The 57,671-nt window shown below is 38.9% G+C and carries 57 protein-coding genes and 1 other RNA gene (2 of these 58 only partly in view); 31 read left to right on the forward strand and 27 right to left on the reverse strand.

Going from position 1 to position 57,671, the window contains the following annotated elements:
* A protein-coding gene (locus BFP77_RS16115; protein WP_099575069.1) for a hypothetical protein crosses the window boundary here: on the reverse strand, positions 1–59 show its 5' end (the start). 466 nt of this gene lie to the left of the window's left edge; the window shows 59 of its 525 coding nt (coding positions 1–59); it begins with the start codon at positions 57–59; its stop codon lies beyond the left edge, outside the window.
* A gap of 161 nt (positions 60–220) precedes the next feature.
* Here BFP77_RS16115 and BFP77_RS16120 point away from each other — a divergent pair, with 161 nt between their 5' ends.
* Entirely contained in the window at positions 221–1,264 is a 1,044-nt protein-coding gene (locus tag BFP77_RS16120) for a ThuA domain-containing protein (protein ID WP_099575070.1), read from the forward strand.
* A 29-nt stretch (positions 1,265–1,293) separates the two neighbouring features.
* Here BFP77_RS16120 and BFP77_RS16125 read toward each other — a convergent pair whose 3' ends face one another.
* The gene (locus BFP77_RS16125) at positions 1,294–1,758 is read right to left on the reverse strand and encodes a 3-methyl-2-oxobutanoate hydroxymethyltransferase (RefSeq protein ID WP_099575071.1); all 465 of its coding nucleotides are present in this window, start codon (positions 1,756–1,758) and stop codon (positions 1,294–1,296) included.
* A gap of 132 nt (positions 1,759–1,890) precedes the next feature.
* On the opposite strand from BFP77_RS16125, the gene panB reads away from it, so the two are divergent.
* Genes panB through BFP77_RS16145 form a run of 4 tightly spaced genes read left to right on the forward strand, consistent with a single transcriptional unit; the run spans position 1,891 to position 4,489 of the window.
* Positions 1,891–2,709 (forward strand): 3-methyl-2-oxobutanoate hydroxymethyltransferase, encoded by an 819-nt coding sequence (gene panB / locus BFP77_RS16130; protein ID WP_099575072.1) that lies wholly within the window; start codon positions 1,891–1,893, stop codon positions 2,707–2,709.
* A 6-nt stretch (positions 2,710–2,715) separates the two neighbouring features.
* Positions 2,716–3,219, forward strand: a complete 504-nt coding sequence (gene lspA, locus BFP77_RS16135; RefSeq protein ID WP_257213003.1) for a signal peptidase II — start codon at positions 2,716–2,718, stop codon at positions 3,217–3,219.
* Between the two features lie 6 nt (positions 3,220–3,225).
* Positions 3,226–3,924: an RluA family pseudouridine synthase gene (locus BFP77_RS16140; protein WP_099575073.1), complete on the forward strand. Its 699-nt coding sequence runs from the start codon at positions 3,226–3,228 to the stop codon at positions 3,922–3,924.
* 34 nt (positions 3,925–3,958) lie between these two features.
* The gene (locus BFP77_RS16145) at positions 3,959–4,489 is read left to right on the forward strand and encodes a DUF4252 domain-containing protein (protein WP_099575074.1); all 531 of its coding nucleotides are present in this window, start codon (positions 3,959–3,961) and stop codon (positions 4,487–4,489) included.
* Here BFP77_RS16145 and BFP77_RS16150 read toward each other — a convergent pair.
* Together BFP77_RS16150 and BFP77_RS16155 are read right to left on the reverse strand one after the other, a co-directional pair.
* Positions 4,473–5,351: a DMT family transporter gene (locus tag BFP77_RS16150; protein ID WP_180272378.1), complete on the reverse strand. Its 879-nt coding sequence runs from the start codon at positions 5,349–5,351 to the stop codon at positions 4,473–4,475. The genes BFP77_RS16145 and BFP77_RS16150 overlap by 17 nt on opposite strands.
* A 16-nt stretch (positions 5,352–5,367) precedes the next feature.
* The gene (locus BFP77_RS16155; protein ID WP_099575075.1) at positions 5,368–6,912 is read right to left on the reverse strand and encodes a hypothetical protein; all 1,545 of its coding nucleotides are present in this window, start codon (positions 6,910–6,912) and stop codon (positions 5,368–5,370) included.
* Positions 6,913–7,058: 146 nt separating this feature from the next.
* Here BFP77_RS16155 and BFP77_RS16160 point away from each other — a divergent pair, with 146 nt between their 5' ends.
* Together BFP77_RS16160 and leuB are read left to right on the forward strand one after the other, a co-directional pair.
* The gene (locus BFP77_RS16160; protein WP_099575076.1) at positions 7,059–8,231 is read left to right on the forward strand and encodes a 2-isopropylmalate synthase; all 1,173 of its coding nucleotides are present in this window, start codon (positions 7,059–7,061) and stop codon (positions 8,229–8,231) included.
* Positions 8,231–9,349 carry a 3-isopropylmalate dehydrogenase gene (gene leuB, locus BFP77_RS16165; RefSeq protein ID WP_099575077.1) on the forward strand — a complete coding sequence of 373 codons (1,119 nt, stop codon included), beginning with the start codon at positions 8,231–8,233 and terminating at the stop codon, positions 9,347–9,349. Before BFP77_RS16160 ends, leuB begins: the two co-directional genes overlap by 1 nt.
* 5 nt (positions 9,350–9,354) lie before the next feature.
* On the opposite strand, the gene BFP77_RS16170 is transcribed toward leuB, so the two are convergent.
* Positions 9,355–10,581 (reverse strand): peroxiredoxin family protein, encoded by a 1,227-nt coding sequence (locus BFP77_RS16170; protein ID WP_099575078.1) that lies wholly within the window; start codon positions 10,579–10,581, stop codon positions 9,355–9,357.
* A gap of 127 nt (positions 10,582–10,708) precedes the next feature.
* Between BFP77_RS16170 and pheT the strand changes: the two genes are divergently transcribed.
* The gene (gene pheT / locus BFP77_RS16175; protein WP_099575079.1) at positions 10,709–13,138 is read left to right on the forward strand and encodes a phenylalanine--tRNA ligase subunit beta; all 2,430 of its coding nucleotides are present in this window, start codon (positions 10,709–10,711) and stop codon (positions 13,136–13,138) included.
* A gap of 85 nt (positions 13,139–13,223) precedes the next feature.
* Here pheT and BFP77_RS16180 read toward each other — a convergent pair whose 3' ends face one another.
* Entirely contained in the window at positions 13,224–13,796 is a 573-nt protein-coding gene (locus BFP77_RS16180; RefSeq protein ID WP_257213004.1) for a fasciclin domain-containing protein, read from the reverse strand.
* Positions 13,797–14,007: 211 nt separating this feature from the next.
* On the opposite strand from BFP77_RS16180, the gene BFP77_RS16185 reads away from it, so the two are divergent.
* The gene (locus BFP77_RS16185; RefSeq protein WP_099575080.1) at positions 14,008–14,730 is read left to right on the forward strand and encodes a hypothetical protein; all 723 of its coding nucleotides are present in this window, start codon (positions 14,008–14,010) and stop codon (positions 14,728–14,730) included.
* 20 nt (positions 14,731–14,750) lie between these two features.
* On the opposite strand, the gene BFP77_RS16190 is transcribed toward BFP77_RS16185, so the two are convergent.
* Together BFP77_RS16190 and BFP77_RS16195 are read right to left on the reverse strand one after the other, a co-directional pair.
* Positions 14,751–15,872: a hypothetical protein gene (locus tag BFP77_RS16190; protein ID WP_099575081.1), complete on the reverse strand. Its 1,122-nt coding sequence runs from the start codon at positions 15,870–15,872 to the stop codon at positions 14,751–14,753.
* Positions 15,873–15,900: 28 nt separating this feature from the next.
* Complete coding sequence (locus BFP77_RS16195; protein WP_099575082.1) at positions 15,901–17,529, reverse strand: ABC-F family ATP-binding cassette domain-containing protein; 1,629 nt, start codon at positions 17,527–17,529, stop codon at positions 15,901–15,903.
* A 177-nt stretch (positions 17,530–17,706) separates the two neighbouring features.
* Between BFP77_RS16195 and BFP77_RS16200 the strand changes: the two genes are divergently transcribed.
* On the forward strand, positions 17,707–19,092 hold the full coding sequence (locus BFP77_RS16200; RefSeq protein ID WP_099575083.1) for a TlpA family protein disulfide reductase: 1,386 nt from the start codon (positions 17,707–17,709) through the stop codon (positions 19,090–19,092).
* Between the two features lie 21 nt (positions 19,093–19,113).
* On the opposite strand, the gene BFP77_RS16205 is transcribed toward BFP77_RS16200, so the two are convergent.
* Together BFP77_RS16205 and ffs are read right to left on the reverse strand one after the other, a co-directional pair.
* Positions 19,114–19,923, reverse strand: a complete 810-nt coding sequence (locus BFP77_RS16205; RefSeq protein ID WP_099575084.1) for an SDR family oxidoreductase — start codon at positions 19,921–19,923, stop codon at positions 19,114–19,116.
* Between the two features lie 135 nt (positions 19,924–20,058).
* Positions 20,059–20,157: signal recognition particle sRNA small type (ffs, locus tag BFP77_RS16210), an RNA gene on the reverse strand.
* Between the two features lie 134 nt (positions 20,158–20,291).
* Here ffs and BFP77_RS16215 point away from each other — a divergent pair.
* The 8 genes from BFP77_RS16215 (at position 20,292) to BFP77_RS16245 (ending at position 28,162) form a co-directional block, all read left to right on the forward strand.
* Complete coding sequence (locus BFP77_RS16215) at positions 20,292–21,347, forward strand: glutaminyl-peptide cyclotransferase (protein ID WP_099575085.1); 1,056 nt, start codon at positions 20,292–20,294, stop codon at positions 21,345–21,347.
* A gap of 1 nt (position 21,348) precedes the next feature.
* Positions 21,349–21,738, forward strand: coding sequence for an acyl-CoA thioesterase (locus BFP77_RS16220; protein ID WP_099575086.1), 390 nt, complete (start codon positions 21,349–21,351; stop codon positions 21,736–21,738).
* A 12-nt stretch (positions 21,739–21,750) separates the two neighbouring features.
* Entirely contained in the window at positions 21,751–23,304 is a 1,554-nt protein-coding gene (locus BFP77_RS16225; RefSeq protein ID WP_099575087.1) for a hypothetical protein, read from the forward strand.
* A 133-nt stretch (positions 23,305–23,437) separates the two neighbouring features.
* Positions 23,438–24,169, forward strand: coding sequence for a LytR/AlgR family response regulator transcription factor (locus BFP77_RS16230; RefSeq protein WP_099575088.1), 732 nt, complete (start codon positions 23,438–23,440; stop codon positions 24,167–24,169).
* 138 nt (positions 24,170–24,307) lie between these two features.
* The gene (locus BFP77_RS17065; protein WP_180272379.1) at positions 24,308–24,481 is read left to right on the forward strand and encodes a hypothetical protein; all 174 of its coding nucleotides are present in this window, start codon (positions 24,308–24,310) and stop codon (positions 24,479–24,481) included.
* A gap of 67 nt (positions 24,482–24,548) precedes the next feature.
* Entirely contained in the window at positions 24,549–26,663 is a 2,115-nt protein-coding gene (locus BFP77_RS16235) for an ATP-binding protein (protein ID WP_099575089.1), read from the forward strand.
* A 23-nt stretch (positions 26,664–26,686) separates the two neighbouring features.
* The gene (locus BFP77_RS16240; protein WP_099575090.1) at positions 26,687–27,355 is read left to right on the forward strand and encodes a response regulator transcription factor; all 669 of its coding nucleotides are present in this window, start codon (positions 26,687–26,689) and stop codon (positions 27,353–27,355) included.
* 162 nt (positions 27,356–27,517) lie between these two features.
* Positions 27,518–28,162, forward strand: a complete 645-nt coding sequence (locus BFP77_RS16245; protein ID WP_099575091.1) for a hypothetical protein — start codon at positions 27,518–27,520, stop codon at positions 28,160–28,162.
* Positions 28,163–28,174: 12 nt separating this feature from the next.
* On the opposite strand, the gene glyA is transcribed toward BFP77_RS16245, so the two are convergent.
* On the reverse strand, positions 28,175–29,461 hold the full coding sequence (gene glyA, locus BFP77_RS16250) for a serine hydroxymethyltransferase (protein WP_099575092.1): 1,287 nt from the start codon (positions 29,459–29,461) through the stop codon (positions 28,175–28,177).
* A 248-nt stretch (positions 29,462–29,709) separates the two neighbouring features.
* Here glyA and BFP77_RS16255 point away from each other — a divergent pair, with 248 nt between their 5' ends.
* The gene (locus tag BFP77_RS16255; protein WP_099575093.1) at positions 29,710–30,894 is read left to right on the forward strand and encodes a hypothetical protein; all 1,185 of its coding nucleotides are present in this window, start codon (positions 29,710–29,712) and stop codon (positions 30,892–30,894) included.
* 26 nt (positions 30,895–30,920) lie between these two features.
* On the opposite strand, the gene ytxJ is transcribed toward BFP77_RS16255, so the two are convergent.
* Positions 30,921–31,316 (reverse strand): bacillithiol system redox-active protein YtxJ, encoded by a 396-nt coding sequence (ytxJ, locus tag BFP77_RS16260; protein ID WP_099575094.1) that lies wholly within the window; start codon positions 31,314–31,316, stop codon positions 30,921–30,923.
* A gap of 161 nt (positions 31,317–31,477) precedes the next feature.
* Here ytxJ and clpB point away from each other — a divergent pair, with 161 nt between their 5' ends.
* The gene (gene clpB, locus BFP77_RS16265) at positions 31,478–34,078 is read left to right on the forward strand and encodes an ATP-dependent chaperone ClpB (protein WP_099575095.1); all 2,601 of its coding nucleotides are present in this window, start codon (positions 31,478–31,480) and stop codon (positions 34,076–34,078) included.
* Between the two features lie 111 nt (positions 34,079–34,189).
* A complete protein-coding gene (locus tag BFP77_RS16270) occupies positions 34,190–34,786 on the forward strand; it encodes a TetR/AcrR family transcriptional regulator (RefSeq protein WP_099575096.1) in 597 nt (198 codons plus the stop codon).
* A 69-nt stretch (positions 34,787–34,855) separates the two neighbouring features.
* Here BFP77_RS16270 and BFP77_RS16275 read toward each other — a convergent pair whose 3' ends face one another.
* Positions 34,856–36,454 (reverse strand): PorP/SprF family type IX secretion system membrane protein, encoded by a 1,599-nt coding sequence (locus BFP77_RS16275; protein WP_099575097.1) that lies wholly within the window; start codon positions 36,452–36,454, stop codon positions 34,856–34,858.
* An 84-nt stretch (positions 36,455–36,538) separates the two neighbouring features.
* Between BFP77_RS16275 and BFP77_RS16280 the strand changes: the two genes are divergently transcribed.
* Positions 36,539–37,081, forward strand: coding sequence for a SixA phosphatase family protein (locus BFP77_RS16280; RefSeq protein ID WP_099575098.1), 543 nt, complete (start codon positions 36,539–36,541; stop codon positions 37,079–37,081).
* Here the strand turns inward: BFP77_RS16280 and BFP77_RS16285 are convergent.
* Positions 37,059–37,808: a DUF6503 family protein gene (locus tag BFP77_RS16285; protein ID WP_099575099.1), complete on the reverse strand. Its 750-nt coding sequence runs from the start codon at positions 37,806–37,808 to the stop codon at positions 37,059–37,061. The genes BFP77_RS16280 and BFP77_RS16285 overlap by 23 nt on opposite strands.
* A 112-nt stretch (positions 37,809–37,920) precedes the next feature.
* Between BFP77_RS16285 and smpB the strand changes: the two genes are divergently transcribed.
* A complete protein-coding gene (gene smpB / locus BFP77_RS16290) occupies positions 37,921–38,382 on the forward strand; it encodes an SsrA-binding protein SmpB (protein WP_099575100.1) in 462 nt (153 codons plus the stop codon).
* Between the two features lie 2 nt (positions 38,383–38,384).
* Here the strand turns inward: smpB and BFP77_RS16295 are convergent, their stop codons facing one another.
* The gene (locus BFP77_RS16295) at positions 38,385–39,026 is read right to left on the reverse strand and encodes a protein-L-isoaspartate(D-aspartate) O-methyltransferase (RefSeq protein WP_099575101.1); all 642 of its coding nucleotides are present in this window, start codon (positions 39,024–39,026) and stop codon (positions 38,385–38,387) included.
* A 147-nt stretch (positions 39,027–39,173) separates the two neighbouring features.
* Here BFP77_RS16295 and BFP77_RS16300 point away from each other — a divergent pair, with 147 nt between their 5' ends.
* Genes BFP77_RS16300 through BFP77_RS16335 form a run of 8 tightly spaced genes read left to right on the forward strand, consistent with a single transcriptional unit; the run spans position 39,174 to position 46,612 of the window.
* Positions 39,174–40,148, forward strand: coding sequence for a Gfo/Idh/MocA family protein (locus tag BFP77_RS16300; protein ID WP_099575102.1), 975 nt, complete (start codon positions 39,174–39,176; stop codon positions 40,146–40,148).
* Complete coding sequence (locus BFP77_RS16305) at positions 40,145–41,038, forward strand: 3-hydroxyacyl-CoA dehydrogenase family protein (RefSeq protein WP_099575103.1); 894 nt, start codon at positions 40,145–40,147, stop codon at positions 41,036–41,038. The genes BFP77_RS16300 and BFP77_RS16305 overlap by 4 nt, the downstream gene beginning before the upstream one ends.
* Positions 41,039–42,268 (forward strand): DUF1015 domain-containing protein, encoded by a 1,230-nt coding sequence (locus BFP77_RS16310; RefSeq protein WP_099575104.1) that lies wholly within the window; start codon positions 41,039–41,041, stop codon positions 42,266–42,268.
* A 9-nt stretch (positions 42,269–42,277) separates the two neighbouring features.
* The gene (locus BFP77_RS16315; protein WP_099575105.1) at positions 42,278–42,937 is read left to right on the forward strand and encodes a YggS family pyridoxal phosphate-dependent enzyme; all 660 of its coding nucleotides are present in this window, start codon (positions 42,278–42,280) and stop codon (positions 42,935–42,937) included.
* 38 nt (positions 42,938–42,975) lie between these two features.
* On the forward strand, positions 42,976–44,349 hold the full coding sequence (locus BFP77_RS16320) for an exonuclease domain-containing protein (RefSeq protein WP_099575106.1): 1,374 nt from the start codon (positions 42,976–42,978) through the stop codon (positions 44,347–44,349).
* Positions 44,346–45,212: an ion transporter gene (locus tag BFP77_RS16325; protein ID WP_257213005.1), complete on the forward strand. Its 867-nt coding sequence runs from the start codon at positions 44,346–44,348 to the stop codon at positions 45,210–45,212. Before BFP77_RS16320 ends, BFP77_RS16325 begins: the two co-directional genes overlap by 4 nt.
* A complete protein-coding gene (gene miaA / locus BFP77_RS16330; protein ID WP_099575107.1) occupies positions 45,205–46,125 on the forward strand; it encodes a tRNA (adenosine(37)-N6)-dimethylallyltransferase MiaA in 921 nt (306 codons plus the stop codon). Before BFP77_RS16325 ends, miaA begins: the two co-directional genes overlap by 8 nt.
* Entirely contained in the window at positions 46,118–46,612 is a 495-nt protein-coding gene (locus tag BFP77_RS16335) for a gluconokinase (protein WP_099575108.1), read from the forward strand. The genes miaA and BFP77_RS16335 overlap by 8 nt, the downstream gene beginning before the upstream one ends.
* A 51-nt stretch (positions 46,613–46,663) precedes the next feature.
* Here the strand turns inward: BFP77_RS16335 and BFP77_RS16340 are convergent, their stop codons facing one another.
* The 12 genes from BFP77_RS16340 to dapA form a co-directional block, all read right to left on the reverse strand.
* Positions 46,664–47,374 carry a response regulator transcription factor gene (locus tag BFP77_RS16340; protein ID WP_099575109.1) on the reverse strand — a complete coding sequence of 237 codons (711 nt, stop codon included), beginning with the start codon at positions 47,372–47,374 and terminating at the stop codon, positions 46,664–46,666.
* Positions 47,375–47,380: 6 nt separating this feature from the next.
* Positions 47,381–48,961: a sensor histidine kinase gene (locus BFP77_RS16345; protein WP_099575110.1), complete on the reverse strand. Its 1,581-nt coding sequence runs from the start codon at positions 48,959–48,961 to the stop codon at positions 47,381–47,383.
* Positions 48,962–49,044: 83 nt separating this feature from the next.
* Positions 49,045–49,626: a dephospho-CoA kinase gene (gene coaE / locus BFP77_RS16350; protein WP_099575111.1), complete on the reverse strand. Its 582-nt coding sequence runs from the start codon at positions 49,624–49,626 to the stop codon at positions 49,045–49,047.
* Positions 49,623–50,585 (reverse strand): CdaR family protein, encoded by a 963-nt coding sequence (locus BFP77_RS16355; protein WP_099575112.1) that lies wholly within the window; start codon positions 50,583–50,585, stop codon positions 49,623–49,625. Before BFP77_RS16355 ends, coaE begins: the two co-directional genes overlap by 4 nt.
* A complete protein-coding gene (locus BFP77_RS16360; protein WP_099575113.1) occupies positions 50,582–51,592 on the reverse strand; it encodes a glycosyltransferase in 1,011 nt (336 codons plus the stop codon). Before BFP77_RS16360 ends, BFP77_RS16355 begins: the two co-directional genes overlap by 4 nt.
* A 63-nt stretch (positions 51,593–51,655) precedes the next feature.
* Complete coding sequence (locus BFP77_RS16365) at positions 51,656–52,462, reverse strand: enoyl-ACP reductase FabI (RefSeq protein ID WP_099575114.1); 807 nt, start codon at positions 52,460–52,462, stop codon at positions 51,656–51,658.
* Between the two features lie 78 nt (positions 52,463–52,540).
* Positions 52,541–54,193: a DNA repair protein RecN gene (recN, locus tag BFP77_RS16370; protein WP_099575115.1), complete on the reverse strand. Its 1,653-nt coding sequence runs from the start codon at positions 54,191–54,193 to the stop codon at positions 52,541–52,543.
* Between the two features lie 54 nt (positions 54,194–54,247).
* Positions 54,248–55,135, reverse strand: a complete 888-nt coding sequence (locus BFP77_RS16375; protein WP_099575116.1) for a DUF4835 family protein — start codon at positions 55,133–55,135, stop codon at positions 54,248–54,250.
* On the reverse strand, positions 55,128–56,333 hold the full coding sequence (gene coaBC, locus BFP77_RS16380) for a bifunctional phosphopantothenoylcysteine decarboxylase/phosphopantothenate--cysteine ligase CoaBC (protein WP_099575117.1): 1,206 nt from the start codon (positions 56,331–56,333) through the stop codon (positions 55,128–55,130). The genes BFP77_RS16375 and coaBC overlap by 8 nt, the downstream gene beginning before the upstream one ends.
* A gap of 4 nt (positions 56,334–56,337) precedes the next feature.
* A complete protein-coding gene (locus BFP77_RS16385; RefSeq protein ID WP_180272380.1) occupies positions 56,338–56,670 on the reverse strand; it encodes a DNA-directed RNA polymerase subunit omega in 333 nt (110 codons plus the stop codon).
* A gap of 12 nt (positions 56,671–56,682) precedes the next feature.
* On the reverse strand, positions 56,683–57,519 hold the full coding sequence (locus tag BFP77_RS16390) for an outer membrane protein assembly factor BamD (protein ID WP_099575119.1): 837 nt from the start codon (positions 57,517–57,519) through the stop codon (positions 56,683–56,685).
* 111 nt (positions 57,520–57,630) lie between these two features.
* Positions 57,631–57,671, reverse strand: partial view of a 4-hydroxy-tetrahydrodipicolinate synthase gene (gene dapA / locus BFP77_RS16395; RefSeq protein ID WP_099575120.1) — the 3' end only. It continues 850 nt past the right edge of the window; the window shows 41 of its 891 coding nt (coding positions 851–891); its start codon lies off the right edge, out of view — the gene reads right to left on this strand; its stop codon occupies positions 57,631–57,633.

The following is a 57,671-nucleotide window of genomic DNA, read 5'->3' on the forward strand; positions in this document are numbered from 1 at the left end:
ACCACTCCTTTCCCGTATTCCGAATGGTCTATTCTAGAGCCTATTCCTAATATTTGCATGTAATTATCATTTAAAATTCTTTAACAAATGTAAAAGCTGCGGTATACAAATCCAAGATTATAAAACGCTTTGCCCAAGAAATTTGAATCCCGCTTTTGTTCCATTTTAATATTTCAACTATTTTTAAACTTTTGCCTGATGCATAACAAACGATTCTCTCATGAAAACATTCACTAGTCTCTTTTTACTTGCACTCTTAGCGACCGCCTGTGGCGAACAAAAGAAAGAAGGTCCTAAACCGGAAACTCTAGTGAAACAGAAAGTACTTATCATCGACGGACAGAACAACCACTACATTTGGCCAAAAACTACCCGAATGATGCAGGACTACTTGGAAGAAACGGAATTATTCGAGGTAGACATCCATAGGATGGATTCTGTTTGGTTAGGTATAAAATACAATGAGAACAGACCGGAACCCTACACCTCCTTTATAGAAAAATATCCTTTAGGAAATGCGGTCTACGCCATTTCCCACGACCCGATTAAAACATCGGATTTCAGTATGGACTTCGACAAGTATGACCTGGTGGTAACCAACTTGGGTTTGGATGCTGCCTCGTGGCCTAAAGCTACAAGAACGGCATTTGAGGACTACATGAAAAATGGCGGCGGACTTATGGTAGTACACGCGGCGAATAATTCTTTTGGCGACTGGGATGAATACAACAACATGATCGGTCTTGGTGCCTGGGGAGGCCGTGATGCGAGTTCGGGCCCCTATTTCTATTACAACGAAGCGGGTAAAGTGGTGCGCGACAGTACCGATGGGGTCTGTGGTTCCCACGGAATGGAATATGAATTTGAACTGACTACTAGAGCAAGTGAACATCCTATCATGAAAGGGTTACCGATTAAATGGATGCACACCCAGGATGAACTGTATGAGCGCATGCGAGGACCTTTTAAAAATGCCACCATATTGGCCACCGCCTATGCTGATGTTGAAAAGAATGCCCCGCCATGGAATGAGAGCGTAAAGGGTCTGGGGCAACATGTGCCCATGTTAATGACCATTAATTACGGAAAAGGTAGGGTCTTTCACACGACGCTAGGCCATTTTGACTATTCCATGGAATGTGTCGGTTTTATCACGACATTACAACGTGGCGCAGAATGGGCGGCTACCGGGAAGGTAACCCAAGAGGTGCCGAGCGATTTTCCAACTTCGGAGAAAACAGCATTTCGGAAGTGGAGCGAGTAGCCTATTTTCTGGTGAACGTGAAATAAGCTTTACTCGGAGGTGTTTTGGCAGCCTTCCCTCCTTCTGGTATCGATGAGATAGATAATCTTCCAAGTATTCTTTTCCTTGAAAAGCTGAAACGAATTGACACCACAATGATGAAACTCGTTATTCAACCAAAATTCATAAGGCGTCCAGGCATTCGCCATAGCACCGTCTATCTGAATGGAATAGTCCAAAATTCGCTCTTCAAATTGTACGGAATCCGGTATGCTGGTAATGGAGCGTACCAAATCGTCAAAATTTTCGGTCCGTAAATACTGACTACCATCCTTTTTAGCTCCGACAGTCTGTAGTACAATAGTACTCGAAACTGTAGCTTTCATAGCTACGGAATCTTGTGCATGAAACGATTTAAAGAAGTCCTTTATGGTGTTTTTCACTGCTTCTTGACCATCTTGCGCTGCTGCCATGACAGAAAAAAGACAACAAAGAACGAGTAGTAGTGGTTTCATAGTTTCTCTATTTTAGAACGATACTTTAAAAATAAGGATATTCTATATGAAAAATACAGACGCGTTCGTGCAAAAGGAAAACCTATATTCTCACTAAAACTCCTTATTTTTAGCAGCAATAAATTTTAATGCATGTCCATAGCTAAAAAAGAATACAAAAGAGTTACCGTAAAGTCCTTGGTGGACATGAAAAAGAACGGAGAGAAAATCTCAATGCTCACGGCCTACGATTATTCCATGGCCAAAATAGTGGATGCCGCCAACGTAGACGTTATTCTGGTCGGGGACTCCGCCAGTAACGTTATGGCGGGCCATGAGACCACACTACCCATAACCTTGGACCAAATGATTTATCACGCGTCCTCGGTCATAAGGGCTATAAATCGTTCCTTGGTGGTGGTAGACTTACCATTTGGAAGCTATCAAAGTGACCCGAAGGAGGCCTTGCGTTCCGCTATCCGTATTATGAAGGAGAGCGGTGCCCATGCCGTTAAGGTGGAAGGTGGTGCTGAAATCAAAGAGTCCGTAAAACGTATTCTTGCCGCTGGTATTCCCGTTATGGGACATTTGGGCCTCACGCCACAATCCATTTATAAGTTCGGAACCTACACGGTTCGGGCAAAAGAGGAAGAAGAAGCCGAAAAACTCATGGAAGATGCTAAAATGCTGGAGAAATTAGGGTGTTTTGGTCTGGTACTGGAAAAAATACCTGCGGAATTGACGAAGAAAGTTTCTGAAAGCCTTACAATTCCTACCATTGGAATCGGTGGAGGGAAATATGCGGACGGACAAGTATTGGTTATTCATGATCTATTAGGGATGACCCATGAATTCAATCCTCGATTCTTGAGGAGGTATATGAACCTTTACGAGGAAATGGGAAATGCTATTTCCAATTACGTAAAAGACGTAAAAAGCAGGGATTTCCCTAATGACGACGAACAATATTAAAGGTTCATGGAACTGAAAAGGAAACCGTTCATGTCCCGCTTTTACATCATCATATTAGTGCTTCTGAATATTGGATGTGACCAAATATCAAAGGAAGCGGTGCGCAATAACGTAAGAAGTAAGGACTATATTGAACTTATCGACGATCACTTTATTCTTACCAATATTGAGAACAAAGGTGCCATGTTGGGCTTTGGAGAAAACTTCCCTCCCCTGGTCAAAAAAATTCTTTTACAAGGGCTACCTCTAGTGGTATTGATTATTCTGCTCTACAGAACACTAATCAAGACCGATTTAAATATTTTGCTTATTGTGGCGTTTGCCTTCGTTATCGGCGGTGGTATCGGTAATTTGATAGATCGCATCTATTACGGTTCCGTAACCGATTTTTTTCAAATACGATTGGGTGTGTTGAAAACCGGTATTTTTAACATGGCGGATGTATCCGTTACGTTTGGGGTGCTTTTACTATTACTCTTAAGTATTACCCATAAAAAACTTTCCATCTAGAACATAGTGCCAAAAAATCTACATTCAAACCCTAAGAATCTTCAGGTGCTACATGAGGATAATCATCTCATTGTAATCAACAAACGACCTGGAGATATCGTACAGGGCGATAAAACAGGCGATACGCCCTTGAGTGAGGTGGTCAAAGAATATATTAAAGTGAAATATAACAAACCAGGCAACGTGTATTTGGGCGTTGTGCACCGTTTAGACCGACCAACTTCAGGTATTGTGGTATTCGCCAAAACATCCAAAGCACTTCCTAGACTGAACAAACTTTTTGCAGAAAGAGGTGCTGAAAAGACCTATTGGGCGATTGTAAAACAGCTTCCCCAAAAAACAGAAGATACCCTTGTACATTGGCTTAAGAGAAATCCTAAGCAGAACAAATCCTATGCGCATAAGAACGAAGTGCCTGAAAGTAAAAAGGCCATTCTAGATTATAGGTTGATAAAGGAATTAAATAATTATTACCTACTGGAGGTTGACCTTAAAACCGGAAGGCATCACCAAATACGTTCGCAATTATCGGGGATAGGAAGTCCTATCAAAGGAGATTTAAAATATGGTGCCGACCGCAGTAATCCTGACGGAAGTATTCATCTTCATGCGCGAAAGTTGCATTTGATACATCCGGTGAAGAAAGAGCCCTTGACCATTATTGCTCCGTTACCCAAAGACCCTATTTGGGATGCATGTTCTTAATATTCGTATTTTTAAGCACACGAAACACATAACCATGATACGAAAATTAAGTGCCCTACTCCTATTAGTTCTAATATCCGGCTGCGGAAGTTATAATTCCATTGACACCTTCTACAACGCCCATAAAAACGATAACCAGGTTACCGCCGTTCGGGTACCGCAATTTATGCTTACTCTCATCAGTAATATTTCTCCTGAAATGCAATCCCTAGTCGGAAATACACGAGATTTACGATATATGCAGTTCCCTAGCGCCACACCTGCCCGAACGCAGTTTTTAAATAAGCAGATGAACGGTATAACCGGAAATTCGTTCATTGAGGTCTATCGTAAAAATGACGAGTTAAAACGAAATGTGGTTTCCATCCGGGAGAAGAAAAATACGGTAAAGGAAATTTTGATATATAACAATAACAATCAGAATGGTTCCTTTCTTTACTTCAATGGTAACTTTGATCCTGTAAAGGTTAGGGACATGGCCAAGAACAATGAATTTGAGACCCTTGGAGAAGGACTATTGAATCAATTTGGAAGTGGCACACCGAGTATTAATCCGGAACAGTAAGTTTAGGTTTTCTCGTTACCCTAAAACTTTCGATAACCACCGAGGCCAATATCAGTATACCTCCAAGAACAGTTCTTAGTTCCGGAATTTCCCCTAAGAAGATAATTCCTATTACTATACCGTAAACGGGTTGTATGCTGCTTAGAATACTCACCGTGGTGATACTAAAGTGCTTAAAGGTCATGAGGAATAAGGTATGCCCAATGGCAGTAGTTAATAGCGCGAGCACCAAAAGACCCTTCCATTGTCCCAAGACTATAGTGATATCCGTGTAAAACAAAAACGGTAATAGGGCCATACCCACAATAGCTACTTGATAGACCATAAGCATAGAACCATGGTATTTTTTTACTTGTGATTTTAACACCAGATTCCGTAACGCATAGCAGGAAGCAGAGAAAATTCCAATACCAATGGCGATGGTGTTCGATTCTTTAATATCAAAGTTGGGTGCTAGAAAATAAATTCCGCTAATGACAAGAGCTCCCAACAGCAAATGCATCCATTGTAATTTCGTCCTTAAGACCAAAGGTTCTAGAAAGGCGGTGATAACGGGGTATGTGAACAAAGATAGCATCCCAATAGCAACATTGGATAATTGCAGCGCATAGAAATAGGTTACCCAGTGCAATCCCATCAATAGTCCACTTAATATGATTACCGGGAGGTCCTTACGATTTACGTTAAGTGAAATCTTCTTCCACTTACAAAAGATGTAGAGCAGTAAAAATGCGAGAAGCCCTCTACAAGTAATAGTTACGGGAACGGGAAGTTCCACATACCTGCCCAAAGCACCAGAAGTGCCTATAAATACCATGGCCAGATTAATTTCCAATATGTGCGAGAAGTTATGGCACTTCATTGCTACAATCTCTTGGCTATCTGGTATGTAATAAGGCCTTCTCCCTAATGATTTGCGATACAGGCTTGTTCTCTAAGTGACTTTCTAACCATGAAATGATGTCCAAATACAAGAACGCCCTTTTTTCATAGGGATGATTCTCATACTTCTTTAGTTCAGTATGCAATTTCTGGAATTCGTTCCTTAGTTCATTGGGGTAAATACCGCCTAAGCCCCTTAGAAACTTGATCATTTCCTTTTGTACGGCGTGCATATCGTTCATTTTCAGCAGGAATTTGTAAGTACTCTTCAATTGTACTTCTAGATGGTAATCCATTCCCGCCTCATAGTGCGCCACCAAACTGAGCACCCTTGCAAAACACATCAAATCCTCACGCATCTTCAAGCTCTTGTTCTCTATAATCTTTTTGAGGTAGAGAATACAGGTTTTATTATCTCCTATGCCAAAATACAGGCAGGCTATTTTATAATACAGGACCATGACGTGATGCGCATCTATACGGTCCCTGTGCTTATTGATTCCGTACTCAATAATTTTCACGAGATATAAGCCTTTCTCAAAAGTTCCATCCAGAAAATGAAGGTTTAGCTTATTTGCATTCAAATAGATAAAAGCAAGGGAGTTGATATTATCATTTTTTGGAAAATCCTTGTCTTTAAGGGTCGTTTTCAATTGTTCAAGTGTTTGTTTAAATTGAGAACTATATCTCACATAAAATAAAGATTCTAGCAAATAATGATTACCCTTCAAAAAGAAAACGGGATTCAAATAGATCATCTCTTTGTTCTCATAAAATAAATCCACCCACTTATTGGCATATTTATAGCAGGAAAGGAAGTCCTGCGTCAAAAAACTATACCATAAATACGCTTTGAAGAGCCAAAGTTTTTCACGAAAATCCAAGGTATCCAAATCATATTTTGGCAATTGCTTATCAAAATAATCCTTCACTTTTTTATAGTCCTCATCACTACGAACGTACCCCACCTTGAGCATCATTCCATACAATTGCAAGGACAGGTTGGATAGTTTGCTGGTCATTACGTTCTGACCCGATAGTTCCTTCGCCTGTACTGCCAATTCATTGGCCCTGTCCGGAATACTTCTAGTTATGTATTGTGTTTCTATAATTTTTTCTAGCTCAACGATTTCATAGGCAATGTTTTTCTCTTGATTGTCTATAGCGACGGCCTTGGCCTTATCCAATATTTTTAAGCTTTGCTTATAGAGTCCCTTTTGATAAAGAATCGTAGCAAAATCTAACTGTTCCCTAATTTGTACGCGAATGTTCTGGTTTACCGGATTAAGCCGCAAACTGACCAAAATCTGTTTGTACAGGTGCGCTTTTAGGTTAGAAAGTTGGGCTTTTTTGACAATTCCACTTTCTAAAATCACCTTTTCATCGTACTGTTTAATTTTATCCAAAAGATTGAATAAAGCCAGAAATTTAGCATCGGCATTCACCCCTAAGCGACCAACATAAAGTTTAAATTGACGCTTCTCCGATTTGGATAATGATTTTACTAAAACGAACAAGGCGTCTTTGTGGGCATTTGTCATCGTAAAAAAAAGAGTTTAAATAATTGAACACCAATGTTTTGAATACACAAAAAAGTGTCTTAACATTGTAAATGCCGTAACAAGAATCACATAATTTGTGTACAGCGTTATATATTCGTTTAACTAGCTAAAACTACGTAAATATAATGAGCAAAGATATAGTACAAATTTTTGATACTACGTTAAGAGATGGTGAGCAAGTTCCTGGTTGTAAACTGGACATGGAGCAAAAACTGGTTATCGCGGAACGTTTAGATTCTCTTGGAGTTACCATTATTGAGGCTGGTTTCCCCATTTCTAGTCCGGGAGATTTCAAATCTGTGGAAAGCGTTGCCAAATTGGTCAAGAACGCTACGGTTTGTGGACTCACAAGAGCGGTTAAAAAAGATATCGAAGTTGCTGCGGAGGCACTGAAGCACGCGAAAAAACCAAGAATACATACAGGCATAGGCACTTCTGATTCACACATAAAATTCAAGTTCAACTCTAACAGGGATGCTATTATAGAAAGGGCCGTTGACGCGGTCAGTTACGCCAAAACATTTGTGGAAGATGTTGAATTCTACGCAGAAGATGCAGGTAGAACCGATAATGAATTTTTAGCACGGGTTTGCGAAGCGGTTATCAAGGCAGGTGCTACAGTGCTCAACATCCCTGACACTACGGGCTATTGTCTACCGGAAGAATATGGGGCCAAGATGAAGTATTTAAAAGAAAACGTAACGGGAATCGATAAAGCCATACTTTCTTGTCATTGCCATAACGACCTTGGGTTGGCCACAGCAAATTCAATTGCTGGGGTTATCAACGGAGCGCGACAAATAGAATGTACTATCAATGGTATTGGTGAGCGAGCAGGGAACACCTCTCTAGAGGAAGTGGTGATGATTTTACGACAACATCCTGACCTAAATCTGGATACCACTATCAACAGTAAATTACTGTACGACACCAGCAAAATGGTCTCTCAAAAAATGGGTATGGTCGTACAACCCAACAAGGCCATAGTGGGTGCCAATGCATTTGCCCATAGTTCGGGAATTCACCAAGACGGGGTTATAAAGAATAGGGAAACTTATGAAATTATAGACCCTGCGGAGGTAGGCGTAACCGAATCCTCCATTGTGCTTACTGCAAGAAGCGGTAGAGCTGCGTTGGCCTACAGGGCCAAAATCGTTGGTTACGAACTGACCAAACTTCAATTGGATGAAGTGTATGAGGAATTTTTGAAATTTGCCGATAGAAAGAAAGAGATTCTTGATGAAGACATTCATCAAATTATTGAAGCGAGCAGTATCAACTTACAAAGCATTAGTTAATGCAACTAAAAATAGCAGTTCTCGGTGGAGATGGAATTGGGCCAGAAGTTGTGGCACAATCTATAAAATGCTTACGTTCCGTTGAGGAAACTTTTGGTCATAAATTTACCTTTACAAAAGCAAGGGTCGGTGCCAGTGCCATTGAGAAAAATGGAGATCCTTTGCCCAGCAGAACTTTGGAAATATGCAAACAGTCCGATGCCGTGCTTTTTGGGGCCATAGGCGCCCCGAAATATGACGGGAATCCTTCGGCAAAAGTATGGCCAGAACAGGGTCTTTTACGTTTGCGAAAGGAACTTGGCCTTTTTGCCAATATTAGACCGGTAAAAGTTTTTCCCGCTCTTGTACAACAATCACCTTTATCAAAGAAAGTGGTAAAAAATACCGATTTGGTTATTTACAGGGAATTATCTGGTGGTATTTATTATGGCGACAAAACGGTGGATGAAACCCAGACTTCTGCAACCGATACCTGTACCTATACCGAAGCTGAAATTAGCAGAATTGCTCATTTGGCCTTCAAGGTCGCCAAGGCAAGGAGAAGAAAAGTAACCCTCGTGGATAAGGCAAACGTATTGGAAACCTCGCGTCTTTGGCGTAGAGTCGTGTATACCATTGCCAAAAGCTATCCAGAAGTTACTTTAGAATCGCTGTTCATCGATAACGCGGCGGTCCAAATGATTCTTGACCCCAACCAGTTCGATGTTATCCTGACCGATAATATGTTCGGCGACATCCTATCCGACCAGGGAAGTGTCATTGCAGGCTCTATAGGCCTGTTGCCTTCTGCCTCTGTTGGAAGCGATTATGCCATGTTCGAGCCCATACACGGCTCTTACCCTGATGCAAAGGATAAAAATATAGCCAACCCGGTTGCCTCTATTTTAAGTGCTGCCATGTTATTGCAACACTTTAAACTGAACGAAGAATCAGACGCTGTCGTAGCGGCAGTCTTAAAGTCTTTTTCAAAGAAAATTGTTACTGCGGATATTATGGGCAGTAGTAAATATGGAACGGACTATGTGGGTGACTTTATCGCCGATAACATCATGGAATTGGACGGAAGCTTCAACATGAACGATGAGAACATCGATTTAGGGAAATCTACCATCATCTAAAAACACTACTCTTTTAAAAGCGTCGAAACGAAGGTGTTGAACTCCTTTTTGAACGCTGCATATTTTTCACCGGTGGCAGGTCCGTTAAAACCCGTATGTATTTTACGTACCACACCTTTTTTATCAATAAAAATAGTAGTGGGATACGAAAGAACGTGATTTAACATGGGTAATTTTTCTTGGGCTTTACCTTTGTCGGAAGTACCGTATTGTGACAAAAGAATAGGATATGGCACTCCTACCCTTTCCACTAAACGTTTAATGCTTTTTTGTGCCCCTTCAGAAGTCTTGGCATACTCAAAAGCCAAACCAACAACCTCTAGATTATCTGCCTTGTTTTTACCTAAATAATCTACCAAAAATTTAGTTTCATCCAAACAGTTGGGGCACCATGTACCCATGATCTGAACAATAACTACCTTGTTCTTAAATCGCGCATCTTCTAATGAAACCATGTTGCCGTCGGCATCAGGAAAAGAAAAAGCCAGTTTCTCATAGCCATCGTTTAAGAACGTTAAGGAATCCGGACTTGGCAACTCATAAAACTCATTTCGCTTGGCTACGAACGGCTCCTTAAAATGATTTCCTGAGTAAAAGGTTCCGTTCAGTAGGCTGTCTTGTATGCTGCCGGTGAACAAAAATGCATGTGCCCCATCAAAAGCAGATAATTTGAGTAAATCTCCGTCCATCACCCCTTCCAGAAATCGATAGTCCCCGGTTGTGGTCCTAAACGTTCCGGTCACCTTGCCGTTTTTTTGTTCAAAAATACCTTTACCCATATAGCTATCCTCTGTTCCCGGGCTAAATTTGGTCTCCCAAATTCCCGATATATCCGCAGCAGCTTTTTCGATATTGGTAAATCTTTCTGAGATTCCAAACTTGGCTTTAAAGGGAACAATCCTATCCAAGCTTTTTTTGATAAATTCTCCTGAGATACTATTTTCAGAAAAGGTTCCCGCAATATATCCTTCAAAAACAGGGGTTTTAATGAGGATAGAATCTCCGTTGATACTGATTTCATCAACCTGAATAGTCTCCTCAGCATTTAAAATATTTATGCTATATATCCCATTTGGAGTTTTATTCAATTCAAAATTAAAGGGTAACACCTGATTATCCATGACCTCCAACTCCGCCTGCCAAATGCCACTTTTTAACTGAATTTCTTTCTCGTTGGAAGCACACCCGAACAACAAGAGTGTTACAATGAAAACACCGATTCCATTTTTCATATAATAGATTTTTAAAAAGCGAAATAACGACTTAATTGGAAGATTAAAAAATTAAAGGTAAAAGCAAGGCTTGCTTATTGAATGTCTTAGGGCATTGTTTTATCTTTACGCCCTTTAAAACCGACTGATGAAGATTTCTTACAACTGGTTAAAGCAGTTTATAAATATAGATTGGGATTCCCAAAAAATGAGTGAACTTTTAACCGACCTAGGCTTGGAAGTTGAAGGTATTACGGCTTTTGAGTCCGTTAAGGGGGGGCTGGAAGGTGTTGTGGTCGGGCATGTGCTTAGCTGCGAGCAGCATAGCAATGCCGATAGGTTAAAACTTACCTCGGTAGATATTGGTCTCCCTTCCCCAGTTCAAATAGTTTGTGGGGCACCTAATGTAGCCAAAGGACAGAAGGTTCCCGTAGCCACCATTGGTACGAAACTTTACACTCCAGAGGGTGAGGCTTGGACCATTAAGAAGGGGAAAATCCGGGGCGAAGAAAGCCATGGAATGATATGTGCCGAAGATGAACTAGGCTTGGGTAAAAGTCACGACGGCATAATGGTTTTAGATGAAGCGCTACTACCTGGAACCCCTTGTGCGGAGATTTTTGAGGTTGAAAATGATGAGATTTTTGAAATTGGGCTCACGCCGAACAGAGCGGATGCCATGAGCCATTTTGGTGTAGCCAGGGATATAAAAGCCGGCTTACAGCAAAAAGAAATTACCAAAGAATTAATCACCCCTTCCACCAGTCATTATAACATAGACAATAGAGCATTAAAAATAGATGTTGATGTTCAGGACAACGATTTGGCCCCTAGATATTGCGGAGTAACCTTGAGTAATTTAATCGTGCAACCTTCACCAGACTGGTTAAAGAATAGGCTAAATGCTATAGGCATTACACCTAAGAATAATATTGTGGATGCAACGAACTATGTACTTCACGAATTGGGCCAGCCACTACATGCTTTTGATGCGAATAAAATAAAAGGAGGTAAGATTGTCGTAAAAACCCTTCCGAAGGGTACCAAGTTTACTACACTGGATGGCTTGGAACGTGAACTTCATGAGGAGGATTTAATGATCTGTGATGCGGAAAAGCCCATGTGTATTGCTGGGGTATTTGGAGGGTTACACTCCGGAGTAACGGAACATACTACTTCTATTTTCCTAGAGAGTGCCTATTTTAATCCTGTGTCTATACGGAAATCTGCTAAAAGACATGGATTGAACACTGATGCCTCTTTTAGGTTCGAGCGCGGTATTGACATAGAAAATGTAGAGTACAGCCTAAAGCGAGCGGCACTCCTCATAAAGGAAATTGCCGGAGGTGATATTACTTCTGAAATCGTAGACCTATATCCTAACAAAAGAGAGGATTTTGAAGTTTTTCTCGCTTTCGAGAAAATTAATAAGTTAATTGGTCAGGAGATACCTCAGGATACCATTAAGTCCATTTTGGCCTCGTTGGATATTAAAGTGAAGAATGTAACTGAGACCGGAATGGGTCTTTCAGTGCCCTCTTACCGAGTGGATGTTCAGCGCCAGGTTGATGTAATCGAGGAAATTCTAAGGGTATACGGGTATAACAACATTGCGTTCGGTCAAAAACTAAACGCTTCAATTGCCACTACAAATGCCTTTGAAGATCATAAGATACAGTATGCTATTGGAAATTTGTTGGCAGCAAAAGGATACTATGAAATTTTAACCAACAGTCTCTCTTCCCCAAATTATAATGACCTTTTAGAGGGTGCGCTAGGAGAACGAACGCCAGTTCAAATGCTAAATCCATTAAGTGGTGATCTATCCGTTTTGCGAAAAACCTCGCTATTTTCGGCTTTAGAAGCGGCAAGTTATAACATCAACCGAAAGAGACAGAACCTAAAATTTTTCGAGTTCGGAAAGACCTATCATGCAGCTAATGACGAACGAATTGAAGAAAAGTACCTAAGTATTCTACTTACTGGAGCCACAAATGAAGCCTCGTGGACAGAAGCCACTAAAAAAACAGGATTCTTTCAACTGAAATCCATAGTTGAAACAATACTTTTAAAACTGGGTATAGTGAATACGGTAGCAGATACCGATGACATCCATTTATTCTCAGAGGGACTACGCATAATCAAAAATCAAAAAGAGCTAGTGAGCTTTGGTGTTGTAAAGCAATCCATTTTAAAAAGTTTCGACATGAAACAGGAAATACTCTTTGCAGATTTCAAATGGGATACTGTATTAAAATCCGTTCAAAAAAAGGAAGTGCTTTTCACCGAAATACCCAAATATCCGACAGTAAAAAGAGATTTGGCACTTTTATTAAACGAGGAAGTAACTTTCAAGGATGTATTGGAGCTTGCCTTCAAAACTGAAAGGAAGATGCTAAAAGAAGTAAATCTTTTTGACGTCTATCAGGGTAAGAACCTGCCTGAAGGAAAAAAATCTTATGCAGTTAGTTTTACACTACAGGACAACAAAGGGACCTTGACGGACAAACAGATTGACAAGGTGATGACCAAAATTACCCAGACTTACGAAAGAGAGCTTGAAGCAACGCTAAGGTAAACTAACTCAAGGCGTCGTAGGAAAGGAACATTTAGTTTCGAGGCTAACCTAGGGGCAATATACCCCACTGATCTGTACCGATAAATTAGAGCTTTACGGGCATGAAAACACTGTCAATTTCATGCATTACACCGTTACTGTGGTTGGAGTCGGCTAGTGTAATTTTAGCTTTATGACCAAAAATATCGGTTAGAATAATATCTACGCCGTTCATAGTGGCCGTAATCTTCTCTCCTTGAACGGTTGTAAATGTTGCTATACCATTGCCCCTGCACATAGCCCTTAAAATTTTTGATGCAGAAAGTTTCCCTGCTATAATATGATAGGACATAACAGCCTTAAGTTTGGTCTTATTTAAAGGGTTCATTAACCAAGCTACTGTTAGCGGCGGTAACTTTTCAAAGGCCATATTAGAGGGAGCAAAAACGGTAAACTGTCCATCATAACCTAATACATGATCTAAATCGGAGGCGCGCAGGGCGGATAATAAGGTGGTTAGTCTATTAGACGTTTCCGTATTGGAAATGATGGATTGATGTATATCCATTTCGTAAGTGCTAATATCGTTGAGCGCGGCGACTTGGAACTCTTCTTGGGCGTTACAGAATAGAGTAAACAATACCAGACACAGCGACACGGGGGATGTCCATTTTTTCATTTTCAAGGTTCTAAAATAAGGGGCAATAAAACTAGTGTTCGTTGAAAGGTACACTTTCATCGACAATATACAATCTTGGTCCTAAAGTCAGGTGTATATTTTACCCATGCAAAACAATTTAACATAATTTTAACATTTTAGAAAGTTAAACAGAATTTTATTCAAATCTTTTATTGGCTAACTTTGATAACATTGCTAAAAAGAAAAGAAAATGTTACTACGAAAAACTAATGTTCGGGAAAAGCTGGACTTGGAAAAATCAAAACATTCCCGGTCAGAAGCTGAAGTGTTATCTCAAGTTCACGATATCTTAAAAGAGGTGGATAAGAACCATGAGCGGATAGCTCAAAACATTACCAAAGGAAAGCACACACCTGTTAATAATTTTGATTTTGAACTTCTGGAAACTTCTAGAATTTTTCATGTTGATGAAATAAAGAATATCTGTATCAACTACAGGTTGCGTTTTTTAGATTCGAAATATTTTAAAGGCGAAATTCCTGTGGAGGCCATTACCAAAATAAAAGCCCTAGAAAAACAGCATGACCTAGAACTAAAAGGTTTTAAAATCATCGCTCCGTCTAAACTCTTTAAACTAGAGGACAAGGACGATCCTTTGCTTTTTGCTCCTATTGCTAACAATTATTTTTATTTGATACACCAGTGGGGCAACGATTTACATCCTTTACGACGCGCATTGATGTGGCCCTTTAAAAATATAGTGAATTTAACTACCTTGGTTTTAGTGATTAGCTATTTCGCAACCCTTTTGGTTCCCAATGGTTTGTTCTCAAAGTCCGATTCTGCGATGGAGTTCTGGATAATCTATTTCTTTATGTTCAAATGTATTGCCTCTGTAGTAATTTTTTATGGCTTTGCCTTGGGAAAAAACTTCAATCCGGCTATTTGGAACAGTAAGTATTTTAATGTTTGATGCAGTTACTGGTCTGACATTTACAAATCGAAAATTGCAATAGGAATTCCTATAAGGTCGTAGTTGTCCACAAACATAAAATTGGGTGCGGGAGACATTCTCAATATGCCACCTTTGTTTTCCTGCCCTTTCTTCTTATAACCAACGAGTATTAAATCGTTCTTTTCGTCATAACCGACGGCGGTTGCCGATTCAATATTGTATTCAACATCCAATTGGGCAGCGGTTAAAAAATTCTCAAAGTAATATAGCACAGCTGTACTATTACTAAAATCATATACGGCCGGTATTTTTGTGCCGCTTTGCGTTTCCATGGTATAGTACATCTTTTGGGAAACATCGAACGAAAGTGCCATTGTGCTCGAAAACATGGGTTCAGCACCCTCGCCGTATCGTGTGTAGGTAACATTTAAGTCAGATGGGTTCAGCGTAGTATGCAACGTTGGATAGCCAATGATAATATTCCCATCTGGTTTAACGAACATATTACCAACATCCAGACCTAGGTTCATTTCGTGTATAGTTTCTTTAGTGGTTTTTTGAATAACTGAAACGTAATTTTCCTCGGTATTCCCTACATCCTTAGTTAACACGAATAATCGATTATTTGAAACAGCCATTTGCTTTGGTTGCACAGAAATCTCTACATCTTCATAGGTAAGATTATCTGAAGTTCTGTTTATTAATCGTATGAAGAATTTCCTTTCCTTCCCTTCTGATTCAATCATATAGGACAAAAAGACGGAATCCTCATCGTGTGCCATAGTTAATATGGTGAGGTCGCACATCCCTAAATCGTCGAAAACCGAAAAAGCGCTTTCCGTAGCGTTCTTAAAATCATACACCAAAACCTCACCGGTACAATTACCTGTGCTCTTGTAAAAGCTATATTGGTATTCGCTTCTATAATTTACATCGGGTATTTGAAATCCAGGAAATTTATTTTGCGCGTCGCTTAATTGTAACGCTTTCCCGTCAAAACTAAGAAGTGTACTGTTCAATGTTGTAGCTCCTTGTAACAAAATACCATAATCTGAACGGTTCAAATCCGTAGTCCCATCGGAAGATTCATCTGTAGTTTTACTGCAGGCAAGGAGGATTAGTGTCAGCACAAGGCCGACCGTGTAGGCGTAGGTTTTCATAAAAGCAAGAATTTGGGTTCAACTTCTACTATACAGGAACAGTATACATTTTGCCCCGCTGCTCCTTTAATGCCTTGTCAGACATATATTCATCAAACGTAGAATAACGGTCAATGTTGCCTTTTGGAGTTAATTCCACGATCCTATTGGCAACAGTTTGCGCAAATTCATGATCATGGGTTGTGAACATCACGGTGCCCTTGAAATTTTTCAGGGAATTATTGAATGCCGTAATACTTTCCAAATCCAAATGATTGGTAGGTTCGTCCAGCATTAGAACATTGGCCCTTAGCATCATCATTCTACTGAGCATGCATCTTACCTTTTCTCCTCCGGAAAGCACCGTACATTTCTTAAGTGCTTCTTCACCACTAAAGAGCATTTTACCCAAAAAACCTCTTATGTAGACCTCTTCACGCTCTTCTTCGGTCTTGGCCCACTGTCTTAACCAATCTACCAAATTGTTGTTACTGGTAAAAAAATGGGAGTTATCCGCTGGCAAGTAGGATTGTGTTGTGGTTACGCCCCATTGAAATGTGCCTTTATCAGCTTTTTTATTGCCATTGATGATTTCGTAGAAAGCCGTGGTTGCCCTAGAATCCCTGGATATAATGGCCACCTTATCTCCCTTGGCAAGATTTAAGTTGATATTTTCGAACAACAAATCCCCATCCTCGGAAGTTGACGACAGGCCTTCTACATTCAAAATTTGGTCCCCAGCCTCACGCTCTCTTTCAAAAATAATGGCCGGATATCTTCTACTGGAAGGTTTTATATCATCAACCTTGAGTTTAGATAACATTTTCTTACGAGAGGTGGCCTGTTTACTTTTGGCAACATTAGCACTAAAACGCATGATAAACTCCTGCAGCTCCTTCGCTTTTTCTTCTGATTTTTTATTTTGTTGCGCTCTTTGTCTTGCAGCTAACTGACTACTCTCGTACCAAAAAGTGTAATTACCGGAATATAGGTTCAGTTTTCCAAAGTCTATATCTCCAATATGGGTACATACGGTATCTAAAAAGTGACGGTCGTGAGACACGACGATTACCGTATTTTCATAATCCGCTAAAAAGTTTTCCAACCAATTAATGGTCTCATAGTCCAAGTCATTGGTAGGTTCATCCATAATAAGCACATCGGGACTTCCGAACAGCGCTTGTGCAAGAAGAACACGCACCTTTAATTTGGAATCTATATCTGCCATCATGGTGTAATGAAGGTCTTCATTTATTCCTAAATTAGACAATAAGGCGGCTGCATTACTATCAGCGTTCCAACCGTTCATTTCTTCAAACTGTACTTGCAGCTCCCCTATTCTGTCCGCATTTTTATCATCATAATCCGCATAAAGCGCATCAATTTCCTTCTTAATTTCGTACAGCGGCCTGTTTCCTTTTACAACGGTCTCCAGCACCGTAAAACCATCCGAGGCATTGTGGTCTTGTTCCAGAATGGACATTCTCTTACCAGGCTCTAAGTGGACATGACCCGATGTAGGTTCGATGTGCCCACCTAATATTTTAAGGAAAGTAGATTTGCCGGCGCCATTGGCCCCTATTATCCCGTAACAGTTGCCCTGCGTGAACGAAACATTTACTTCATCGAACAAAACTCTTTTCCCAAACTGGACCGATAAATTAGAAACAGATAGCATAAACAATTTTTTAAAATCCGTGCAAAAATACAGAATTTTAGGGGCTAAAACCAACAAACAAGTACTACATCTCCTTTAACGTACCTTATGACTTAAACCCCTAACATTTAACGAGCTATTAACAGGGTGCAACTAGGCGGTTGTTTAATTTTGTTCCACATTTTACTGAAACTGTGTATGAATAGATATTTACTTCTATTACTTATATTTAGTTGTCTTGCATGTGAATCCAACAAATCAGCGTCAAACAACATTTATTTTACAGGAGAAATTGTAAATCCAACGGACGAGTACGTCGTACTCTTCAAAGGAAGCGCGGTGATTGATTCTGCTAAATTAGACGGGAACAATAGATTCTCTTTTAATTTGGACAGTACAGATGATGGCCTCTACCATTTTAACCATGCCCCTGAATATCAGTATGTTTACCTTGAAAAGGGAGATACATTGTTGGTGCGTTTGAATACGCAAGATTTTGACGAATCCTTAGTGTTCTCAGGTACAAACGAAGAGGTAAACAACTTTTTATTAGAGTTGTTCTTAGCTAACGAAGAGGAAGAAAGGCTCATACGTAGGGAATATTTTAATTTTGAAGCAGATGATTTCCAAAAGGAAATAGATGCTTTGGCCGATAATAAAATAGAGGCGCTTAATGCCATTAAGTTAGAATCGGGCTTATCGGACAAGGCCTATGAAATAGCAAAAGCAAGTATTGATTACACCTACTACGGCTACAAGGAAATTTATCCTTTTGAGCATAAGCGAAAACTTAAGGAAAATACCCTGCATGAGGTAACGGACGATTTCTATGCGTATCGCAAGCACATTGACTACAATAACAAAAGTTTAATTTATCTACGCCCCTATTACGATTTCATGAAATCGCATTTTGGCAATTTGTCCTATATGACCTGTTCGCATTCTTGCGGTATAAAGGGTAATGTGGTAAACAATCAATTACATTTTAACAAACATAAACTGCATGTTATAGATAGCTTGGTGGTAGAAAAAGAATTACGTGATAATTTATTTAGGAACGTAGCCTTCAATTATCTCCTTAAAGAGCATGATGCACCTGAAAACAACAAGGTATTCTTGGATGAATTTGAGAAGGTTTCCCAAAATAACATGCATATTAAAGAAATAGAAAACCTGTATAACGGTATAAGAAATATTCAGGCTCAAAATAAGATACCGGCAATTCCCGTTGTTTCATTTGATGGTGTTACAACTACCCTAACCGAGATTTCTAAAGACAAGAAAGTAGTCTTCTATTTTTGGTCAGCTACCAATAAAAACCACTACAAGAATATTTTTAAGCGAGTGGATAAATTAGAGCAACTGAAAAAAGACCATACTTTTGTAGGTATCAACATAAAAACAGAACCAAATAATTGGGAGGGAATTATAAAAAATTTCAACTTGGACACGAGTACCCAATTTAGAACAGGCGATTTTGAAGGAATCACAAATCAGCTTGTCATCTACCCCATGAACAAATGTATTATTACGGAAGATACCCTTATTGTCGATGCGTTCTCCAACATTTACGAACGATTTTAGTTAAAGTTGTGCTAGTGGTTATTATAGGCCACTGTGACGTAAAATAAGTTGTTCATACCATTTTCCTGGCAAAAGTCTTTTTAGTACTATCGAGAAGCGCTGTAAAAAAGAGCCTACTTTGTAGTGCACCTTTGGGTTCTTGGTATTTATAATTTTATGGACTTTTTGGGCAACTAGCAAAGGATTGCCGCCACCGTCCACATCTTCATCTATTAAAGTCAATGTTGTGTTATAACTTTCTTTGTACGGGGAGTTTTGCAAAACCGGAGCATGATACCTACCTGAGGCAATGTTGGTCGCAAAATCTCCTGGAGCTAAGCTTGTTACATGAATCCCAAAGTCTTTGGTTTCCATTCGTAAGCTTTCCGTAATGAGTTCCATGGCCCCCTTCGTGGCGGAATAGATACCTCTAAAAGGTAGTCCCATATACCCAGCGATCGAAGTAATGTTAATTATCAATCCAGTATTTTGAATGCGCATTTGAGGTAGTACCGCTTTGATAACGTTCAAGGGTCCATTGAAATTGGTATCAAAAGCATTTAAAACTTCTTGGTTTGGAGTTTCCTCTAAAGGTCCAGTGATACCAATACCAGCATTATTTATAACGATATCCAGTCTTCCTTCAATGGTAACTAACTCAGAAATCGCTTTTTGTATACTTGTCGGATTTCTTACATCCATTTCTAATAACTTGAAATCAGAAAATCCTTTATAATTGTTCAAATTCCTAGTGGTGCCATAAACCTTATAATTCTTTGAACTAAGGTAACCTCCTATGGCCTTTCCTATTCCCGAAGAACCTCCTGTTATAAGTATGACTTTCTGCTCCATGACGGTTGCAAATTAACGAATTAAATTCAGATGAAACTATCAGTTGAAAAGTTGAAAAGAGTGCTTTACCATCAAATTAGTAGGGTCTGATTATGGCGCCTTAAAGGAAGTGTTTCCTTGACTTTAGCGCACAAAAAAAGGCAAGCTACCTACATCGCACCGCTACAACCATATACCCTTGCTGCGTTCCCACCCTGGGGGATTCTACAGGAGCTGGTCGTGTAGGACTTGCCAGCTGCAAATATACAATCTTTTAAAACTTTCCCAATCCTTTTTACATTCTAAATTTTATGAATAAATTGCTCTTTTATGTGCTTTCAATTTAAAAACAGCCCGGTTTTATTTACCCTACACTAAGATATATTCCTATGACCTATTTTAAACCCTTCTTTATCAGTACAATTGTATTACTTTTTATGGCCTGTGGTAGTGGAAACCAAAAACCGTCATCACTATTTGAAATCGTTTTGGAAGGAAACTCTACGTCCATAAAACAAAATGAAGCGCTAGGTGTAAGTGTAAAAAACCTAAAGGACAAATCCATTGACAATATCGTTTATTCGGTGGACGACGAGCAAATGCAGTTAAATGGAAACAAAATCAAGTTTGATATTCCCAAACTAGGGAATAAGGTATTAAAGGCGGATGTCACCTATGAAGGCAATACGGTAAGCGTAACCAAGAAAATTAAACTACTCGCCGCTACGGCCCCAGAAATATATACCTACACGATTATAAACGAATTTCCCCATGATACCAATGCCTACACGCAAGGTTTAGAGTTCTACAAAGATACCTTATATGAGAGCACCGGTAAGAGAGGTCGCTCTTTTTTAAGGAAGTTAGATTTTAAAACAGGTAAGGTATTTGAACAGATAGATTTGAACAAAACCTATTTTGGTGAAGGCATCACCATCTTACAGGACAGGGTATACCAGCTCACATGGCAAAGTGGATTAGGTTTTGTTTACGATGTAGACGGATTAAAAAAACTAGATAATTTCCAGTACGGAAAAAGTAGAGAAGGTTGGGGTTTGGCCAACGATGGAGAAAAAATTTTTAAGAGCGACGGTACCGAAAAAATATGGGTCTTGAATCCGGAAACACTTGGAGAAGAAGGATATATTGAAACCGTAACCAATTCTTCGGTATTCAATAGGGCTAACGAACTAGAATATGTAGACGGGAAGTTATACGCCAATGTATACCAAAAACCGAGCGTCATGATTATTGATAGTAATAGTGGCGCAATTGAAGGTGTCATTAATTTTGGAGGCTTAAGCGATAAGGTAACCAAAACGGATACTTGGGTAGCTACGGATAATGTATTGAACGGAATAGCTTACCACCCTACAAGAAAATCTTTTTTTGTGACCGGTAAGGACTGGGATAAGTTATTCGAAGTTCAAATTCAAAAAAAATAAGATGTCTTTCTACCAAAAGGAAATTGAGGTTTCCGCGGAGGATTTAGACGATTTAAATCACGTTAACAATGTGCGTTACGTGCAATGGATTCAGGATATCTCCAAGGAACATTGGGTAGCGAAAGCACCACAAAATATACAGGAAGAGGTAATCTGGGTGGTAATGACGCATTATATCGAATATAAATCTGCAGCTGTCCTAAACGACCCAATCTTATTAAGGACCCATATCAAAGACAGTAGTGGCGCCAAATGTACTCGTGTGGTAGAAATGTACAACAGCATAACAAATACCCTTTTAGTACGTTCAAATACAGAATGGTGCTTGCTCAACAGACAGAGTCTACGACCCATCAGAATCTCGGAAGAGATCAAGGCAATATTTTCCTAAATATTAATATACGTGCGGATTAAGGTTTTACTGGTTTTTCTTATAACAGGGCTATTCGTTTGGTTCAGCTCATGTAGAAAAGATTTTGAATATGCTCCCAGTGCGGGTAACCTTTCCTTTTCCAAAGACACCGTTTACTTAGATACTATTTTCAGCAATATTGGCAGCAGCACCTATAGTCTTAAAGTATATAATCCTACTAGGGACGATGTAATCATCCCAACCATTGGGTTACAGAACGGCCCAACCAGCGCTTACCGATTAAATGTGGATGGAGTTGCTGGCAAGACCTTTCAAAACATACCCCTAAATGCTCAAGACAGCCTGTTTATCTTCATTGAAACTACGGTGGATATTTCCGATAATGATTTGAATACATTGCTCTATACGGATGCCATTGAATTTGATGCTGGTAGTAACATACAAGAAGTACAGTTAGTGACTTTAGTTAAAGATGCCATATTCTTATTCCCCGAAACGGATGCCAGTGGAGAAACCGAAATGATAACCTTGGACTTTGATTCCGAAGGCAACCCAATACAAGTAGAAGGTTTTGAGCTCTCGGACACGGAATTGAATTTTACCGGTGAGAAACCTTACGTCATCTACGGTTTTGCCGTGGTGCCTGAAGGTAAAGAACTACTCATAGACCAAGGAGCAAGAATACACTTTCATAAAGATTCTGGGTTGCTGATAAAAGAAGGTGCTACCATGACCATGAACGGTGCGTTAAGTGATGACAGGGAACTTCTGGAAAATGAGGTTATTTTTGAGGGCGACCGTTTAGAACCCAGTTTTTCTGATATTTCAGGGCAATGGTCGGGCATATGGATAGCAAGGGGAAGTATTTCGAATGCAATTTCTTATACCACCATCAAAAATGCAACGGTCGGCTTATTTATAGAAGGTGACGGCGTCCTTGATACGCCTACCTTGACCATTAAAAACAGTCAACTCTATAACAACGCTAGCCACAATATTTGGGCGGAGACAGCTTATATAGAAGCGCAGAACGTAGTTTTAGGTTCGTCGGGTTCCTCTTCCCTATACTGTAGTCTTGGAGGTAATTATTCCTTTATCCACAGTACTATTGCCAACTATTGGAGCAATGGTTTTAGAGTTGATGCCGCTTTAGAAATTGATAATTTCATACCTAATCTTGACAATAATGCTAATAGTGCTCATCTGGTAAAGGCCGATTTTAGGAACTGTATCATTGCTGGAAATGGGTATACAGAGCTTTCCTTAACATCAAATGATGAAAACGATTTTAACTTTAATTTCTCCAATTGCTATATAAAGTTCGATGATATTTCCAATAGTTTTCAAACCGACCCTTTGTACGATTTTGAAAATAATTCCAATTATGAAAGTGTCATTCTCGAGGGAGATTTGGACTTTTTTAGGACCAATAGGAATGATTATAGAATTGGACTTGATGCTGAGGTAATCAATCAGGGAAATCCAGTGTTCTCCGCAGAAACACCGCTAGATATTCTCGGTATTGACAGAACATCCAATCCAGATTTGGGCGCCTATCAAGCTGGTGATAAGGAAGAAGAGTAATTTTATTGAAAGTTTTTTCTTTCAAATAGGAGGTTTCAACTCATTTTATAACAATATCCTCCATTTTTATAAGGTTTTCCTCGGTCAGTTTAGTGTTAGCAATTATTAACTTGCTGTAAGAACACTATTAATTTTGGAATACAATTACAGTATAATAGACTCGGATGCGGTCTCAAATTTGCAATTACAGGCATTTTTGGACGAGTATGGCGACTTTAGCTGTGTAGGAAACCTAAAGAGCCCGTCCGATGGTCTGAACAATATTCTCAAGTACACTCCAGATATTATTTTTGTTAATTTAAACGATAAGGCTTCTGCCCTATTTCAAATGGTTGTGGAATTGCATCAGTATGTCACCACCGTTCCCTTGGTCATCGGTATATCCAAAACAAAAGAGCATGCTTACGAAGCGATAAAAAATAATTTCTTCGATTATTGGTTGCTACCGTATAACGAGTTCGACATTAGAAAATCTCTACTCAAACTAAGGAAAAAGCTTCCAAAGGAGGCTACACCCCAAACCATATGTCTAAAATCCTATAATGATTTCCAATATCTGGACACCACGGATATTCTGTACCTACAAGCGGATAATAACACTACGGAATTTCACATGATAGGTGGCAACGTTACCCATGCGTACAAGACATTAAAAACGTTTGAAAAGCAGCTACCAAAAAACTTTGTGCGTATACATCAAAGTTATATCGTTAATACGGACTACGTTTCTAGAATAAATTTTGGGAAGTCTATCTGCGCCTTAAAGAAAAATAATAAAAGTCTTCCTTTTTCTAAAACTTACCGAGAGAACATGGATAATCTTAAAAAAATCCTTTCCCAAAACTCCGTTTCTAACTTAAATTAACAGATTCTCTCAAAACTAAGGCAAATACTCGTAGACCTTCTACAATCACTAGTTACGGGCTCTAATACAGTCTTTACCCCGTCATGCTTATTACCTTGGTAATATAATAAACGTTTACAAACTAAAAAATAAATAAACATGAAAAAGGTAATCAGCATTTTCGCAGTAGTAGCAATGGCATTTGGAGTAACTACTTTTGTAGTGGATAACAACTCAAACGAATTCGATTTTTTAGATGATATTAGTAGTATGATAGCTTGTGATGATTGTTCTGGGTCCGAAGATGACAGAGGAAAAGAAAAAAAAGCTTAAAATTTAATTTTAAAGATATCTAAAGCCTTGAAGAAAAACTTCAAGGCTTTTTTTTATCTTGTACCTAATGTTAAAAGGTAATCTGATAAAGTATAGAAAAAAGTTAAGAATAATTTCAGCTACTTTAATTACTGTATTCGTACAATTCGCTGTAGGACAAGAAAAAAAATTAAATCTATCAGAAATCACCAATGATAGTATAAATAGACTTATCCAATCATTTCAGAATAAAGTTGTCACAACCAAAGATGATTTTTTATGGCTAAAGGAGGCCTATGCTTTTACAAATTCCCTGAATAATGAACAACTAAAACTCAAACTAGTTTCCAAACTTTCCTTTAAAGGAATTCGTGCAGAGGACACTGCTTTATTTCGGAGGATAAACCGTTCTGCCATCAGCATGGGGCGTATTGCAAAAGATTCTGTAGTACTAGCGGAAGCCCATTGGGATTTAGCGGTGTTCTTCAAAAGAAAAAAGGTATTAGACAGCGCTTATTTTAATTATCTAGAAGCTCAAAAAATATATGAACAACTTAATGATAATTTAAATTCGGGTAAACTGCTGATGTTTACTGCCAGCATTCAAGAAAGTGTGAAAGACTATTTAGGTGCCGAAACGAATCTCATTTTAGCTATTGAAAGACTGAAAAGAACCGATAGCAATCGAAACTTATTCTTTGCCTACAATGATTTAGGTATAGTCTCTGAAGACTTAAGGCAGTATGAAAGGGCCATCGAATACTATAATGAGGCACTTTCATATGTTAAGAATTTAAAGAACGGTGAATCTTACCGAATTCGTGTAAAGAATAACGTCGGAATAGTTTATAGAGAAAGTGGCAAATATAGAAAAGCAATCGAAAAATTCGAAGAGGTATTAGGAACGCCAAATGCTGACAAAATAAATATCAGTTTATACGCAAAGGCCTTAAACAACCTAGCACTTTGTAAAATCCGTATCGGTGATACCATAGGTGCTGAAAGTAAGATAAAACGGTCCATGGTACTGAACGATAGTTTGGAATCAGGTAGCTTGGTTTCCTCCTATTATAGCATGGCGGAGTTAAGGCTTTTACAGAAAGACACCAGTGCTAGTATTGAATGGGCAGAGAAATCCTTACAATTGGCCCAGAAAAATGAGAACAATAAACGCATCTTGGAAAACCTTGCATTTTTGGCCAGAATTGATGCCGAAAAAGCTTCGGACTATGCGCAAAACTATATTGCACTTACCGATAGTCTTCAATTAGAAGAAAGGAAAATACGTAACAAATTTGCCCGTATCCGCTTTGAAACGGACGAGTTTATTGCAGAAAACGAAGAACTTGCCAAAGAAAAGGAAGTGCTTAGCCAGCAGAAACAAATGTGGACGGGGATTGCCTTGGGCTTCTTTTTGCTGGGGCTCTCCGTGTATATTATCATCAACCAAAGTGCTAAAAATCAAAAATTACGTTTTCTTCAACAACAGCAAGAAAATAATGAGGAGATTTTTAATCTTATGCTTGCCCAAAAACAGAAGGTGAATGAGGTGAAACGAATGGAACAGAAGCGTATTTCAGAGGAATTGCACGACGGGGTGTTGGGGAAAATGCTAGGAGCACGGATGGTTTTGACAGGTTTGAACAAAAAAACGGATTCCGAAGCTATAAAGGAGCGCTCTTCTGCAATCGTAGCCTTAAAGGATGTTGAAAATGAAATTCGCTCTATTTCTCACGAGCTTAGTCATTCCGCTTATACCAGAATCCATAATTTCGTAAATTCCATAGAGGCATTATTACAATCGGCGAAAGGGAACAACAATATAAATACCATCTTTAACTACGATGAGAATGAAGATTGGGACAGCTTGGTAGGGGATGTAAAAATCAATGTTTATCGCATTATACAAGAAACTTTACAAAACGCTGTAAAACATGCAGTCTGTAAAAATTTCTTTGTTAACTTTGAAAGAATAGATAACGAATTTGTCGTTACCATGAGGGATGATGGCAAAGGTTTTAAATTTGAAAAGGAGAAAAAAGGTATTGGCATGCGTAATATAAGGTCCAGGGTCAATAAGCTGAACGGCAATTGGAAAATAAGCTCAAAGCCCGGAAATGGAACCACTATTCAGGTCCAGATTCCTTTAAAGCCGAATTCGTCACTAAAGGACAATACTAAAAATCAACTACAGGACGTTTAAACTTGTACTAGTACAATTGTAAAATGGATACCATACGAATATTAGCGGTAGATGACCATGAGATGACGACTTTGGGATACAAGTATATCCTTGAGGAGCAGAAATTTGATGATTTTTCGGTAAAGGTAGAGATCGCAAAAAGTTTTGACAAGGCAAAGGAAAAAATTGAACTCTCCGCAAAGGCTCTTCCCTACGATATTATATTATTGGATATTCAACTATTTCCAGCGGGCTCAAAAGACCCAAGGACCGGGGTAGATTTAGGGGTTATAGCCAGAAATAGTGTCCCTACATCTAAAATAGTATTCATGTCGTCCTTTAGCGACAATTATAGAATAAATAATATATTCGTTACCGTAAACCCGGACGGGTATATGGTAAAATCAGAAATTGACGAACTGTCGTTGAAAACCATGGTGGAGACGGTTCTTCGTAATACGCCGTATTACACGTCTAGTGCATTGGTAGCAATCAGAAAAAAGATGGCCAATAATATTGTTATCGATAATCAAGACCAGAAAATACTTTATCATCTATCGTTGGGTGTGAACACAAGAGATATTGGACCCTTGATTTCTTCAGCAAATACGACCGTAGAGGCAAGAAAACGACAATTGAAAGCCATATTCGGTGTTAAAAAAGGTAATGATTTGGCGCTAATTGAAGAAGCAAGAAAAAGAGGATTTTTATAATTGTAAGTAAATTCTTTAATTATTATAATTTAATTCTTAATTTTTTTGATATAGCAAGGCATTTTATAATAATATCCTCCGAAAATCTAAGGTTTTCCTAGGTCGAACGAAATTTAATTAAACCTACCTTTATAATAGGATATTAAATAATTTCATTCGTTTATGTCGGCAAACTTAAATAACCAAAGTTCCTCAGATTTTTTACGTCCCTATGTCAATTTTGAAATCAACGGTCTGGACGACTACTTAAAGTTTCTTGGGTATCACTATTTTTCTGAAATCTCACTTAGAAATTACAATATCCACGAGAAAGGCATAGACATGGCACTAGACATGACTTGTAGCATAGATTTGTTAGAAATGCTTGCTCATTTTAATAAGAACAGATGGGGTAAAAGTAACAACTTATCAGATTCTCCACTTCTTAAGGGTTCCAATCATCTGGCGGAAGATAATCCGTCAATCGATTTAGATATTGAAGAACTAACACTTTTTCTAAATGACACCAGTATCATCATAAAGCGCACATCAGAAAAAACTATAGTGCAACAGTTTAATGGTATTATTACAGAACTTGCTAACCACTATATCTATTTTACCAGAGGGCTAACCGAAAAACCTTATGAAATTTTTATTCCGGTATTCGAAGATAATATTGACAATCCACCATTGGATACACCAAACAAAAAACCCCAAAGTTATTTTGACTTTTGGGGTATTTATCTGGAAACTCAGGAGGATGCTCTAATCTATGATTTAAACCGTAACACGTTCATCCCCGCTGATTTGGACTTATCTATGCACTAGGAATTGCTTTCCTTACGCGTTTTGAAGTATATTGAAAATAGGTCTTTCTCCCATCATGGCGTTGACCTCTTTCTTAACAGTATTGATTACGGCACTATCTCCTGGATTCGTAATTACCTTATCTATTAAGGAGACAATAATCTCCATATCGCTCTCTAAGAGTCCTCTAGTGGTTATAGCAGGTGTTCCAAATCTAATACCTGAAGTAACAAATGGTGATTTATCATCAAAAGGAACCATATTCTTGTTCGCCGTAATATCAGCAAGTACTAGGGCCTTCTCAGCATCTTTTCCTGAAATATTCTTGTTCCGCAAATCAATAAGCATCATGTGGTTGTCCGTACCTCCTGATATTATATGATAATCTCTATCAACAAAGGCTTTCGCCATAGCATCGGCATTTTTTTTCACCTGTTCCATATACTGACCAAATTCAGGCGTGAGCGCTTCGCCAAAAGCTACTGCTTTGGCTGCAATGATATGTTCTAATGGACCTCCTTGGTTTCCCGGAAATACTGCCAAGTCCAATAAAGCGGACATTTTTCTCAAATTTCCGTTCTTCAATCTAATTCCGAAAGGATTTTCAAAATCAGTTCCCATTAAAATGAGTCCTCCTCTTGGTCCTCTTAACGTTTTATGTGTGGTTGTAGTTACAATGTGGCAATGTGGCAATGGATTATTCAATAATCCCTTTGCAATTAGTCCAGAAGGGTGTGAAATATCCGCCAATAAAAGCGCGTCAACGCTATCAGCTATTTCCCTGAACTTTTTAAAGTCCATATCCCTTGAATATGCGGACGCACCTGCGATAATTAGTTTAGGTCGTTCTTTTGAAGCAATTTCCTGGATTTTATCATAGTTGAGCAATCCCGTGGCTTCGTCCACACCATAAAAAACGGGATTGTACAGTCTACCTGAAAAATTGACCGGCGACCCATGCGTTAGGTGTCCGCCATGCGACAAATCAAATCCTAAAATAGTATCTCCCGGCTTAAGGCAAGCATGATAAACCGCGGCATTGGCCTGTGAACCGGAATGCGGCTGAACATTGGCATAAGCCGCTCCGAACAACTCCTTTGCCCTATCTATGGCCAACTGCTCTACTTTATCTACAACCTCGCAACCTCCGTAATATCTTTTACCAGGATATCCTTCGGCATATTTGTTCGTTAGCACGGAACCAGAAGCCTCCATTACTTGTGGGCTCGTAAAATTTTCCGAGGCAATTAACTCAATACCTTCTATTTGACGTTGTCTTTCTTCTTCGATTAAATCAAAAATGCGATTATCCCTTTGCATGTCTTTTTGTAATTATTAATAAAGTATAAAAATACAAATACCTATTGGTTAATTGGAAAAATTACGCTTTTTGAGAAATAATTTATCAAACAAAAGTTAACAACTAAACGTATGTGTGGGATTAGGTAAAAAACGCCTACCTATGTATTTAAACGATTTTGTACTATTCTTCATCCTTTTGCGTTATAGCAAAAACCAATTATGGCATAGCTATTGAAATATGCTATGAAACTTTAAATATTATAGCCATGAAAAAAATTCTACTTTACAGCGTATTAGTTCTTTTATGTTCCTGTAGTGGAGTGAAAAGAACGCAGGAGGCCCTGAATACGGGAAACTATGATAGGGCTATTCAAAGGGCGATTGATAATATTGCGGAAAATAAAAACAAAAAGGGCAATCAGCCTTTTATAGCCATGCTAGAGGAAGCCTATAAGAAAAATACGGAAAGGGAGCTTCAACATATCAAATTTTTAAAAAAGGACGGTAATCCTGCAAATTTCGAGGAAATTTATACTACCTATTCCAGGTTAAGATCTATTCAACAACAGATAAGACCCTTATTACCTTTGCAATTATTCGATGAAAACAGGACCGCACAGTTCACTTTTAAGGATTATGATAATAATTTACTAGCTGCGAAGGATAAGCTATCGGTTTATCTTTACGATAATGCCGTATCGCTCTTGGAGAATGCCGTCTACAAAGCAGATTACAGAAAGGCCTACCAAGACCTAAAATATCTAGAGGAGCTCAATCCCAATTTTAAGGACGCGGTTCAAAAAATGGATATCGCTTATAGAAAAGGGATTGATTACGTAATGGTAGAAATGAACAATAGGACGAACAAGGTAATCCCTGTTAGATTAGAAGAAGAACTGCTAAACCTTAACACGTTTGGATTGAACGATTTGTGGACGGAATATCATACCAATAAGATTACTGACCAAGAATATGATTATGTAATGGAGGTTGCGTTTCAAGATATCAATATTTCTCCTGAACAAATCAATGAAAGACAGATTATCAAGGAAAAGCAGATAAAAGATGGTTTCAAATATGCACGAGACCAAAATGGAAATGTGGTGAAAGATAGTCTTGGCAATAAAATAAAGATAGATAATTTTAAGACCGTAAAAGCGGATTTTTACCAATTCACCCAATTCAAAAGTGCTCAGGTCACTGGTGTTGTTAGCTTTACCGATTTAAGAAAGCAGCAACAAATAAATCAATACCCCTTAGCTAGTGAATTCGTCTTTGAACATGTCTATGCGAACTATGATGGCGACAAACGTGCTTTGGATAATGATTTGATATCGCTCTTGCAATTGGCACGGGTACCTTTTCCCAGTAATGAACAAATGGTCTACGACGCCGGTGAAGATTTAAAAAATAATCTAAAGAATATTTTGAAAAGACAGCAGTTCAACTAATAAAAGGCTCCCACTCGGGAGCCTTTTTATATATATTGTTCCAAAGCAATTTCTGATATAGCACCATGGGAACTATGGGCTACCACTACTCCATTCTTAACAACCAATAATTGCGGTGATTGATGCATTACTTGAAATTTTTGTGCTACACCATTAGAGACTTCCCGGTGCGCATGTAGGTCCAAGAAATAAAAATCTGCCTGATTCGATTCTAAGGAGTAGCCAGAGGCAAACATATTCAGTACCATTCTACTAATACCACAGGTAGTAGAATGTTTAAAAATAAATTGTGGCTTTGCGGAAGATTTGGCTATTATTTCGTCCAATTGTTCAATACTCGTCAGAGCAACCCACGGTATTTCAGGCTTGCTTTTCTTACCCCCGCCATCTCCCTTTCCAAAAATACCTCCAAATAATCCCATAATTGTTTTTCCTTTTGGTCTGCAACTTTAGTCAACCTTACAAAAATGACTAAATGTCTTGTTAAATACCGATTTTAATGACATTTTGTCTTTAATGTTTAATTGGTAGAGTTGTTGCCATTTCAACATCAAAAATAAGATTCAATTTAAAAATACATATAATGAACTTTAATAATTTCACTATAAAATCGCAAGAAGCGATACGGCAAGCGCAACTATTGGCGCAATCCATGCAGCATCAGCAAATTGAGAATGAACATATTTTTAAGGCAATGTCCCAAGTGGAGGAAAATGTAATTCCATTTATCTTTAAGAAACTGGGACTCAACCTTAAATTAATCCAACAAATTCTCGATAAGGAGATGCTCAGCTTTCCAAAGGTAGAAGGTGGGGACATTATGCTTTCCAAAGAGGCAGGTAAAACCTTGAACGAAGCTACCATCACCGCCAAGAAAATGGAGGATGAGTACGTATCTATCGAGCATCTGCTTTTAGCACTGTTTAAATCGAAAAGTAAAATTGCACAAATCCTAAAGGATCAAGGAGTAACAGAGAAAAATATTGATGCGGCCATAAAAGAATTACGAAAGGGAGCCAACGTCACTTCCCAAAGTGCCGAAGAAAGCTACAATTCTTTAAACAAGTATGCCAAAAACTTAAATGAACTTGCAGATAGTGGAAAGCTAGATCCTGTTATTGGCAGAGATGAAGAGATAAGACGCGTACTTCAAATATTATCGCGTAGAACTAAAAACAATCCAATGTTAGTTGGCGAACCCGGTGTTGGTAAAACGGCTATAGCGGAAGGTCTAGCGCACCGAATCGTTCAAGGGGATATTCCGGAGAATTTGAAAGACAAAGTACTTTTCTCCCTAGATATGGGTGCTCTAATCGCTGGAGCCAAATATAAAGGTGAATTTGAGGGTCGCCTCAAAGCTGTCATTAAAGAAGTTACCGATGCCGAGGGAGAAATCATATTGTTTATCGACGAGATACATACGCTTGTAGGTGCGGGCGGTGGTGAAGGTGCTATGGATGCGGCCAATATTCTAAAGCCTGCTTTGGCAAGAGGTGAATTAAGAGCTATTGGTGCTACTACCTTGGATGAATATCAAAAGTATTTTGAAAAGGACAAGGCACTAGAAAGGCGTTTTCAAAAAATTGTAGTAGACCAGCCGGATACAGAAAGTGCAATCTCCATTCTTAGAGGGATTAAGGAAAAATATGAATCCCACCACAAAGTGCGAATTAAGGATGAGGCAGTCATCGCCGCAGTAGAATTATCCCAACGATATATTACCAACCGTTTTCTGCCGGACAAGGCGATAGACCTCATGGACGAGGCCGCTTCCAAATTGCGCATGGAAATCAATTCTAAACCAGAGGAACTCGATGTCTTGGACAGAAAAATTATGCAACTGGAAATTGAAATCGAGGCTATTAAAAGAGAGAATGATAAGCCAAAATTGCAAATTTTAAATCTAGAACTGGCAAATATCAAGGAGGAGCGAAATGAAATTTTTGCACAATGGGACAGTGAAAAGTCGGTAGTGGACCATATTCAGAAAACCAAAAAAGAAATTGAGGACCTGAAAGTTGAAGCGGAACGGGCAGAGCGTAATGGAGACTACGGAAAAGTAGCAGAATTACGTTATGGAAAAATAAAGCAGGCAGAGGAAAGTCTTGCTAAGTACCATAAGGAGTTACAGGAACAGCAGCAATCTGGCACATTGATAAAAGAAGAGGTTACCAACGAGGATATTGCCGAGGTAGTAGCAAAATGGACCGGAATACCGGTTACCAAAATGCTTCAAAGTGAACGCGAGAAACTATTGAACCTAGAGGATGTACTCCACAAACGGGTCATTGGACAGAATGAGGCCATTGAGGCGGTCTCCGATGCCATTAGGAGAAGTAGGGCCGGTTTGCAGGATAGCAAGAGACCTATTGGTTCTTTCTTGTTCCTTGGTACAACGGGGGTAGGAAAGACAGAGTTAGCCAAGACATTAGCATCATATCTCTTTGATGATGAGAGTGCCATGACTAGAATAGATATGAGCGAATATCAGGAAAGGCATTCCGTGAGTAGATTGGTAGGAGCCCCTCCTGGTTATGTTGGGTACGATGAAGGAGGTCAATTGACTGAAGCTGTTAGAAGACGCCCATATTCGGTGGTACTTTTGGATGAAATAGAAAAAGCGCATCCGGACACCTTTAATATTCTTTTACAGGTACTGGACGAAGGTAGACTTACGGATAATAAAGGAAGAGTAGCGGATTTTAAAAATACCATTATTATCATGACCAGCAATATGGGTAGTGAAATCATTCAAGAAAAGTTTGAAAATTCCAAGGATATCTTTAGTGCTACTGAATCGGCTAGAATAGAGGTTCTTGGTCTTCTGAAAAAACTGATTCGTCCTGAATTCTTGAACAGAATAGATGATATTGTTATGTTTACCCCTCTTAACGAGGACAATATCAAGGACATTGTAAGGCTCCAACTAGAGGCATTGAAAAAAATGCTGGAGAAACAACAAATTACCTTGGATGCCACGGAAGATGCCATTGCTTATCTCTCTAAAAAAGGGTTCGACCCGCAATACGGGGCAAGACCCGTAAAGAGAACCTTGCAAAAAGAGGTACTGAACAGTTTATCCAAAGGACTTTTAAGTGGTGATATCAAATCAGATAGTATCATTCTTCTAGACTCTTTTGATCACAGTTTGGTGTTTCGCAATCAGAATGACCTTGTCGTTTAAGGGAGAACATATTAAGAAAAAACGTCCTTTCCAGTTGGAAGGGACGTTTTTTTTATAAACAATATATACCATACAGTATAGATTTTCTATCTTCGTAAAAAACGACCAAACATGTCTACCAAAGCCGAAAGAACTACCACCTACATTATCAAAACAGTGGCACCCGTTTTTAATAAGCATGGTTACGTAGGCACGAGCATGAGCGATTTAACGGAAGCTACGGGACTCACTAAAGGAGCCTTGTACGGAAATTTTGAGAACAAGGAGGCCTTGGCCCTTTCTGCCTTCGAATACAACAGTAAAATTCTGTTGGCAGCTATCGATGAACAACTGAATCATCCCGGAAGCGCTTTGGACAAGGTCTTTAGTCTGACCGATTTTTATAAAAAATATGATATTTTCACCTTAGATATGGGAGGATGCCCCATACTCAATGTAGGTGTGGACGCCCAACATAATAATAGTTTACTGGCCGCAGCTTCAAGGGAGACCCTAAAGGAAATTGAGGGCAAACTGGCTCTTGTTCTGGAAAATGGCATTAATGCAGGTGAATTCAAGATTCCAGTAACTCCGCTGCAATTCGCAAAGCAACTCATAACCATGTTGCAAGGAGCAATAGCAATGGCCACCATCACAAAAGACCGAAAATATTTGCATAATACGGTGACTTATCTCGAGGTCTTGATTAAACGAGAGTTGAAGAACTAAACCCGTCAAAATCCTTTGTTACTCCTATTGATTTCTTCGTGGCGAATAAGCTCTTTGAACCATACGGCACTATTCCCCTACCACTCTAAAAATCCAAGTCTTTTCGGAGTACTGTCCATTAAATTTAGAATCCCTAGCTTTTCTTGCTTCATTAATTGAATCGTATCTTTTTAGGTAGACGTAATTATAGTTATTCAATTCTCTGTAGAATGATTTGGGTGCTAAGCCCTTCTTTTTTAAATCGGCCATGAAGGCGTAGAAATAGCGTTTGGTACCAAAGACATTAGCTATCAAATAATAGCCAGGTTCCAATAATCCCTCTGTTACCACTTCTTCATATTTTTCACCTGCCTGTGGGGTAACCACTTCCTTTTGACGCGCTAAGCGTTCTAGTTCTGCTTTCTTCTCTGCTGCTTCAGCTGCGGCCAATTGAGCTTGCGCGATAGAATCCTTTCGTTTTTGTCTAGCCAACGCAAGGGCCGTTTCTTCCGCTTTTTTAGCCGCTTGAATGGAATCCGTTTTTCTTTTTAGTTCTCTCCTAGATTCCTTCGCAGAGGTTTCAGCATTTCTATTCGCAACTTGAATAGAATCGTTCATTTGTCTTGTTATTTCCTTGTCAAGGCGCTTTTGTTCCCTATCCAGACGTCTTTGCTCCTGAAGTTTTTCTTTTTGTGCCAATGCTTCCGCTTTGGACAATTCTTCTTTAAGCTCCTTTTCTTTTTCAGTTTCAGCAGCAATCAGTTCTTCTTCCTTCTTCTCTGCGTCAGTTTCTATTTTACCTAATTTATATGCAGTAACTATTTCAAAGGACGGGTCTTTACCGTCCAGTTCAGAACCGATACCAAACTCAACAATCGCTCCGATTGACAATCGTTTAAAGAAACGACCACCAGCACCACCTGATACACCATAGAAGCTATTATAACCTCCTTGGGCCCAAAATTTACTGGTAGACAGCACGGAATTAAATCCTATTTGAGTGTCAAGTCCCGGAATCGTTTTAAAATAAACCGCGGGACGTAAAAAGGAATTGCCATCGGCATTTAAAATACCTACAGGAATATCATAACTGGCCAGTCCAAAAAACATTCTATCGTCAGGGCTGGTATTTCTTTCGTTGGTCGTAAAATTATAATCGAAGAGGTTCTCTGAAACGAAACCAACGCTAAATTTATCCACTCTTAGATTGATTCCAGGAGCCAGCTGTAAAATAAAATCGTTAGTAGGCGTTCTCTGAAACGGATTTGGTTGAATAAAACGTTGATCTGCGAGTTCTTGCTGATATCCAAATAAATTGAGACCTACTCCAAGCGTCATCTTAGGACTAAGTTCTATTTTGTAGGCATAGTTCAAAGCGGCACCAGTATTAAGAAATATACCGGTATTATGTTGAAAAAAGCCTGCGGCCGCAGAGGAGGCAGGATTTATTCGCGTCGTATAATTCAAAAAAAGTGAGGTAGGGTCCGCATCTATTGTCTGCCATTGCCATCGAGACCAAAATGCTATAGAAGATGGATTGTTCCTATCCAAAGAATACGCAGGATTTAACAAGCTTGAATTATAATCAGTAAGATTCTGTTGTCTAAAATCCCCAGGTAACGATGGCTCCTGGCCATGAATGCCAAGAACTACAAACAGAATAAGAAGTGCCCCACAAAAATTTTTCATATGCAAAAAAACAAAAAATAGCCTATTTATAGTACTATTTTCCTGTAATTTTGGTTTTAATAATTAGCATTTCAAAATATACCGATGAAAACAATTCAGATATTAACCATAAGCTTTGTACTACTTTTTATATCCTGCAAGGAAGATAAGCCAGCAAGCAACGAACAGGAACCCGTCACAATAAGTACGTTCTATCTGATAAGACATGCTGAAAAGGACAGAAGTGACTCAGAAAACGCGGATCCTGAACTAACCCAAAAAGGATTGGGCCGAGCTATGCACTGGGCAGAAATACTTGATGAAGTTAATCTTGATGCGATTTATACGACCGACTTTAATAGGACATCTATGACGGCAGCTCCCACATCGGTTAAAAAGAATATCGATATTCAGTACTATGACCCTAGAACAATTGACATAGCGCAATTTAAAATGGACAATCTAGGAAAAAAAGTACTTGTAGTAGGTCATAGTAATACTACGCCAGACTTTGTCAACAAACTCATTGGAGAGGAGAAACATGGTCAGATAGACGATAGTGAAAACGGTAATCTGTACATAGTTCAATTAGTGAATGATATCGCTACGGATTCCAAACTTAACTTCAATTGTAACTGTCCGGAGTAACCTTTATATTTTCCAATTTAATTTCTGAGAGTAACTCTAAGCCATCATTAGTGTATAGACTATCAATACTGGAAATGGGTGTAGCTGTGTTTGGGCTTTTGTAATTTAAATAGTCTACAAAACGTATTCCCTTAACTATTCTTTCGTTATAAGCAACCCTGAAGCGCTGTCCTCCCCCATCAACATGAAATTCATATGCTAAATAATCTGGCTTATATGTTTTGGTATTGAACCAATAGATATAGATATCATCAAAATCGTCTCCGCCACCTTTTTCATTGAACGTGACTTCTATTTCATAATATTCTGCGGCACCTATCGTAGCCATGCCAAGAAATCTTTTTTGCACAGCCTTATCATTAAGTCCATAAGGCAAATAAGCAAAATAATGCACGGAGTTAACGGCGTTAGAATAGGCCGTGGCCAGCGTATCGGGAAGTATTACGAGAGTATCGTTCACGAAACGTTCAAATCCGTTTGGAGACCGGACATCAAGAATTTCCGTAGAATCCGTCAAAATTTTTCTTTGAAGAATCTTTTGGTTTCCCTGAGGAATGGATTGATATTTCTTACCCCTAAAATCAAATGAAATGGTATTATACAAATAGTTTTCACCTCCGCATATCTCAATACTTCTGTCGACAATTTCTTGAGCGGTAGGTTCAATTTTAGCTTCTTTACAACCAATAAATAATACGATACCCGTGAGAAGAAGGATTCTATACATGAATAAAGACTTTAGTTAGGAACAACATCAAATTTGTCTGTATACAAAGGAAACATTTTAATTCCTTTTAAAATCAAAGCCGATTATATAATTGTTCCTATTTTTGTCCACAATGCAGAAGAACATCAACATAAAGAATAAAAAAGCACGTTTTGAATACGAGCTTCTAGATAAGTATACCGCAGGTATTGTCTTAGCCGGTACGGAAATTAAATCCATCAGATATGGAAAAGCTTCAATTTCCGAGAGTTTTTGTGAATTTAATGAGCGTGGTGAGCTTTTCGTCATCAATATGCAAATTGATGAATATTCCCATGCATCGCATTTTAACCACAAACCAAAAGCTGAGCGTAAATTATTGCTTCAAAAAAGAGAATTAAAAAAACTGCATAAAGAAGTCAAAGCTTCGGGACTTACTATTGTGCCATTAAATTTATTTCTTAACGACCGCGGTCTTGCCAAGATACAGATAGCCCTAGCAAAAGGTAAAAAGCTTTATGACAAAAGGGAGTCTATAAAGGACCGTGATAACAAGAGAGATTTGGCACGAATTAAGAAAAGCTTCAACAACTGATTTTAATTCTTATCCTCTAGTAAGGGCACAAATTTGAAAGAACCATAGGTGCTCTTCTCAAATTCCTTAGCCGTTGTACGTGCGTACAGGGTCATAATTTGCTCCTCAAAACCCACTGGGATAACCAATCTACCCCCTACTTTTAACTGTGAAAGTAGCGCTTTGGGCACTTCTGGAGCGCCGGCAGTTACAATAATTTTATCAAAAGGTGCATTTTCAGGTAGTCCCTTATAACCATCGCCAAAAATAAATTTTTTAGGCCTATAACCCATTTTCTTAAAGAAAAGACTGGTTTTTTTGAACAGCTCTAATTGCCGTTCAATGGTATAGACCTTAGCCTTACACTTTAAAAGGACCGCGGTCTGGTAACCACTCCCTGTCCCTATTTCCAAAACGGTCTCATTGGGTTTCAACTCCAAGAGTTCCGTTTGAAAAGCAACCGTGTATGGCTGGGAAATGGTTTGGTTAGCTGCTATGGGAAAAGCTTTGTCTTGGTAAGCATGTCCTTCAAAACTGCTATCCATGAACAGATGTCTCGGTGTATCTCGTATGGCATTTAGAACAACCTTATCGGCTATTCCCTTGGATATCAACACTTCTGCGAGTTGATTCCGCATTCCCCTATGTTTTAAGGTATCTTTCAATAGTAGTTGGTTTGGAAACCAAAGTTAGGAAAGTTCCTTTTTCTTAAAGAAGAAGTTTCAAAAAACTTGTAAGTAATCCGGAAATTTAAAAAGACCATTAAAGACATCTTATCAAAGTATGCTTATTTTTGATAAAAAGTAAAAACTATGCTGAAAGTTGGTGTTTTAGGAGCGGGACATTTAGGTAAAATTCATCTTCGTTTGCTAAATGAATCTAAAGAATATGAATTGGTAGGTTTTTACGACGCCGATATCATGAACGGAACGGCCGTAGCCGAGGAATTTGGTTATACCTACTTCAAGAACATGAACGATTTAATGGACGCGGTTGATGTAATCGATATCGTCACCCCTACGCTTTCGCATTATGACTGCGCCAAAAAGGCGATAGAAAAAGGAAAACATATCTTTATCGAGAAACCGATTACCACCACTTACGCGGAAGCTGAACATTTGTTAGCGCTTGAAAAAGAACATCACATTAAAGGTCAGGTAGGTCATGTAGAGCGTTTTAATCCGGCGTTTACCGCGGTCAAAGATGCTATTCACGAACCTATGTTTATTGAAACGCATCGTTTGGCGGAGTTTAATCCTAGAGGAACCGATGTGCCGGTTGTACTAGATTTAATGATTCACGATATAGATGCCATTTTAAGCGTGGTAAACTCGGATGTTAAACAAATAAACGCCAGCGGTGTATCCGTCATCAGTAAATCCCCCGATATTGCGAATGCCAGATTAGAGTTTCAAAACGGTTGTGTTGCCAACCTGACGGCGAGTAGGATCTCCTTGAAAAATATGCGTAAATCACGTTTCTTTCAAAAAGATGCCTATATATCGGTAGACTTTCTAGAAAAAAAGGTAGAAGTGGTTAAAATGAAAGATGCCCCGGAAGCACCTGGAAAATTTGATATGGTGTTGCAGAATGCCGAGGGTTTAAAAAAGCAGATTTATTTTGAGAACCCTAAAATTGAGGCAAATAACGCCATATTGGACGAACTGGAATCGTTTGCAGATGCTATTAACAATAACACAACTCCCGTGGTAAGCCTTGAACAAGGAACACAGGCCTTAAAAGTAGCTTTACAGATTATTGAATCTTTTGACACCAAGGAAATATGAAAAATATAGCTGTCATAGGTGCCGGTACCATGGGGAATGGAATCGCCCATGTTTTTGCACAAAACAACTTTAGTGTGCATCTTATTGATGTCTCACAGGAAGCTTTAGATAAAGGTCTCGCTACCATATCAAGGAATTTGGATAGGATGGTGACCAAGGAAAAAATTACTGAGGCGGACAAGTTAAAAACCTTAAAAAACATTACACTGTTTACAGCTTTAGAGAAAGGCGTGCAACATACCGATTTGGTCATAGAGGCAGCCACGGAAAATATTGACCTTAAGCTTAAAATTTTTAGGGAATTGGATAAATATTGTGGGGAAGGTACCATTTTAGCGACCAATACCTCGTCTATCTCCATCACACAGATTGCAGCGGTTACCAATAGACCTGAATCCGTAATAGGGATGCACTTTATGAATCCGGTACCGATAATGAAATTGGTAGAAATCATAAGGGGTTATAACACTTCTGACGAGACCACGAATACCGTAATGGCGCTTTCCGAAAAATTAGGAAAAACCTCGACCGAGGTAAACGACTATCCCGGATTTGTTGCCAATCGAATTTTAATGCCCATGATAAATGAGGCAATAGAGACCCTACATCACGGTGTGGCGGGGGTTTTTGAAATTGATACGGTAATGAAATTGGGTATGGCCCACCCCATGGGTCCCCTGCAACTTGCAGATTTTATTGGATTGGATGTTTGTCTATCAATATTAAAAGTGATGTACGACGGCTTTAAGAATCCGAAATATGCACCATCCCCCCTATTGGTAAATATGGTAACGGCAGGTAAATTAGGTGTAAAATCTGGAGAAGGTTTCTATGATTACAGCACTAAAAGTAAAGCCGAAGTAGTTTCCAATCAGTTCGACAAAAAATAAATGGCTACCGTAAAACCTTTTAAAGCCATACGACCTACAAAGGACAAGGCTCCTTTTGTAGTTTCTAGATCATACCAAGAATATTCAAAAAAAGAGTTGAACGCCAATCTAAAATTCAACCCGTTTTCCTTTTTGCACATTATAAATCCGGGTTATAAGTTTGATAAGGAAGTGACTGGTACCGAACGTTTTTCCTTAGTCTACAATCGATATCTAGAGTTTTTAGAGGATGCTATTCTTAAAAAAGACAATACCCCTGGTTTTTATCTGTACGAAATTGAACAGAACAGATTAAAGTGTAGTGGCTTGTTTTGCGCTACCTCCATAGCGGATTACAAAAATGACATCATTAAGAAGCACGAGGATACCATTAAACGAAGGGAACAATTATTTGCAAACTATCTGAATACTGTAAAGTTTAATGCTGAACCCGTTTTAATGACTTATGAGGATAAAGAGGCCATAAGCGTCTTGTTAGCGCGAGAAAAGCAAAAAACGCCAGAATATCATTTTACCACAACCGATAAGGCAACGCATAAGCTTTGGGTGATTGCTGATAAAAAAGTCACAACCCAAATACAAGACTATTTTAAAGAGGTAGATACGTTATATATTGCTGACGGGCATCATAGAAGTGCCTCTTCCTATTTATTATCCAAGATGATGGACGATAAGAAAGAAGGAGACGATAAAGCTTCGGACTATTTTATGAGTTATCTCATCCCGGAGTCCGAAATACAGATATTTGAATTCAATAGAATGGTCAAAGACTTGAACGGACTCTCCAAAGAGGAGTTTCTTATTCGTTTGGATACCTATTTTAGAATCGAAAATAAGGGCGCAATGCTGTACAGACCCACCAAAAAACATCATTTTAGCATGTATTTGGACGGTGAGTTCTACTCGCTCTACTTGCGGAAGAAGGTTTACGAATTTACGGACCCGCTTAGTGCTTTGGACACACAGATTCTCTACAAGACCGTATTACAGCCTATTCTAGGTATTTCGGATTTGCGTAACGATGAACGTATTACATATGGTTATGGAAAACACAACATTATCCGCATGAAAGACGAAATTGATGCGCTTAAATACAAGGTTGGCTTTAGCATGTTGCCCGTGACCATATCAGAAATAAAGGAAATTGCAGATGCGGGTCTCGTTATGCCCCCAAAGAGTACCTATATTGAGCCAAAGCTAAGAAGTGGCATGGCCATTTACGAATTATAATATAAATGTATGTCGATAGAAAAAAAAATAGTAGCACTAAAAGAAAGCATTCCAGCCCATGTGACGCTGGTTGCGGTTTCCAAAACAAAGCCGAACGAGGATTTGCAGGAGGCTTATGATGCCGGTCAGCGCATTTTCGGTGAAAACAAGGTTCAGGAAATGACCCGTAAATGGGAAAAACTGCCAAAGGATATTCAATGGCACATGATTGGTCATGTGCAGCGGAATAAAGTGAAATACATGGCCAGTTTTGTTTCCTTAATTCATGGAGTAGACAGCTTTAAGTTATTAAAGGAAATAAACAAACAGGGAAAAAAGAACCATAAAAAAATACCTTGTTTATTGCAGATACATATAGCCGAAGAAGATACAAAGTTTGGGTTTGACGAAAAGGAACTTCTGGAACTGGTTCAGGACAAAGCGTTTTTAGAATTAGACCATGTTGAAATCAAAGGCCTTATGGGTATGGCCACTTTTACCGATGATAAAAATCAAATACGAAGAGAGTTTAAATCCCTCAATACGCTGTTCCAAGGATTAAAGACAACTCTAGACGGACTTGAAATTCTGTCCATGGGTATGAGTGGAGACTACCAAATTGCTATTGAAGAAGGTAGTACCATGGTACGCATAGGAAGTAGTATCTTTGGGGCTAGAGACTATGTATGAGTTTTCAACTTTTCTTCTTATAATCATTAAATAAATACATGTACGTAATACTGGATATTGAAACGACCGGAGGCAAATTCAATGAGGAAGGTATTACGGAAATTGCGATCCACAAGTTTAACGGACACGAGGTGGTGGACACTTTTATTAGCTTGGTTAATCCCGAGAAAGAAATTCAACCTTTTGTGGTAAACCTCACGGGTATTAACAATAAAATGTTAAGGACAGCCCCTAAATTTCATGAGGTTGCAAAACGTATTGTAGAAATAACCCAAGATGCTGTAATCGTTGCGCATAATGCGCAATTTGATTATCGTATTCTACGCACAGAATTTAGAAGATTGGGCTATAATTTTGAACGTAAAACGTTGTGCACTGTAGACTTATCCAAAAAACTTCTGCCCGATTCAGAATCTTACAGTTTGGGTAAGCTCGTTCGTTCTCTAGGTATCCCCGTAAGCGATAGACATCGTGCAAATGGTGATGCGCTTGCAACGGTGCAACTATTTAAACTGTTATTAGCCAAAGACACCGAGAAGACCATCATCCAGGACGTTATACGAAAAGAAGCTCATGGAGAGTTATCCGAAAAACAACTGGATATGGTGCAAAGTCTGCCCAATGAAACGGGGGTATTCTATATGCATAACAAAGATGGAGAAATCATTTATCTGAGCAAGAGCACGGATATAAAGAAGAAAGTAAATCAACTTTTCACTAAGAGCGGCACGAGGTCTAGAAAACTGGCGAAGGACACCAAAAAAGTGACCTTTGAGAAAACCGGAAGCGAATTGGTGGCCCTCCTTAAAGAACATCAGGAATTACTTAAAAACAAACCAAAGTATAGTAGCCTTCCCCGTAAGCGAATGTTTTCTCACGCCTTGTGTAAAACCAAAAACGAAGACGGATATTTTCAGCTAGTAGTTTCAAACGTATCTAACTGTAAAAGTGAGGTAGGTCTTTTCAACGGGGTTTTCAGCGCAAAGAACCATCTATTCAAAATAACCCAAGAGTTTAACCTTTGTGACAAGCTCAATGGATTCAGTGATGCAAAAAAAAACTGCGCTAAATACAATGATAAGGAGTGTTACGGCGCCTGCGTTCAAAAAGAGAGTCCAACTGAATACAACCAAAGATTGGAGGAGGGCCTAAAAAAATATAGTTTAACAACGGATGATATCATCTTAGTGGATAAAGGCCGAGAAGTGGGCGAAAATAGTGCCATCCTGATAAGAAACGGTTCCTTAGTTGGGACAGGGTATTACAATTTAAACCATCAAATAAATAATATTCATATATTAGAAAGCATTATAACGCCGATGAACGGAACTGCTAATGCTAATTTTATTATTGAATCCTATCTAAGAAAGAAACGTATTCTGAAGACTATACCTATTACGACCAAGAATTGAAAGAAGAAAAGCACCAGAGCAATTGGAAAAACAGACTTCATGAAATTATTTATGAGGCCGATACCCCCATGGGCAAATGGTTTGATTTAGTTCTTATCTTTCTCATCCTTCTAAGCGTTCTTTTGATATTACTAGAAAGCGTCAAGGAAATTGATGTGGAATACCATCGTACCCTTCTTATATTAGAGTGGATAGTAACTATCTTTTTTACCATCGAATATATCGCAAGGATTATATGTATTAAAAGACCTTTTAAATATATTTTCAGTTTTTACGGTATTATAGATTTTATATCCACCATACCCTTATATCTTTCTTACATATTTGCAGGTTCTCAAGTACTTCTAGCGTTTAGAATATTTAGAATGCTTCGTATCTTCCGGATTCTTAAGCTCGTGCAATTTATCGGGGAGGCTTCACAACTTAAAAAAGCGCTTAAAGCAAGTAGAACCAAAATTGCAGTCTTCATCTACGTGGTATTGATTCTCTCCGTAATCATGGGTACCATTATGTACCTTATAGAAAGTGATGAAGCTGGTTTCACTAGTATTCCCAGAAGTATTTATTGGACCATAGTAACGCTAACTACGGTAGGTTATGGTGATATCGCACCCCAAACCAATCTAGGCCAATTCATTGCTACCATCATTATGATTTTAGGTTATGGGATTATCGCGGTACCTACCGGCATCGTTACCGTGGAGTTTTCCAAAAACAACTCGGATAAAGAGGATGAAACACCAGTTGCTTCTGATAATTTTGATGTGCATCTTAATACCCAAGCCTGTCCCTACTGCGCAAAGGAACGCCATAGAGATGACGCAAAACACTGTTATAATTGTGGTAATCTGTTAAATGAATAAGGTTTTAATATCGGTCGTTGGCCCTACCGCGATAGGAAAGACTAAATTAGCTATTCTACTAGCGGAATATTTTCAAACGGAAATTATTTCTGCCGATTCCAGACAGTTTTTCAAGGAAATGAGTATAGGTACTGCTGTGCCTTCCGACGAAGAACTAGCTGCTGTTCCCCATCATTTTATTCAGAACAAAAGTATTATGGAATTCTATTCCGTGGGCGACTTTGAAAAGGAAGCCCTACAGAAACTTAAGGAACTGTTTCAAAAAAAAGCCGTTGTAGTCATGGTCGGTGGAAGTGGACTCTACGTCAATGCAGTAACCAAAGGTTTGGATGAATTTCCAAAGATAGCAGAAGGCATTAGAACCGACTTAAATAAAGAGCTAGAAACATTAGGACTAGAGCATCTTCAAACTAAATTAAAAGCCTTGGACCCTGAATATTATAGCAAGGTAGCCATTGAAAATCCACATAGAATTATACGCGCCCTTGAGGTTTGTATAAGCTCAGGAAAGCCATACTCAAGCTTTTTAAAATCATCCTCAAAGCAAAGGGATTTCAAAGTTCTTTCCATTGGTATTAACGCAGAACGCAGTGTTATCTATGAACGGATAAACGCAAGAGTGGATGTAATGATGGAAGAAGGACTTCTGAATGAAGTTACCCGTTTAGAACCCTATAGAGCACTGAACGCCTTACAGACCGTAGGCTATAAGGAGCTCTTTCAATATCTTGATGAGAACTGGGATTTGGAATTCGCCATATCTGAAATCAAAAAAAACACCCGTAGATTTGCCAAACGACAACTTACGTGGTTCAAGAAAACAGAGGGTATTAAATGGGTTCCACATGACTATGACAAAGACACCATTTTTGAATTGGCAAAAACAGAACTAACCCGTTTGCAACATGTATAATAAGCAGATAATTTATATTATGGGCGTTTCAGGCTCGGGAAAATCTACTATTGGGAATATGCTGTCCAAAGAATTGGGCTACCCGTTTTATGATGGCGATGATTATCATCCTAAATCAAATATTGAAAAAATGTCCTATGGAAAACCCCTTAACGATGACGATAGAATGGGTTGGCTAGAAAGCCTAAATCGTTTAGCACATGATAATATGCATACTGGGGCGGTCTTCGTGTGCTCTGCACTGAAAGAAAAATATAGGGCTATCCTCAAAACTGGACTTGATACGTGCTGCACCTTTTTGTTTTTAGAGGGAAGCTTTGAAACCATCAGTTCCCGGCTTAAACAGCGCAATAATCACTTTATGCCAAAAGAACTACTTCAATCACAATTCGAAGCCTTGGAAGTTCCAGAAAATGCCATAACCATAAGCATTACCAATAGTCCGGATAAAATAGTAGCACTTGCCGTACAATCCCTAAAAAACTAAAAAGCACCTCTTTCAAGGTGCTTTTCGTTTAAATTATGGAAAGAGGAATTATTATTCGTCCGTCTTTATGACCAAACGGAAACCTTCTCCATGAATATTCAAAATTTCTACAGTATCGTCTCTTTTTAAGTACTTACGAAGCTTGGCGATATAAACATCCATACTTCTTGAGGTAAAGTAATTATCGTCTCTCCAAATCTTGGTCAAGGCTAATTCCCTAGGCATCAGATCATTTTCATGAAGTGCCAATAGTCTCAAAAGTTCGTTTTCCTTTGGTGATAACTTAATGGCCTCTTCCTCTTTATACTTTAAAAATCTTAGTTTGGAATTAAGATGAAAACCACCTATCGTAAATTCAAATTTCTTGCTGTCCGCTAGACTATTAGAAGCCTTTCTTTGAAGTATTGCTTTAAGTTTCATAAGAAGCACCTCCGAATCAAAAGGTTTGTTCAAATAATCATCGGCACCAGCCTTATAACCTTTAAGAACATCTTCTTTCATGGTTTTGGCCGTCAAGAAAACGATGGGAACATTTTCGTTCTTCTCCCTGATTTCTTTAGCAAGGGTAAATCCGTCCTTGTAAGGCATCATGACATCTAAAATACAGATGTCGTAATTGTCCTTTTTAAACTTTTCAAAACCTTCCATACCGTTCTTGGCCAAGGTTACATCAAAATCGTTCATTGACAAATAGTCCTTCAGAACGATTCCGAAATTCGGGTCATCCTCTACTAAAAGTATTTTCTTATTAATTGTTTCCATAACTTGTTAAATTAGAGGTAATTTAATGAAGAATGTGCTGCCTTTGCCTTTTTCACTTTCTGCATATACATCACCTTGGTGATCGTCTATTATTTTTTTTACGTAAGACAGGCCTAAACCATGTCCCTTTACATTATGTATATCTCCTGTATGTTCTCTGTAGAACTTTTCAAAAACCCTTTTTACGACCGCCTTGCTCATTCCCGCACCTTGGTCTTTAACCTTTATAATGATATAATTCTTTACTTTCTCTGTGTACACGTCTATTTTCGGAGGCTCTACCGAATATTTCATTGCGTTATCCAACATATTTACGATGACGTTGGTAAAGTGCATTTCGTTCGCCAAAACTTCGGAGCGTTCTGCCTCCAAATGTGTTTTTATGTAACCTCCTTTATCGGCCACAATTAATTCCACATGCGTAATGGCATCCTCAATTATGTCGTGTGCGTCTACCCTATCCTTACTAATGTCTAACTGATTCTTTTCTAACTTGGATATCCTGAGTACGTTCTCTACCTGCGCATGCATTCGTTTATTCTCATCCCGTATCATCTGCAAGTAACGCTTCACCTTTTCTTCGTTAGCGATTATCTTTGGATTTCGTATCGCCTCTATCGCAAGATTTATAGTTGCTATAGGCGTTTTGAATTCATGCGTCATATTGTTAATGAAATCGGTTTTTATCTCCGATATCTGTTTTTGCCTTATCAACTGATAAATAGCTCCGGAATAGGCGACAACTATAATTAAAGTGAACAATAAAGACAATAAGGCCAATCCAAGAATGGATTGTACTAAAAAACGCTTTTTCTTCGGAAAGGAAACGAGTAGGTCAAAATTTGAATTTCCCTCAAAATCAGCGAACATTGCCGATTTATAAATATTCTTTTCGGAATACTTGAATTTTTTAGATTTTACCTTGGTTGGAAATCCATTACTAAAAACTCCATATTCAAAATCAATGTCAACTCCCCTATTCTCTAGTTCTCGCTGCACTAACAATTCTATCTCCTGAGTGGACACTCGCTCATGAATGGGTACTCTTTGGGCAAAAGTGTTGAACATTTCCTCCATGGCCACTTTGTCTATTTTGGAAAGACCACCGATTTTCTCAATACGCTGTATGGGTGTTAGTCGATAACCCTTCCCGTCTAAATCGTAATCTTCTTTAAATATAGATGTGGTTCTTTTGCTCGTATAATTTCGTATTACTGTGGTATCACTACCGTCAGCATTATCAAAGAACGTGGAAGAAATGCCGTAGTCCTCTTCTAAAATACCATGTTCGTAAAGCAGTATTTCGTTGGAATTGACATCTCGGTCAATAAAAAAGAAATTTTTGAATTGTGCCTCTTTCAGCTCCCCTACACTATCCTTAACTTGGAGATATCTATCGGAATAATTTTTATACTCACGTTTAGAAATCTTGTCCGTAACACTGTTGAGTGCTTCCGAAACCATATTGGAAAACTGATCCTCTTTATCCTCAACGGACTTCTTTATCCAAAAACTTTGAACAAATATTAATCCAATAAGGGATAAGCTCATTAGAACTACTAAGAGCACAAATAATCTCTTGTTCATTTAGTGTTAAAATTAAAGATTTAACAGGAGGTCAATAGTACGTTTAACCTAACCTTAACACAAATGTTAAAATTGCGGGATTCCTAGCAATATTCAAGCAGAGCCGTATGAAGGGCAATTACTTTATCCTTAGTTTCTTCTAAATCTATGTTTTCAATAATATAATCGGAACGCGCAATTTTGACCTTGTCCTCCAATTGATTTTCAATCCGGGACAATACTTGCTTCTCCGAACTCTTATCTCGGTTAAGAACACGCGCCACCCTCATCTTTTTTGGCGCCGTTACCAGAATAATCTTATCGTACAAATAATCGGCTTTATTTTCGAATAAGAGCGCTGTCTCTTGAACTACGTAAGGGTGATTTTGCTTCTCCGACCATTTTATGAAATGCTTTCTAACTGCCGGATGAACGATTCCGTTCAGTTTCTCCAATAAGTCTTTATCGGCAAACACTGCTTTAGCTATAAAGGGTCTATTCAGTGATTCTCCATCATAGGCTTCCTTCCCCAAAAGGGCAATAATCTTATTTCTAATTTTCTTAGAAGATTCCATTAGACGTTTTGCCTGTGCATCAGAATCATAAACAGGTACGCCCAATGTCCTTAGAAACTTTGCTACCGTAGATTTGCCACTACCTATGCCTCCAGTTAAACCAACAATCATTCTTCTACCCTTAAAATAAATTCTATCTCGTCCGTTGAAAGTGATGCATTACTGATACCCTCAGGTGCAGCTGTGAGCGCAATTGGAAGTTTACTCTGATTATTTCCTTTTAGATTCAGATAATCTGCCGTCACAATAAAATCAGTAGGATCCAAGCTCTTTAAATCCTCAATCTTACCCTGACACAAAATGGTGACGGCATCGGGAAACATCCTAACCTTGGTGCCCTCTGGTACGTTGACCATTGTAACCGGAACTGAAATCTCCTTTTCCGCAAAACGATATACCTTTCCCGATACCTGAACAGCATTAGGCACAAAGGTAGTTTTGTTCAGCTCACGTGATTTAAGGACTACCGTGGTAACCGAAAAATCTTCATCTACATTGGGCATGTCCAGATATGCCGTTCTTACTTGAGCTATTGTGTCAATTTGTTCTTTAGGTCCTTTTATTTTTATGGTCGAAGGACTAACCGTTATCTTATCCTCCAACATATAATTCTTGGCAAGGCTAAAATTAATCCTGGGAACAACGGGTACTTCTTTCGTAATCACTCTAGTAAAGTCTAAAAAAATGGTATCCGTCTCCAATTCTAATAAAGTCATTGTTTTGGGAAGCTGATTCTCAATTTGTCTTCTATACGTCTCTTGAGCTATATAGTATAGTGCACCTTTTTTATTTGCCTTGGATAAATCTAGTTGTACGACCTTTCTTTTTATACCAAATCCCAAAAATTGAAAACCTACTGCCTTCAACTTTACATTTAACTGACTTTTTGGAATTTCCGATAGTAAAAAGGCATCAGAAATATTTACGTATTCGATATCAAAATTTGTTGTGCTAACAAATGATCGTGAGAGATTATTAATAAGCCAAGCCAAAGTCGAAAAAAACAGAAATACTAGAAACACCCTGAATTTACGTTTCTTTACACCTTTTTTTATTCGCTCTAAAATCATTGATTATTCTTAAAAAATAACTTGGGGAAAATCTCCTCAGGACTCCTTTTACTAAAAGTAGTGTAAATCGTTGACTTCAAAAAACCAATTCCGTAACCAACGAACTGAACAACTGTGGCAAAAAGCGCCATCAAGGAGACCGCTAAATTTCTAGTCCTTAAAAGCGCATCTGTAAACAAAAGAACAAAATAAAATACGAAAAGATAAAATGGTAAAGGGAAACCAGCGAATAATGCTACAAGTGCTAACAAAAATCCGCAGCAAAACAGTGTTGGAAACCAATAGGTTAATTTTGCGGTAGACGGATGCCACTTATTAAGTATAGGCCGCACCATACCAAATTTATTTACCTGTGTATAAAATTTGTTCCAGCCTATCCTTCTTTTATGATAAACGTACGCCTCCGGTATCAATTTGGTTTCATAACCTGCGTTCCAAATTCGTATGGTCAAATCCGGGTCTTCACCAGGGTGTATGTTACCGTATCCCCCTACATTCTCAAAAGCCTCTTTGGATATACCCATATTAAAACTTCTAGGCTGAAATTTATCCACGGCCTTCTTGCCGCCTCTTATCCCACCAGTGGTTAAGAATGAGGTCATGGCATAATTAATGGCCTTTTGAACCCTACTAAAAGATTCATGGGCAGCATCCGGTCCGCCATAACAATGCACAAAAGCATGAGTAAGACTTTTTTCCGCCTCAACCAAATATTGCGGCGGTAGAATACAGTCAGAATCCAATACAATAAAGTAATTCCCCTTGGCCCGGCGCATTCCATAATTCCTAGAATCGCCAGGGCCTGAGTTTGGCTTCTGATAATACGAAATATGAAGTTTGTCCTTAAAGTTTTCTATCACCTTTTCCGAAGATTGGGTAGACCCGTCCTCAACAATGGCTATCTCAAAATCCTTAGTATACGTTTGCTCCAAGAGACTTTCTAAAAGCTCTTGAACTTCGTTTGGTCTATTATAAACTGGGATAATAAAGGAAAAGGACAGCTCCATTTTTATTATACTTTAACCCTGAAAGCCATTCTACAACCGACCAGGTTTAATGATAAAGGGTTTTTAAAACTTGTCGATGACCTCTTGACTAACACCTGTATTGGAAAAACCACCATCATGAAACAAGTTCTGCATGGTAACTTTTCGGGTTAGGTCAGAAAATAGGGTCATGGTGTAATCCGCGCAATCTTGCGCTGTAGCGTTGCCCAAAGGGGACATTTTTTCAGCGTAATTGATAAACCCGTCAAAACCTTTAATTCCCTGTCCGGCCGTTGTAGCTGTAGGAGACTGTGAAATCGTATTTACTCTTACTTTCTTCTCTTTCCCAAAGAAGTATCCAAAACTACGGGCTACGGATTCTAAATAGGCCTTATTGTCCGCCATATCGTTATAGTCCGGAAAAGTACGTTGTGCGGCCATGTAGGTCAAGGCTACGATACTTCCCCATTCGTTCATGGCATCATGCTTGTACAGGGATTGCATTACTTTGTGAAAGGATAATGCGGATACATCCCACCCCTTTGCGGTAAAATCATAATTCTCGTCCGTGTAGGCGCGACCTTTTCGCACGTTTACGGACATCCCGATAGAGTGAAGGACAAAATCTAATTTACCCCCCAAGATTTCCATGGATTTGGTTACCAGATTGTCCAAATCTTCTGCATTGGTGGCATCCGCAGGAACGATTTCAGAACCCGTTTTCTCGGCTAAATCCTTAATCTGACCCATTCTCATGGCAATAGGGGCATTTGTTAAAACAAAGGTTCCTCCTTCATCGTGTATACTTTGCGCGGTTTTCCAAGCAATGGAATTCTCGTCCAATGCGCCAAATATGATTCCTTTTTTACCTTTTAATAAATTGTAAGCCATGTTCGTTGGTTCTAGTGTTTAAAATTTATAAATCAAAGATATTTAAAATATATCAATCGTTATTTTAATGTCGCCTTATTAATTCAATAATTGTTTGGCATGTGCTAGCGCCGAATCGGACAGTTCCTTCCCGCCTAGCATTTGTGCAAGTTCTACCACTCTCTCATCATTGGATAGCTTCCTCATATTCGTTTCCGTTCTATCTGCCGTATCTTTCTTAAAGACCTTAAAGTGATGGTTACCCTTTGAGGCAACCTGTGGCAGGTGGGTTATGGAAAATACCTGCATGGCACCGCTCATTTCTTTCATGATATCTGCCATACGGTTCGAGATTTCTCCTGATACACCGGTATCTATCTCATCGAACATAATTGTAGGTAGTTTTTCATATTTTGCCAAGATGGATTTAATCACCAACATAATTCTGGACAATTCACCGCCAGAGGCCACTTTCTTCAGTAAACCATAATTACTACCCTTATTCGCTGTGAACAGAAATGACAACTCGTCCATGCCATTGGGTTTAAAACTATCGGATGGCAATAATGAAATGTCAAAGGAAGCACTTGGCATGCCTAAGAGCCCTAAATTGGATTCCAGTTGTTTCTTTAGATTGGGTATTACACTATTTCGCTTTTCCCTAATCAAAAGTGCCCGTTCCACTAAGGATGACCTAAATTCCTGTAATTCTTTGGTTTTTAATGCAATTTTCTCATCTACATGGGCAGTCTCAAATACCTTATCCGCCAAATCGTTCTTAATACGGATCAATTCGGAAATCTCACTGGCATTATGCTTTTTCTGAAGATTATATAATAATTGCAGTTTGGTGTTCACCTCTTCCAAAAGCGAAGGATTGGACTCCACACGCTCTTGAAAACCTTGCAGTTCCGTGTTGATGTCATCCAACTCTATAAAGGCCGATTGCACACGTTCGTTTAGCTCTTGATATTGATGGCCAAAACCCGCAAGTTTAGTGAAGGTTGCTCTAATCGCTGTCATCAAGGACAGTAGGCCTGCCTGTTCATCGTTGAACAACTGTTCACCTTTGGAAAGCTCTTCCATAATAAGCTCCACATTGTTCAATTGCTCGTATTGTTCTTCCAGCTCCTCTAGAATTCCTTCCTTTAACGGGGCGGACTCTAGCTCCGTAAGTAAAAACGAATTGTAGTCTTGTTCCTTCATGGCATTACTTTGAAATAGGACCAAATCTTGAAGTTCCTTCTCCGTAGTTCTAAATTTTTGTAGTTCCTCGGCGTATGCAAGCAAACGCTTGGTGTTATTGGCGAAAGCGTCTATCAGCTTAAACTGAAAATCGTTCTCCGTTAGTTCTAAAGTTTGATGCTGCGAGTGAACATCTATTAGCCGAGAGCCCAGTTTGGACAATACATCCAAAGTAACGGGTGTATCGTTTATAAAAGCTCTGGACTTACCACTCGGTAAAATTTCACGTCTTATGACCGTAACATCTTCATAGTCCAAATCGGCCTTAGAGAAAAAAGATTCCAACTTATAGTCCGCAATGGTAAAATCGGCTTCTATAATACATTTTTTTTCCTTGTTACGAAGTGATGACAAATCCGCACGATTGCCTAAGACTAGCGAAAGACCTCCCAAAAGAATTGATTTTCCGGCTCCCGTTTCACCAGTAATTACCGTAAAACCGCTATCAAACCCAACCTTAAGGCTGTCGATTAATGCATAATTTTCAATGGAAAGATGAGCTAACAATGCTTTTGCTTTTAGTAAAGCAAAGGTAATCTATATTATGATTTGAAAAAAGAATCAGTATTTTATATCGTTCCAGGTACTAGAATATAGAGGGGCAATATTATTCAGTGTTTCTTTAAGTTTTACGATATCAACTTTAGGACCGTCGGAGAAAATATTCTGAATCTCTTCTGACTTCGCATCAAAAAAAGTTTGTATCAAAAAAGCATTGGGGCGCCTCTTAATCATGGTTTCGAAAAGTTTCATGGTTCCTGCAACGACTTGTTTTCCGGTGCTATTATTATCGCCCATGATATCCATCCCTTTTCTGTGATAATTATACATGGCCACTCTATACTCACGGAAGGTGTTGGAAAGTAAATTATCTACCAGCTCAAATCTACTACGGTCGCTGGACTGTCCCCAATCCTTAAACCCTTTTCCCTGAGCTTGGGTTACGATATTCTGCGCTTTTCTAAAGTGATCCGTACCACCTTCTAAACTAAAGGTATCCGCATCCAATCCTAGCACGATATAGATGTAATAAGAAACAACGCCCACCAGATTGGATTCAAAAACATTTTCATTGAATACCAACGGCTGAAACTCTATATACTGAAAGTTGAACTGGTTGTCCTTATAATTAAATATGGGGCTCTCGTAGGAAGTATTATAAACCGGCCTAGAGGATTGAATCTGAATATTTCCTTTAAACCTGTCGGATTCATAATCCGTTATCGTTATGAACATCTGAGCATTGACCCGTTCATTTTCTTTATAGACCCTGTTCGTCCATTTGTTCTTGTTCACAAAATCGTTCAAGGAGCGCTCTAGCGTCTGAAAAATTTGCTGATTGGTCTGCGATACTTGATCGGAGTTTACGGTAATGGTACAATTTAACTCCTGTGCCTTAATACTAAGGCTTATGAAGAAAAGAGCAATAAAAAATACCAGTTTACGCATAGCGTCTTTTAATAATTTCGTTCAAAATATCCTTGGCCACTGCTGCCTTGGTCTTCAATTCAAACGTTAGTATTTCCAAATTGGTATCTATGAAGCTAATTTTATTGGTGGTCCCGCCAAAACCGGCTCCCTTATCGTTCAATGAATTTAACACAATAGCATCCAAGTTCTTGCGCTTTAGTTTTCCTTTGGCATTTTCAACCTCGTTTTCCGTCTCTAGAGCAAATCCTACCAAGTACTGGTCTTTCTTAGCTTTCCCAAGAGAAAGGAGAATATCCTTATTCTTTACTAGAGCGATGTTCAACGCTTCATCGGATTTCTTTATTTTCTGCGTGGCCATGGTCTTGGGCTTATAGTCCGCAACTGCTGCTGCACAGATAACAACGTCGGAATCGGGATAGTGCTCATGCGCACTTGCGTACATTTCATCCCCGCTAACGACCTGCACCAAAGAAATAGCGTGGTTTTCAACAGTGAAGCGCGAGGGGCCAGAAACGAGAACCACTTTTGCACCAAGATTAGCCGCTGCATGTGCCAATTCAAAACCCATGAGCCCTGAGGAATGGTTCCCTATAAAACGTACCGGGTCTATGGCTTCATAGGTTGGTCCGGCCGTAATCAAGACTTTTTTACCATGCAAGGGCAGTCCATCAGATAAATGATTTTCGATAAATCGGAGGATATCCTCAGGTTCTGCCATTCTACCTTCTCCGTGCAGGCCGCTGGCCAATTCTCCCGAGGTTGCCGGAATCATAACGTTTCCAAAGGACTGCAGTTTAGTTAAGGTTGCCACTGTACTAGGATGCTTGTACATATCCAAGTCCATTGCCGGAGCAAAGAAAACAGGGCATTTTGCGGATAGGTAACTAGCTAAGAGTAAGTTATTGCAACCACCGGAGGCCATTTTAGACATGGTGTTGGCCGTGGCAGGAGCAATTAACATTAAATCTGCCCAAAGCCCCAGTTCCACATGGTTATTCCAATCGACCGTATTGGCATCAGATTTGACAAAATCGGTAACTACGGGGTTTTTTGAGAGGGCGGCAAGTGTAAGCGGAGAAACAAAAGAGCTGGCACTATCGGTAAGTATAATCTTAACGTTAGCGCCAGCTTTTATAAAGAGTCGGACTAGGAATGTAGTTTTATAAGCAGCAATTCCTCCGGTAATGCCTAAAAGGATATTTTTGCCGTTCAACATAGACCTATGCGTCTTTCTCTGTATTTCTGTGGTATATTTTATCCATTAACCACTCTTCTACCGCTAGCGCATGTGGTTTAGGTAATTTCTCATAGAACTTAGAAACTTCTATTTGCTCTTTGTTTTCAAAAACCTCTTCTAAGCTATCGCTGTAGGTCGCAAACTCTTCTAATTTCTCTAAAAGCTCTTTCTTAATCTCAGAATTAATTTGAACAGCTCTCTTTGCCGTGATGGAAATAGCTTCATAAATATTCTGCGTCTTGGCATCAAATTCGTTCTTATTGTGGGTTACTGTAGAAACCGCAGCTTTAGAAGTTTTTAAATCGTTCATGTTCATAATTGAAACTATTTATTTGGATTCTGATTCTGTATTGAATTTTTGCAATTCTCTTTCTAGTGTCTCCATCAACCTTGAAGCTTCTTTTTCAAAAGCGGTTTCAGGATACTTTTTCTTAAACGATAAATAGGCCGTTTTAGCATTCAGCAAACGTTCTTCTTGTAAACTTTCAAAACTGTTCAGTGCCATATTGGTCAAAGCGTCCACTTTAACAAGCATTGCCTCCTCTCTAAAAACGGACCCTGGAAAATCTGAAACAAAATTTTCCGAAGCCTCTACAGCAGATTTCAACATATCAAAGTTGAATTCTCCCAGTTTATTGTATTGCTTCATTATCTCAAAAGCCTTTTTCTCCTTTTTTGTAGTGAGTTCCTTTGCCATAACATTGGACTCGGCAAAAAATTCAGATTCTGAATAGGCGTTGATAAAATTCTGTAATTTCAACAGGGCCTTATCCGTATCCGTTTGGTCCAAAGAATACTTCGGGGATAGCATAAAATAACTTTTGGCACCCAAGAATGATGCTTCCGCTATTTTATCGCTTTTTGGATAGGACTTAATAAAACGCTCAAATTGATATCCCGCCATATTATAATCCTTACGTTCAAAATACGTATTGGCCAAAAAGAACATTACGCGTTCTCCCTGTGGCTTACCTATGTACTTAGGTGCAATTTGCTCCAACAAACGATTGGCTCTCTTGAAATCGCCCTCCTCATAGTATTTTTCGGCCATATCGTACTTCGCCTTTACGTCCTCGTTCTTAAGTACTTTTTGGTACTCGTTACAGGATTGAAAAGCTATAAGTAAACAACCTAAAAGAAAAATGTGCCTTATTCTAAAAAACATTTTGCAAAATTAATGATTATCAATGGATTTAAAAAACATTTTTAATCTACTAAAATAGAATCATTTTCCTTTCAAATAAGGTCCTTTGGGTAAGTTTTAACTAAAAATAAATTAAGCCGTAACCTTGGACAGTGATGCTATAAAATCAGCGA

This window comes from Maribacter sp. 4U21 (genome assembly GCF_002742365.1).
In the GTDB taxonomy this organism is placed as follows: domain Bacteria; phylum Bacteroidota; class Bacteroidia; order Flavobacteriales; family Flavobacteriaceae; genus Maribacter.

Bases quoted from the DNA above. Each gene is read 5' to 3' on its own strand.
- BFP77_RS16120 (WP_099575070.1), top strand. From the start codon at position 221: ATGAAAACATTCACTAGTCTCTTTTTACTTGCACTCTTAGCGACCGCC.
- BFP77_RS16125 (WP_099575071.1), bottom strand. From the start codon at position 1,758: ATGAAACCACTACTACTCGTTCTTTGTTGTCTTTTTTCTGTCATGGCA.
- panB (WP_099575072.1), top strand. From the start codon at position 1,891: ATGTCCATAGCTAAAAAAGAATACAAAAGAGTTACCGTAAAGTCCTTG.
- lspA (WP_257213003.1), top strand. From the start codon at position 2,716: ATGGAACTGAAAAGGAAACCGTTCATGTCCCGCTTTTACATCATCATA.
- BFP77_RS16145 (WP_099575074.1), top strand. From the start codon at position 3,959: ATGATACGAAAATTAAGTGCCCTACTCCTATTAGTTCTAATATCCGGC.
- BFP77_RS16150 (WP_180272378.1), bottom strand. From the start codon at position 5,351: ATGAAGTGCCATAACTTCTCGCACATATTGGAAATTAATCTGGCCATG.
- BFP77_RS16155 (WP_099575075.1), bottom strand. From the start codon at position 6,912: ATGACAAATGCCCACAAAGACGCCTTGTTCGTTTTAGTAAAATCATTA.
- BFP77_RS16160 (WP_099575076.1), top strand. From the start codon at position 7,059: ATGAGCAAAGATATAGTACAAATTTTTGATACTACGTTAAGAGATGGT.
- leuB (WP_099575077.1), top strand. From the start codon at position 8,231: ATGCAACTAAAAATAGCAGTTCTCGGTGGAGATGGAATTGGGCCAGAA.
- BFP77_RS16170 (WP_099575078.1), bottom strand. From the start codon at position 10,581: ATGAAAAATGGAATCGGTGTTTTCATTGTAACACTCTTGTTGTTCGGG.
- pheT (WP_099575079.1), top strand. From the start codon at position 10,709: ATGAAGATTTCTTACAACTGGTTAAAGCAGTTTATAAATATAGATTGG.
- BFP77_RS16180 (WP_257213004.1), bottom strand. From the start codon at position 13,796: ATGAAAAAATGGACATCCCCCGTGTCGCTGTGTCTGGTATTGTTTACT.
- BFP77_RS16185 (WP_099575080.1), top strand. From the start codon at position 14,008: ATGTTACTACGAAAAACTAATGTTCGGGAAAAGCTGGACTTGGAAAAA.
- BFP77_RS16190 (WP_099575081.1), bottom strand. From the start codon at position 15,872: ATGAAAACCTACGCCTACACGGTCGGCCTTGTGCTGACACTAATCCTC.
- BFP77_RS16195 (WP_099575082.1), bottom strand. From the start codon at position 17,529: ATGCTATCTGTTTCTAATTTATCGGTCCAGTTTGGGAAAAGAGTTTTG.
- BFP77_RS16200 (WP_099575083.1), top strand. From the start codon at position 17,707: ATGAATAGATATTTACTTCTATTACTTATATTTAGTTGTCTTGCATGT.
- BFP77_RS16205 (WP_099575084.1), bottom strand. From the start codon at position 19,923: ATGGAGCAGAAAGTCATACTTATAACAGGAGGTTCTTCGGGAATAGGA.
- BFP77_RS16215 (WP_099575085.1), top strand. From the start codon at position 20,292: ATGACCTATTTTAAACCCTTCTTTATCAGTACAATTGTATTACTTTTT.
- BFP77_RS16220 (WP_099575086.1), top strand. From the start codon at position 21,349: ATGTCTTTCTACCAAAAGGAAATTGAGGTTTCCGCGGAGGATTTAGAC.
- BFP77_RS17065 (WP_180272379.1), top strand. From the start codon at position 24,308: ATGAAAAAGGTAATCAGCATTTTCGCAGTAGTAGCAATGGCATTTGGA.
- BFP77_RS16235 (WP_099575089.1), top strand. From the start codon at position 24,549: ATGTTAAAAGGTAATCTGATAAAGTATAGAAAAAAGTTAAGAATAATT.
- BFP77_RS16240 (WP_099575090.1), top strand. From the start codon at position 26,687: ATGGATACCATACGAATATTAGCGGTAGATGACCATGAGATGACGACT.
- BFP77_RS16245 (WP_099575091.1), top strand. From the start codon at position 27,518: ATGTCGGCAAACTTAAATAACCAAAGTTCCTCAGATTTTTTACGTCCC.
- glyA (WP_099575092.1), bottom strand. From the start codon at position 29,461: ATGCAAAGGGATAATCGCATTTTTGATTTAATCGAAGAAGAAAGACAA.
- BFP77_RS16255 (WP_099575093.1), top strand. From the start codon at position 29,710: ATGAAAAAAATTCTACTTTACAGCGTATTAGTTCTTTTATGTTCCTGT.
- ytxJ (WP_099575094.1), bottom strand. From the start codon at position 31,316: ATGGGATTATTTGGAGGTATTTTTGGAAAGGGAGATGGCGGGGGTAAG.
- clpB (WP_099575095.1), top strand. From the start codon at position 31,478: ATGAACTTTAATAATTTCACTATAAAATCGCAAGAAGCGATACGGCAA.
- BFP77_RS16270 (WP_099575096.1), top strand. From the start codon at position 34,190: ATGTCTACCAAAGCCGAAAGAACTACCACCTACATTATCAAAACAGTG.
- BFP77_RS16275 (WP_099575097.1), bottom strand. From the start codon at position 36,454: ATGAAAAATTTTTGTGGGGCACTTCTTATTCTGTTTGTAGTTCTTGGC.
- BFP77_RS16280 (WP_099575098.1), top strand. From the start codon at position 36,539: ATGAAAACAATTCAGATATTAACCATAAGCTTTGTACTACTTTTTATA.
- BFP77_RS16285 (WP_099575099.1), bottom strand. From the start codon at position 37,808: ATGTATAGAATCCTTCTTCTCACGGGTATCGTATTATTTATTGGTTGT.
- smpB (WP_099575100.1), top strand. From the start codon at position 37,921: ATGCAGAAGAACATCAACATAAAGAATAAAAAAGCACGTTTTGAATAC.
- BFP77_RS16300 (WP_099575102.1), top strand. From the start codon at position 39,174: ATGCTGAAAGTTGGTGTTTTAGGAGCGGGACATTTAGGTAAAATTCAT.
- BFP77_RS16305 (WP_099575103.1), top strand. From the start codon at position 40,145: ATGAAAAATATAGCTGTCATAGGTGCCGGTACCATGGGGAATGGAATC.
- BFP77_RS16310 (WP_099575104.1), top strand. From the start codon at position 41,039: ATGGCTACCGTAAAACCTTTTAAAGCCATACGACCTACAAAGGACAAG.
- BFP77_RS16315 (WP_099575105.1), top strand. From the start codon at position 42,278: ATGTCGATAGAAAAAAAAATAGTAGCACTAAAAGAAAGCATTCCAGCC.
- BFP77_RS16320 (WP_099575106.1), top strand. From the start codon at position 42,976: ATGTACGTAATACTGGATATTGAAACGACCGGAGGCAAATTCAATGAG.
- miaA (WP_099575107.1), top strand. From the start codon at position 45,205: ATGAATAAGGTTTTAATATCGGTCGTTGGCCCTACCGCGATAGGAAAG.
- BFP77_RS16335 (WP_099575108.1), top strand. From the start codon at position 46,118: ATGTATAATAAGCAGATAATTTATATTATGGGCGTTTCAGGCTCGGGA.
- BFP77_RS16340 (WP_099575109.1), bottom strand. From the start codon at position 47,374: ATGGAAACAATTAATAAGAAAATACTTTTAGTAGAGGATGACCCGAAT.
- BFP77_RS16345 (WP_099575110.1), bottom strand. From the start codon at position 48,961: ATGAACAAGAGATTATTTGTGCTCTTAGTAGTTCTAATGAGCTTATCC.
- coaE (WP_099575111.1), bottom strand. From the start codon at position 49,626: ATGATTGTTGGTTTAACTGGAGGCATAGGTAGTGGCAAATCTACGGTA.
- BFP77_RS16355 (WP_099575112.1), bottom strand. From the start codon at position 50,585: ATGATTTTAGAGCGAATAAAAAAAGGTGTAAAGAAACGTAAATTCAGG.
- BFP77_RS16360 (WP_099575113.1), bottom strand. From the start codon at position 51,592: ATGGAGCTGTCCTTTTCCTTTATTATCCCAGTTTATAATAGACCAAAC.
- BFP77_RS16365 (WP_099575114.1), bottom strand. From the start codon at position 52,462: ATGGCTTACAATTTATTAAAAGGTAAAAAAGGAATCATATTTGGCGCA.
- BFP77_RS16375 (WP_099575116.1), bottom strand. From the start codon at position 55,135: ATGCGTAAACTGGTATTTTTTATTGCTCTTTTCTTCATAAGCCTTAGT.
- coaBC (WP_099575117.1), bottom strand. From the start codon at position 56,333: ATGTTGAACGGCAAAAATATCCTTTTAGGCATTACCGGAGGAATTGCT.
- BFP77_RS16385 (WP_180272380.1), bottom strand. From the start codon at position 56,670: ATGAACATGAACGATTTAAAAACTTCTAAAGCTGCGGTTTCTACAGTA.
- BFP77_RS16390 (WP_099575119.1), bottom strand. From the start codon at position 57,519: ATGTTTTTTAGAATAAGGCACATTTTTCTTTTAGGTTGTTTACTTATA.